The 55138-nt window shown below is 69.3% G+C and carries 60 protein-coding genes and 1 pseudogene (1 of these 61 only partly in view); 45 read left to right on the top strand and 16 right to left on the bottom strand.

Annotated elements, in window-relative coordinates:
* Window positions 1-1082, top strand: the 3' portion of a protein-coding gene (locus tag ACZ7H1_RS10580) for a YcaO-like family protein (protein WP_470785452.1). It extends 88 nt beyond the left edge of the window; the window shows 1082 of its 1170 coding nt (coding positions 89-1170); its start codon lies beyond the left edge, outside the window; it ends in the stop codon at window positions 1080-1082.
* Complete coding sequence (locus ACZ7H1_RS10575) at window positions 1079-2455, top strand: TfuA-like protein (protein ID WP_470785450.1); 1377 nt, start codon at window positions 1079-1081, stop codon at window positions 2453-2455. Before ACZ7H1_RS10580 ends, ACZ7H1_RS10575 begins: the two co-directional genes overlap by 4 nt.
* On the opposite strand, the gene ACZ7H1_RS10570 is transcribed toward ACZ7H1_RS10575, so the two are convergent.
* Window positions 2374-3612 carry an MFS transporter gene (locus ACZ7H1_RS10570; protein WP_470785448.1) on the bottom strand — a complete coding sequence of 413 codons (1239 nt, stop codon included), beginning with the start codon at window positions 3610-3612 and terminating at the stop codon, window positions 2374-2376. The two genes, ACZ7H1_RS10575 and ACZ7H1_RS10570, sit on opposite strands and share 82 nt — an antisense overlap.
* Before the next feature lie 428 nt (window positions 3613-4040).
* On the opposite strand from ACZ7H1_RS10570, the gene ACZ7H1_RS10565 reads away from it, so the two are divergent.
* The 7 genes and pseudogenes from ACZ7H1_RS10565 to ACZ7H1_RS10535 all read left to right on the top strand — a co-directional run bounded on the left by ACZ7H1_RS10565 (window position 4041) and on the right by ACZ7H1_RS10535 (window position 10308).
* A complete protein-coding gene (locus ACZ7H1_RS10565) occupies window positions 4041-4373 on the top strand; it encodes a glyoxalase superfamily protein (RefSeq protein WP_470785446.1) in 333 nt (110 codons plus the stop codon).
* Between the two features lie 36 nt (window positions 4374-4409).
* Window positions 4410-4715: pseudogene (locus ACZ7H1_RS10560) on the top strand (helix-turn-helix domain-containing protein); the annotation flags it as partial.
* A gap of 318 nt (window positions 4716-5033) precedes the next feature.
* Window positions 5034-5702 carry a ParB N-terminal domain-containing protein gene (locus tag ACZ7H1_RS10555; RefSeq protein WP_470785445.1) on the top strand — a complete coding sequence of 223 codons (669 nt, stop codon included), beginning with the start codon at window positions 5034-5036 and terminating at the stop codon, window positions 5700-5702.
* Window positions 5699-7138 (top strand): methyltransferase domain-containing protein, encoded by a 1440-nt coding sequence (locus ACZ7H1_RS10550; RefSeq protein ID WP_470785443.1) that lies wholly within the window; start codon window positions 5699-5701, stop codon window positions 7136-7138. The genes ACZ7H1_RS10555 and ACZ7H1_RS10550 overlap by 4 nt, the downstream gene beginning before the upstream one ends.
* An 806-nt stretch (window positions 7139-7944) precedes the next feature.
* The gene (locus ACZ7H1_RS10545) at window positions 7945-8157 is read left to right on the top strand and encodes a hypothetical protein (protein WP_470785442.1); all 213 of its coding nucleotides are present in this window, start codon (window positions 7945-7947) and stop codon (window positions 8155-8157) included.
* A gap of 74 nt (window positions 8158-8231) precedes the next feature.
* Window positions 8232-8783: a hypothetical protein gene (locus tag ACZ7H1_RS10540; protein WP_470785440.1), complete on the top strand. Its 552-nt coding sequence runs from the start codon at window positions 8232-8234 to the stop codon at window positions 8781-8783.
* A gap of 118 nt (window positions 8784-8901) precedes the next feature.
* Entirely contained in the window at window positions 8902-10308 is a 1407-nt protein-coding gene (locus tag ACZ7H1_RS10535; protein ID WP_470785439.1) for a terminase large subunit domain-containing protein, read from the top strand.
* Between the two features lie 2 nt (window positions 10309-10310).
* On the opposite strand, the gene ACZ7H1_RS10530 is transcribed toward ACZ7H1_RS10535, so the two are convergent.
* The gene (locus ACZ7H1_RS10530) at window positions 10311-11177 is read right to left on the bottom strand and encodes an abortive infection family protein (protein WP_470785437.1); all 867 of its coding nucleotides are present in this window, start codon (window positions 11175-11177) and stop codon (window positions 10311-10313) included.
* A gap of 25 nt (window positions 11178-11202) precedes the next feature.
* On the opposite strand from ACZ7H1_RS10530, the gene ACZ7H1_RS10525 reads away from it, so the two are divergent.
* Window positions 11203-13041, top strand: coding sequence for a hypothetical protein (locus tag ACZ7H1_RS10525; RefSeq protein ID WP_470785435.1), 1839 nt, complete (start codon window positions 11203-11205; stop codon window positions 13039-13041).
* Here ACZ7H1_RS10525 and ACZ7H1_RS10520 read toward each other — a convergent pair.
* Complete coding sequence (locus tag ACZ7H1_RS10520; RefSeq protein ID WP_470785434.1) at window positions 12998-13510, bottom strand: hypothetical protein; 513 nt, start codon at window positions 13508-13510, stop codon at window positions 12998-13000. The genes ACZ7H1_RS10525 and ACZ7H1_RS10520 overlap by 44 nt on opposite strands.
* Before the next feature lie 126 nt (window positions 13511-13636).
* Between ACZ7H1_RS10520 and ACZ7H1_RS10515 the strand changes: the two genes are divergently transcribed.
* The 6 genes from ACZ7H1_RS10515 (at window position 13637) to ACZ7H1_RS10490 (ending at window position 17217) form a co-directional block, all read left to right on the top strand.
* Entirely contained in the window at window positions 13637-14311 is a 675-nt protein-coding gene (locus tag ACZ7H1_RS10515) for a hypothetical protein (RefSeq protein ID WP_470785432.1), read from the top strand.
* 109 nt (window positions 14312-14420) lie between these two features.
* Window positions 14421-14843 (top strand): head decoration protein, encoded by a 423-nt coding sequence (locus tag ACZ7H1_RS10510; RefSeq protein ID WP_470785431.1) that lies wholly within the window; start codon window positions 14421-14423, stop codon window positions 14841-14843.
* Window positions 14843-15892, top strand: a complete 1050-nt coding sequence (locus ACZ7H1_RS10505; protein WP_470785429.1) for a major capsid protein — start codon at window positions 14843-14845, stop codon at window positions 15890-15892. The genes ACZ7H1_RS10510 and ACZ7H1_RS10505 overlap by 1 nt, the downstream gene beginning before the upstream one ends.
* Window positions 15889-16080 carry a hypothetical protein gene (locus ACZ7H1_RS10500; RefSeq protein WP_470785427.1) on the top strand — a complete coding sequence of 64 codons (192 nt, stop codon included), beginning with the start codon at window positions 15889-15891 and terminating at the stop codon, window positions 16078-16080. Before ACZ7H1_RS10505 ends, ACZ7H1_RS10500 begins: the two co-directional genes overlap by 4 nt.
* A gap of 57 nt (window positions 16081-16137) precedes the next feature.
* Window positions 16138-16458 carry a hypothetical protein gene (locus ACZ7H1_RS10495; RefSeq protein ID WP_470785426.1) on the top strand — a complete coding sequence of 107 codons (321 nt, stop codon included), beginning with the start codon at window positions 16138-16140 and terminating at the stop codon, window positions 16456-16458.
* A 78-nt stretch (window positions 16459-16536) separates the two neighbouring features.
* Window positions 16537-17217 (top strand): class I SAM-dependent methyltransferase, encoded by a 681-nt coding sequence (locus ACZ7H1_RS10490; RefSeq protein ID WP_470785424.1) that lies wholly within the window; start codon window positions 16537-16539, stop codon window positions 17215-17217.
* On the opposite strand, the gene ACZ7H1_RS10485 is transcribed toward ACZ7H1_RS10490, so the two are convergent.
* Window positions 17198-18358, bottom strand: coding sequence for a hypothetical protein (locus ACZ7H1_RS10485; RefSeq protein ID WP_470785422.1), 1161 nt, complete (start codon window positions 18356-18358; stop codon window positions 17198-17200). The two genes, ACZ7H1_RS10490 and ACZ7H1_RS10485, sit on opposite strands and share 20 nt — an antisense overlap.
* 726 nt (window positions 18359-19084) lie before the next feature.
* Window positions 19085-19753 carry a hypothetical protein gene (locus tag ACZ7H1_RS10480; protein WP_470785420.1) on the bottom strand — a complete coding sequence of 223 codons (669 nt, stop codon included), beginning with the start codon at window positions 19751-19753 and terminating at the stop codon, window positions 19085-19087.
* A gap of 83 nt (window positions 19754-19836) precedes the next feature.
* Here ACZ7H1_RS10480 and ACZ7H1_RS10475 point away from each other — a divergent pair, with 83 nt between their 5' ends.
* The 4 genes from ACZ7H1_RS10475 (at window position 19837) to ACZ7H1_RS10460 (ending at window position 21673) form a co-directional block, all read left to right on the top strand.
* The gene (locus ACZ7H1_RS10475; protein WP_470785419.1) at window positions 19837-20205 is read left to right on the top strand and encodes a hypothetical protein; all 369 of its coding nucleotides are present in this window, start codon (window positions 19837-19839) and stop codon (window positions 20203-20205) included.
* Entirely contained in the window at window positions 20198-20608 is a 411-nt protein-coding gene (locus tag ACZ7H1_RS10470; RefSeq protein ID WP_470785417.1) for a DUF6093 family protein, read from the top strand. The genes ACZ7H1_RS10475 and ACZ7H1_RS10470 overlap by 8 nt, the downstream gene beginning before the upstream one ends.
* Window positions 20609-21008: 400 nt before the next feature.
* Window positions 21009-21248, top strand: coding sequence for a hypothetical protein (locus ACZ7H1_RS10465; protein ID WP_443298702.1), 240 nt, complete (start codon window positions 21009-21011; stop codon window positions 21246-21248).
* Window positions 21245-21673, top strand: coding sequence for a hypothetical protein (locus ACZ7H1_RS10460; RefSeq protein WP_470785415.1), 429 nt, complete (start codon window positions 21245-21247; stop codon window positions 21671-21673). Before ACZ7H1_RS10465 ends, ACZ7H1_RS10460 begins: the two co-directional genes overlap by 4 nt.
* 63 nt (window positions 21674-21736) lie before the next feature.
* Here ACZ7H1_RS10460 and ACZ7H1_RS10455 read toward each other — a convergent pair whose 3' ends face one another.
* The 9 genes from ACZ7H1_RS10455 to ACZ7H1_RS10415 all read right to left on the bottom strand — a co-directional run bounded on the left by ACZ7H1_RS10455 (window position 21737) and on the right by ACZ7H1_RS10415 (window position 27703).
* Complete coding sequence (locus tag ACZ7H1_RS10455; RefSeq protein ID WP_470785413.1) at window positions 21737-22456, bottom strand: hypothetical protein; 720 nt, start codon at window positions 22454-22456, stop codon at window positions 21737-21739.
* Window positions 22457-22469: 13 nt separating this feature from the next.
* The gene (locus ACZ7H1_RS10450) at window positions 22470-23144 is read right to left on the bottom strand and encodes a pentapeptide repeat-containing protein (protein ID WP_470785412.1); all 675 of its coding nucleotides are present in this window, start codon (window positions 23142-23144) and stop codon (window positions 22470-22472) included.
* Window positions 23145-23206: 62 nt separating this feature from the next.
* On the bottom strand, window positions 23207-23467 hold the full coding sequence (gene amcA / locus ACZ7H1_RS10445) for a multiple cyclophane-containing RiPP AmcA (RefSeq protein WP_470785410.1): 261 nt from the start codon (window positions 23465-23467) through the stop codon (window positions 23207-23209).
* Window positions 23445-24365 carry a radical SAM protein gene (locus ACZ7H1_RS10440; protein ID WP_470785409.1) on the bottom strand — a complete coding sequence of 307 codons (921 nt, stop codon included), beginning with the start codon at window positions 24363-24365 and terminating at the stop codon, window positions 23445-23447. Before ACZ7H1_RS10440 ends, amcA begins: the two co-directional genes overlap by 23 nt.
* A 247-nt stretch (window positions 24366-24612) precedes the next feature.
* Window positions 24613-24822: a hypothetical protein gene (locus ACZ7H1_RS10435; protein ID WP_443298708.1), complete on the bottom strand. Its 210-nt coding sequence runs from the start codon at window positions 24820-24822 to the stop codon at window positions 24613-24615.
* Complete coding sequence (locus ACZ7H1_RS10430; protein WP_470785407.1) at window positions 24819-25151, bottom strand: hypothetical protein; 333 nt, start codon at window positions 25149-25151, stop codon at window positions 24819-24821. The genes ACZ7H1_RS10435 and ACZ7H1_RS10430 overlap by 4 nt, the downstream gene beginning before the upstream one ends.
* Before the next feature lie 130 nt (window positions 25152-25281).
* On the bottom strand, window positions 25282-26517 hold the full coding sequence (locus ACZ7H1_RS10425; protein WP_470785406.1) for a helix-turn-helix domain-containing protein: 1236 nt from the start codon (window positions 26515-26517) through the stop codon (window positions 25282-25284).
* 223 nt (window positions 26518-26740) lie between these two features.
* Window positions 26741-26980 (bottom strand): hypothetical protein, encoded by a 240-nt coding sequence (locus ACZ7H1_RS10420; protein WP_470785405.1) that lies wholly within the window; start codon window positions 26978-26980, stop codon window positions 26741-26743.
* Between the two features lie 48 nt (window positions 26981-27028).
* Window positions 27029-27703 carry a hypothetical protein gene (locus ACZ7H1_RS10415; protein WP_470785404.1) on the bottom strand — a complete coding sequence of 225 codons (675 nt, stop codon included), beginning with the start codon at window positions 27701-27703 and terminating at the stop codon, window positions 27029-27031.
* Window positions 27704-27935: 232 nt separating this feature from the next.
* Here ACZ7H1_RS10415 and ACZ7H1_RS10410 point away from each other — a divergent pair, with 232 nt between their 5' ends.
* From ACZ7H1_RS10410 to ACZ7H1_RS10375, 8 genes are all read left to right on the top strand, one after another.
* Window positions 27936-28424 (top strand): phage tail tube protein, encoded by a 489-nt coding sequence (locus tag ACZ7H1_RS10410; protein WP_470785403.1) that lies wholly within the window; start codon window positions 27936-27938, stop codon window positions 28422-28424.
* A gap of 74 nt (window positions 28425-28498) precedes the next feature.
* Complete coding sequence (locus ACZ7H1_RS10405) at window positions 28499-29080, top strand: hypothetical protein (RefSeq protein WP_470785402.1); 582 nt, start codon at window positions 28499-28501, stop codon at window positions 29078-29080.
* 116 nt (window positions 29081-29196) lie between these two features.
* On the top strand, window positions 29197-29433 hold the full coding sequence (locus ACZ7H1_RS10400; RefSeq protein ID WP_443298715.1) for a hypothetical protein: 237 nt from the start codon (window positions 29197-29199) through the stop codon (window positions 29431-29433).
* Between the two features lie 133 nt (window positions 29434-29566).
* Window positions 29567-34504 (top strand): phage tail tape measure protein, encoded by a 4938-nt coding sequence (locus tag ACZ7H1_RS10395; RefSeq protein WP_470785400.1) that lies wholly within the window; start codon window positions 29567-29569, stop codon window positions 34502-34504.
* Window positions 34501-35391, top strand: coding sequence for a phage tail family protein (locus ACZ7H1_RS10390; RefSeq protein WP_443298717.1), 891 nt, complete (start codon window positions 34501-34503; stop codon window positions 35389-35391). Before ACZ7H1_RS10395 ends, ACZ7H1_RS10390 begins: the two co-directional genes overlap by 4 nt.
* 14 nt (window positions 35392-35405) lie before the next feature.
* Window positions 35406-36338: a hypothetical protein gene (locus ACZ7H1_RS10385; RefSeq protein WP_470785398.1), complete on the top strand. Its 933-nt coding sequence runs from the start codon at window positions 35406-35408 to the stop codon at window positions 36336-36338.
* Window positions 36338-37426 carry a hypothetical protein gene (locus ACZ7H1_RS10380; protein WP_470785396.1) on the top strand — a complete coding sequence of 363 codons (1089 nt, stop codon included), beginning with the start codon at window positions 36338-36340 and terminating at the stop codon, window positions 37424-37426. Before ACZ7H1_RS10385 ends, ACZ7H1_RS10380 begins: the two co-directional genes overlap by 1 nt.
* The gene (locus tag ACZ7H1_RS10375) at window positions 37426-41334 is read left to right on the top strand and encodes a hypothetical protein (protein WP_470785395.1); all 3909 of its coding nucleotides are present in this window, start codon (window positions 37426-37428) and stop codon (window positions 41332-41334) included. The genes ACZ7H1_RS10380 and ACZ7H1_RS10375 overlap by 1 nt, the downstream gene beginning before the upstream one ends.
* A 49-nt stretch (window positions 41335-41383) precedes the next feature.
* Here the strand turns inward: ACZ7H1_RS10375 and ACZ7H1_RS10370 are convergent, their stop codons facing one another.
* Window positions 41384-42430, bottom strand: coding sequence for a hypothetical protein (locus ACZ7H1_RS10370; RefSeq protein ID WP_470785393.1), 1047 nt, complete (start codon window positions 42428-42430; stop codon window positions 41384-41386).
* Between the two features lie 125 nt (window positions 42431-42555).
* Here ACZ7H1_RS10370 and ACZ7H1_RS10365 point away from each other — a divergent pair, with 125 nt between their 5' ends.
* From ACZ7H1_RS10365 to cutA, 4 genes are all read left to right on the top strand, one after another.
* Window positions 42556-42921, top strand: a complete 366-nt coding sequence (locus ACZ7H1_RS10365) for a hypothetical protein (protein WP_470785391.1) — start codon at window positions 42556-42558, stop codon at window positions 42919-42921.
* A 56-nt stretch (window positions 42922-42977) separates the two neighbouring features.
* Entirely contained in the window at window positions 42978-43733 is a 756-nt protein-coding gene (locus ACZ7H1_RS10360; RefSeq protein WP_470785390.1) for an N-acetylmuramoyl-L-alanine amidase, read from the top strand.
* Between the two features lie 14 nt (window positions 43734-43747).
* A complete protein-coding gene (locus ACZ7H1_RS10355) occupies window positions 43748-44005 on the top strand; it encodes a hypothetical protein (protein ID WP_470785389.1) in 258 nt (85 codons plus the stop codon).
* Window positions 44006-44112: 107 nt separating this feature from the next.
* On the top strand, window positions 44113-44439 hold the full coding sequence (gene cutA / locus ACZ7H1_RS10350; RefSeq protein WP_470785388.1) for a divalent-cation tolerance protein CutA: 327 nt from the start codon (window positions 44113-44115) through the stop codon (window positions 44437-44439).
* A 50-nt stretch (window positions 44440-44489) separates the two neighbouring features.
* On the opposite strand, the gene ACZ7H1_RS10345 is transcribed toward cutA, so the two are convergent.
* Window positions 44490-45734 (bottom strand): helix-turn-helix transcriptional regulator, encoded by a 1245-nt coding sequence (locus ACZ7H1_RS10345; RefSeq protein WP_470785387.1) that lies wholly within the window; start codon window positions 45732-45734, stop codon window positions 44490-44492.
* A gap of 130 nt (window positions 45735-45864) precedes the next feature.
* Here ACZ7H1_RS10345 and ACZ7H1_RS10340 point away from each other — a divergent pair, with 130 nt between their 5' ends.
* The 13 genes from ACZ7H1_RS10340 to ACZ7H1_RS10280 all read left to right on the top strand — a co-directional run bounded on the left by ACZ7H1_RS10340 (window position 45865) and on the right by ACZ7H1_RS10280 (window position 55022).
* Entirely contained in the window at window positions 45865-46473 is a 609-nt protein-coding gene (locus ACZ7H1_RS10340; RefSeq protein ID WP_470785385.1) for an ATP-binding protein, read from the top strand.
* A gap of 678 nt (window positions 46474-47151) precedes the next feature.
* The gene (locus tag ACZ7H1_RS10335; protein WP_470785384.1) at window positions 47152-47373 is read left to right on the top strand and encodes a DUF5999 family protein; all 222 of its coding nucleotides are present in this window, start codon (window positions 47152-47154) and stop codon (window positions 47371-47373) included.
* Entirely contained in the window at window positions 47370-47828 is a 459-nt protein-coding gene (locus tag ACZ7H1_RS10330; protein ID WP_443298726.1) for a hypothetical protein, read from the top strand. Before ACZ7H1_RS10335 ends, ACZ7H1_RS10330 begins: the two co-directional genes overlap by 4 nt.
* Before the next feature lie 132 nt (window positions 47829-47960).
* Window positions 47961-48281, top strand: coding sequence for a DUF6087 family protein (locus ACZ7H1_RS10325; RefSeq protein WP_470785383.1), 321 nt, complete (start codon window positions 47961-47963; stop codon window positions 48279-48281).
* 227 nt (window positions 48282-48508) lie between these two features.
* Window positions 48509-49108, top strand: a complete 600-nt coding sequence (locus ACZ7H1_RS10320) for a hypothetical protein (protein WP_470785382.1) — start codon at window positions 48509-48511, stop codon at window positions 49106-49108.
* A gap of 181 nt (window positions 49109-49289) precedes the next feature.
* Window positions 49290-49631 (top strand): hypothetical protein, encoded by a 342-nt coding sequence (locus tag ACZ7H1_RS10315; protein ID WP_469318157.1) that lies wholly within the window; start codon window positions 49290-49292, stop codon window positions 49629-49631.
* 35 nt (window positions 49632-49666) lie between these two features.
* A complete protein-coding gene (locus ACZ7H1_RS10310; RefSeq protein ID WP_443298731.1) occupies window positions 49667-50764 on the top strand; it encodes an AAA family ATPase in 1098 nt (365 codons plus the stop codon).
* Window positions 50765-50835: 71 nt separating this feature from the next.
* Complete coding sequence (locus ACZ7H1_RS10305) at window positions 50836-51978, top strand: PD-(D/E)XK nuclease family protein (protein WP_470785380.1); 1143 nt, start codon at window positions 50836-50838, stop codon at window positions 51976-51978.
* Between the two features lie 80 nt (window positions 51979-52058).
* Window positions 52059-52904, top strand: coding sequence for a hypothetical protein (locus ACZ7H1_RS10300; protein WP_470785378.1), 846 nt, complete (start codon window positions 52059-52061; stop codon window positions 52902-52904).
* A 240-nt stretch (window positions 52905-53144) separates the two neighbouring features.
* Window positions 53145-53666 carry a hypothetical protein gene (locus ACZ7H1_RS10295; protein WP_470785377.1) on the top strand — a complete coding sequence of 174 codons (522 nt, stop codon included), beginning with the start codon at window positions 53145-53147 and terminating at the stop codon, window positions 53664-53666.
* 31 nt (window positions 53667-53697) lie between these two features.
* On the top strand, window positions 53698-54165 hold the full coding sequence (locus ACZ7H1_RS10290) for a hypothetical protein (RefSeq protein WP_470785376.1): 468 nt from the start codon (window positions 53698-53700) through the stop codon (window positions 54163-54165).
* 110 nt (window positions 54166-54275) lie between these two features.
* Window positions 54276-54641 (top strand): hypothetical protein, encoded by a 366-nt coding sequence (locus ACZ7H1_RS10285; protein WP_470785374.1) that lies wholly within the window; start codon window positions 54276-54278, stop codon window positions 54639-54641.
* 75 nt (window positions 54642-54716) lie between these two features.
* On the top strand, window positions 54717-55022 hold the full coding sequence (locus tag ACZ7H1_RS10280) for a hypothetical protein (RefSeq protein ID WP_470785373.1): 306 nt from the start codon (window positions 54717-54719) through the stop codon (window positions 55020-55022).
* Window positions 55023-55138: the final 116 nt, after the last annotated feature.

The following is a 55138-nucleotide window of genomic DNA, read 5'->3' as shown; positions in this document are numbered from 1 at the left end:
GGATCAGCCGCGTCGCGGACGTGACCGGGCTCGATGACCTCGGCATTCCCGTGACCATGGCCGTCCGCCCTTTGGCTCGAACTCTCTCCGTCGCGCAGGGCAAGGGTGCGACTTTGGACGCGGCCCGCGTCTCCGGCGCGATGGAGGCGATCGAGGTCTGGCACGCCGAGCGCACCGTTCCCAAACCCATCGCGCGGCAGACCGCAGCCGTCGACATGCCGCTGCCGTATCCCGTGACCGCACTAGAACAGCACGCCGGCAGCCTCCTTACCCCCCACACCCGCTTGGACTGGGTCAACGGCCGATCCCTGATCGACGGCCGCCCCGTACCCGTACCGGGCGCCGCCGTGAGGCTGGGTCGCGAGGGACACGCAGATTGGCGAATGCACCTGCCAAGCGCCTCCACAAACGGACTCGCCTCCGGCAACACCACCGAGGAAGCCGTCGTGCACGGCCTGTACGAGGTCATCGAGCGGGAAGCGATCAGCGATCTGCCCGGCGGCCATCCTGGTGCGCAACTGATTGACCCTTGGAGCATCGACGCCGCCGAGTGCACCACCGCTATCGGCCGTCTGACGGCCGCAGGGGTGTGGTTCGAGCTGTGGCACCTGCCCACCCTGTTCGGGGTACCGGTCATGGCCTGCTACCTGTGGCGGGAGGACCAGCCCACCGTCCTGGTCAGCGGGTCTGGAGCCCACCTGTCCCCGGCAGTGGCGCTCGCGCGCGCGATCACCGAGGCCGCCCAGTCCCGTCTGACGCTCATCGCGGGAAGCCGCGAGGACACCGCCTCTGTGGTTTACCGGCCTGGCGTCTACCAGGCGCCCGCCACCACGGAGGTCCCGTGCACGCCTTGGTCGCGCATCAGCGATGCCTACGGCCTGCACTTCGACACGCACAACGACGAGGCTGCTCACCTGGCGAAGGTCGTCACCGCGGCTACCGGCACACCGCCCATCGCGATTGACCTGACGGCTGGGCCCTATGCCCGCGAGGAGTTCGCTGTCGTCAAGGTCTGTGCGCCGCACCTGCGCTACGACTCGCGCCACACCATCCCGCGTCCCCGCAGGCAGGAGCAACCGTGACCGTGCACGTCTTCGCCGGCCCGACCATCGACGCACCCGGCATCCGCCGCATCCTGCCCGACGCCGTGTGCCACCCCCCGGCCCGGCACGGTGACCTGCTGCGGCTCGGTCTGGCGGCCGCGGACAAGGTCCTGATCATCGACGGCCTGTGGCACCAGGTCGCCCCGCTGCGGCACAAGGAAATCCTCCACGCGCTGGCCGCCGGCGTGACCGTGGTCGGCGCCGCCAGCATGGGCGCCCTGCGAGCCGCCGAGCTCGCCCCGTACGGCATGGTCGGCATCGGGCAGGTCTTCGGCGGGTACGTCAGCGGCGTCCTGGACGCCGACGACGAGGTAGCAGTCCTCCACACCCCCGAGGGCCGGAAGGTCACCGAGGCTCTGGTGAACCTCCGCTGCGCCATCGACCGTGCGGCGGCGAACAGGCAGGTCAACAGCTCCGACGCTGCGGCCCTGCTCGACCTCGCCCGGTCCTTGCCCTACACCCGCCGTTCCTGGCAGGCCCTGGGACGTGCCGCCCAGCAGGCTGACCTGGAATCCGCCTTCTACGCTGTGAACACCTGGCGGCAGGCCAACCCCTACGACCTCAAGCACGAGGACGCGGAGAGCGCCCTGGCCCTCCTGTCCCGAGGCCTTCCAATCCCGGTGACCCAGTCCAGATGGCGGGGAGAGCGGTGGCAGACCAGCTTCGTCCGCTACTGGACAGCGTCCTTCCTGCCCGGCGCCGGGCAAGCGCCTCTCCTGCCCCTCCTCCAGCACCAGCAGCTTTACGACCCTGCCTTCGCCGACCGCTGGCGTGTCAGGGTCCTCGCAGCGATCTCAAACAGTCCGACCGGACTGCCGCCGGAGGCCTTGGAGAACGCCGCACTCGCCACCGCCGACCGGGCCGGGACCACCCTGCCGAACCTGTCCCCAGCGCAGCGCGCATACTGGCTCACCCCCGATGAAGAGCAGCAGCTCGAACCCGGCCAGGCCATGCTGCGCATCATGGTCCGCTCGGCGCGGCTCGACGGGGCCTGGAGCGTCTGGCCTGCGACTCACACTGAGGCGGCTGGCCTGCTCGACCCTGACGTCGGCACCGAGCAGCTGGTTGAGCAGGCGTTCCGCGTCAACGCCGCCGCGCAGGCCGACAACCCACGGCACACTCTCGCGCACCTGGATGCCGAGCGCATCACCACGCACCTGCTGTCCCGCTGGGCGCTTCCAGCCGTTGCCGACCCGGCGACCCTGGACGCGGCAGCCCGCGACCGGGCGTTCCGGGACTTCGCCGGAGCCATCGACGTGGCTCGGGCCTTCTACCTCGGGGCCCGAGCGGATGAGGCCAACGTCGTCTCGTCCGCCTCCTCGGGCACCGTCACGGACAGCTCCCGCACCTGAGCCAGCGCCAGGGGCACAACGGCCGCGCACATGATCAGAAGGGCTCCGGCTGCAAGCGTGGCCCGGAGCCCACAGATGGCGACGAGCGGGCCGACGAGCATGTAGCCCACCGGAACCGGGAGGAGCTGGCCGAGCGTCGAGTAGGACATCGTCCGGCTCATCCGGTCCGCCGGGATGCGGGCGTGAACCACCGACGCCCATGTGGTTCCGCTGAAGGCGAGCCCGGCGCCGGCAGTGACCGCAGTGACCACAAGCACGGGCAGGGGCAGATGTAGGGCCATCGCAGCTAGGGGCAGCGCCATCGTGCCCGTTCCCGCGCACACCACCACCGCGGGTAGGCGCGGCTTCCACATCAGCGCGGCGGCCGCGCCCGCGATCAGGCCGCCGGTGAACCCGGACACCACCACGCCCCAGAGTCCCGGTCCGCCGAGGAACTGCTCTCCGTAGACCGGGCCGAGCGCCTGGTAGCCGACCAGCCACGCCGGGACGATCACGGCTCCCTGCACGACCATGACCCACAGCCAGCGCCGCGACCAGAAGTCGGACCAGCCCTCGCGCAGATCGGCCACGAACCCGGCCCTCACCTTGACCCGCGCCGCCTTGAGGCCGATCCGCGAGCACAGCACAGCCGCGGCCGCGAAGGTCAGCGCATCCCAGCCGATCACCCAGGCCGGTCCCACGAGCGCCACCATGACGCCGCCGATCGCCGGGCCGCCGACCTTCACCGTGTTCTGCCCCAGCTTCAGCAGGGCGTTAGCGGCGTGCCGCATCTCAGCGGGCACGACCTCCACGACCACACCGCCGGCGGCCGGTGTGAAAAACGCCGAGGCCGCCCCGCACACAGCGGCCATCGCGGCCAGGTGCCACACCTTCGCCGCACCGGACCACAGCAGCGCCGCCGCCGCGCCCTCCGCGGCGAAGGACACCACGTTGGCCCACAGCATCACCTTGGCCCGCGACCAGCGGTCCGCGACGACGCCGCCCACCAGGAGCAGGAGGATCTGCGGCAGCATTCCGGCGGCCAGGACCAGGCCGAGCGCGCTGGCCCCTCCCTGGATGTGCAGGACGGCGAACGCCAGGCCGATGGTGGACACAGCTGAACCGGTCCACGACAGCATTCGCGCGAAGAAGTGGAGCCGGTACGGCTTGACCTTCAAGGGGGCGGAGGCTTCCCGTACACGTACCGTCCAGCTGATCCGAGGAACGGCCGACGATTCTTCCTGCCGTCCCGCAACGCGCCCGTACCGCAAGATCAAACTCCGCCCAGGAAACACGAAGTCCCGGAGGCCAGACGCCACCGGGAACCCCTCACACCCTAGGACAACTCCAAGATCGTGTGTCGCCAACGCCACGACTGACGCGACCGTCACCCGTACGAGAGGGGCCGGGCCACGAACACAGCACGCGGGCCTCACGCTTGATCGCCGTCGGTCATAGACGAGCACGGAGCGTGGCCCCCGTAGCCACTTTGTACGACGCATCCCCGACTCGCTCGCGGCCCTGGCCCCGCCCAGCTTGATCAGGCGTACGTGGCTAGTGCCGCATCAGGCAACGTTCGCCCTCGGCGGTCTGCGACGATGGCGCCATGGACGAGGAAGTCATTCCCATTCTTCGCGTCGAGGACGCCGCGGCGGCGGTCGCGTGGTACGAGCGACTGGGCTTCGCCAAGCAATGGGAACACCGCTTCGAACCGGGACTTCCCGCGTTCGTCGAGGTCGCCCGGGGCGGAGTGCGGTTGTTCTTGTCGGAGCACACGGGCGACGCCCGCCCCGACACGTTGGTCTACCTCCGCATTCGTGATGTCGAGGCCATCGCCTCCGAGTTCGGTGTGCAGGCGAAGGACGCTCCGTGGGCGCGTGAGATTGAGCTGCGCGACCCTGACGGCAATCGGCTTCGGATCGGCACGCCGGCGGAATGACACTCGTCGGCGGCGCGCGGCAGGGAAGCTGTGCGGGTGGCTGAGCGAGTACGTGTCCGTGAGATTGAGGACGACGAAGGCAGAGGGCTTCTGCGGATCATCCGCAGGGGCACAGGGCCGGTGGTGACCTGGCGGCGGGCTCAGATGGTCCTGCTGTCCGCGCAGGGCATGCCAGTGCCGAAGATCGCCGAGGTCACGTTCACCAGTGACGACAGGGTCCGCGACGTGATCCACAACTTCAACGCCGACGGCTTCGACTCGCTCTACCCGAAGTACAAGGGCGGACGGCCGAAGACGTTCACGCTGCCCGAACGCCGCGAGATCAAGAAGATCGCCAAGTCCAATCGGCCCCGAGCTCGACTTGTCGTCGTCGCCGTTCCCACGGACGGACACAACCGTGTTCGATCAGCCCCTCACGTTCACGTTGGACGATCTGGTCGGCTTGCAGTTCTCGATGTCCTACACGAGCCCTGATGTCCTCGGGGTGAGGACGGAAGCGTACGAACGTGACCTCCGCACGGCTCTGCGGGCGCACTCCCCCGCCGGGGTGTTTCACCATGCACGTCGCGTCGTGTGCACGGTCGCGGTCCGCGGATGAAAGCCTCGGGGCCGCCTGCTTGATCACCTAAAGTCGAAGGTGGGCGCGGGGCTGGAGCCCTCGTGTCTACTGCTGCACCCCGCATCCCCGACTCGCTCGCGGCACTGGCCGTACCGCTCGCGGACCTCTCGCACTACTACCGCAACCCGCGTACAGGCAACCTTGAGGCGATCACCGAGTCGCTGGCCACCCACGGCCAGTACAAGCCGGTCGTGGTCAACAAGGGGTCGCGGACCGGCCGCCCGAACGAGATCCTGGCGGGCAACCACACCGTGAAGGCAGCCAGGGCCCTCGGGTGGGAGGAGATCGCGGTCACCTGGCTGGACGTAGACGAGGATACGGCGGCGAAGATCGTCATCGTCGACAACCGCACGAGCGACCTGGCCGGATACGACACGCAGCTCCTCGCGGACATCCTCACCGACCTGCCCGACCTCGACGGCACCGGCTACGACCAGGCGCAGCTGGACGACCTCCTCGATGACACCTCCCTGCCGGCGCCGATCGAGCTGCCCAGCGACGGCGCGGGCACCGGCGCGGCGGCGACGGTGGACTACCTCCAGTGGGGCTACCTCCAGTGGTCCTCGACCCGCGTACGGATCACCCAGGACGAGGTCGAGTTCCTGAACGGCCTCTACCGGAAGTACGTCGACGACAACGACTCGGACCTCGGGTTCGGCTGGCACGTCCTGAACGAGGAGCACCACGCCGCCGAGGACGTGAGCGCGTGAACCCGCTCGACGTCCGATTCGACCCGGCGTACCCGCTGTCCGACCTCCGCCCGGCCGACTACAACCCGCGCCGCCTGTCCGACGCGTCATTCGTGCGGCTCCAGGGCTCCCTGCGCCGGCACGGCGTCGTGAAGCCGGTCATCCTCAACGCGGACGGGACCCTGGTCGCAGGTCACCAGCGAACCAAGGGCCTGAAGGCCATCGGGCAGGAGACGGTGCCCGCGATGATCCTCCCGCAGAAGGTCCGCCTCCAGGACGAGATCAAGTTCAACCTCCTGCACAACCGGGTCGAGACCGAGTCGTCCGTGGTGTACGCGGAGGCTGGCCCGATCGGTCAGTGGTGCTGGATCCCGTGGCAGACGATCGAGGTCGTCGCCTCCAAGAACATCCCCTTCCAGCAAGCCATTGGCTTCATGACCGCTGGCCACGGCCCGTGGGGGTCCGTCGTCATCGACGACCAGGGCCGCATCGTCCTGAACGCGGAGTACGCCGCGGTCGCGAAGGCCCAGAGGTTCGACGTCCTCGCCTGGACCGTCGCCAGCTTCGACGCGGGCCAGCTCGTAGAGGACCTGACGGGCGAATACGGCGTGTACGACTGGACCGGCCTGGAGGAGAAGGCCCCCGTGTGGAACCAGCACATCGTCCAGCCGAACAGGTTGAGGGAGCACTCCTCGAAGGCCAAGGCGGACCAGGTCCGGTACAAGAGCGAGACGTGGGAGCAGCTGGTCCTGCCGTGGCTGACGACGGGGCACCGGGTCGTCGACTTCGGCGCCGGCCACGGAGACTACGCCCGTCACCTGAGGGCACAGGGTTACCAGGTCCACGACTACGAGCCGTACCGCACCCTCAAGGGCAAGTACAGCCTGGACATCCGCGGCATCGTCGGCATGATCCGAACGATCGAACGGGACCTTCGCGAGCGGGGCCTGTACGAAGTCGTCGTCCTGGATTCAGTGATCAACGCGACGACGAGTCTGGAGTATCAGCACTGGGTGCTCCTCACGGTCAACGCTCTATGTGCCAAGGACGGCATGGTCGCCATCGGCACCAGAAACTTGCATCGCGAGCAGGCGTACGAGAACTCGGAGCACTCCATCAGCCGGGATGCGGAGCGGCTGAAGTTCCTCGACAGCGAGAACGTGGACATGCGGTTCGTGCGCGGGAAGTGGCAGCGGATCAGGTACCACACGCCGGAGTCTCTGCGTGGTCTGCTGTCGCGGTACTTCGAGGAGGTCGAACTCAGCGACGCCACCCGGGCGACCCTGAAGGCGGTCTGCCGCATGCCTCGGACATTCCCTGTCGAGGAATACGAGGAGGCTTTCCGCAATGAATTCAATATGCCTTACCCCAACGAATACCGACACGACAAGCATTTTGGAATTATGGAAATATTGATAGAATTGATCAAGGAAAGGAACGCTCAACCGGAGGGGTAGGGATGAAATCGGGAGCGAATCCGGAAGGGGTTCGCATAGAAATTGAGTCGCGTGACACGTTCCGTATCATGTGGCTCGCAGGGATACGCCAGGTCGATCTGACTCAGCACTGCCTGAAGACCTTCTCGGAGTGCGACAGGCCAGCCGTGAACCACCGGCTGAAGCGGCAGAGCTTGCTGTTTCCGGCGGCGAATCCACCGGCAGCCTGGTACCTGTGCGCTCTGCCGATCCCGTGGGACTGGGGAAGGAACGCGCACCTCGGCTTCGAGTACGCGCCCGGCCAGGAGTGGGAGGGGGATGCCCTCGTGCCCGGCCTGGGCGTACGGCTGCGGAACGCGCGGCCTATCACCGGGTGGGGGGAGCACTCCATCCCCGCCGGGGAACCGCTCCGGCAGGCGCGACTGTTCCGGACCTGCCGGAACTGGCAGTTCGGATGGTGGCTGCGGCAGAACCGCGGTGTCCCGGTGGCTCCGGCAGGGCCACAGCTGGAGGAGCATCCGGGGGTGACACAGCTGACCTTCGGGGATTAGCTTAGAGCATTTTCAGACAGTGACTAAAATCCGCCCTTGATTGGAAGTTTGGCGGCCAGTAAATTCAGCTGGCCGCCGGACTGCTGTCCGGCGCCGCACGTCGATATGCAGGGGAGCAGGGATGCGCAGCAGGTTCAGAGCCTGCCGCTGACTCGTGAAACGCGGGCCAGCGGGGTTCTACATCAGCTTGGTTGCCCCGCCGGGGCACGGCCCAGGGGGACATATGCCCTCAGCCGAACACCAGGTGACCCCGCTCGCGTATCCGAGGAGTACACCTTGCTGGACCGTTTGATCGACCTCCTGTCCCAGACCCGGACCCTCCGCGCCCTGCTCGACTTCTGCACCATCGTGGTCCGCCTGCTGCCCGCGTTGGTCGTGATCGTGGCGCTCATCCCCTCGTTCGTCGTCTTCGCATTCATCCCCGCCGGCGCACGCAGGTCGGTCCTCGACATCGTGGACCGCCTCACGAACTGGACGCTCGCCCGCTAGCAGCCGCAGCCCACCGCCGCCCTCCGATACAGGATCATGGAAGGGCGGCGCGGGGGCTTCGAGGAGCTGCGCACATGGGCCGCCCCAACAGGGCCGCAAGGGCCGCCATCACCCAGCGGCGTACCGACGCCATCGACCTCAAGCTGGCTGGGATCGACTGGCTGACCATCGGCCGCAAGCTGGCCGCGGATCCAGCAATCAACAGCGACGGCATCGCTTACCCGCAGGGCTACGGCATCGAGGCGTACCGGCGCGGTGCCGAACCGCCGAGCGACAGCCGCCTGATCGAACTCGCCTGCAAGGACGTGTCCAAAGCCCTGGCGGAGCGCAGCACGGTGCTGGATGAGAGCACCGACGAGCTGCGCAAGCTGATGGCCGAGCGACTGGAGCGGCTCTTCTTCGGCGTATACCGCTCGGCGATCCGCACCGGCGACCTGGCCGCCGTGGACCGTGCTGTCCGCATCATCGAGCGGAGCAGTCACCTCCTCGGGCTGAACAGGCCCGTACGTACGGAGATCACCGGCGCCGATGGTGGCGCGGTCCAGGTGGAGACCACGGGTCTGGATGAGCTGGAGCGGCTGATCGCGCTGGCCGGCGACGCGAACGCCGAGGGTGGGGAGGGCTGACGAAGCTGCGGTTCTCCAGCTGTACCGCACGCTTCCCGCGTCGCGCCGCCGTGAGATCGCCGCAGCTTCCACACCCCAGCTCCGCGCCCGACTCGCTCAGATCGAGCGGGGGATGGCGATGGACCGCTCCCCCGGCTCGATGGCGGCCGTTCTCACGGACGGTAAGGAGATGCAGGCCCCGCACCTGGGGCTGATTGACGATGCCTTCGAGCGGGTCGCCGCCGGGGTACCCACCCGCCTGCTGCTCACGATGCCGCCCCGGCACGGCAAGTCCCGCCGTGCCGCCCGATGGGCACCCCTCTGGTACCTGCGGCGGCGCCCGGAACACCGGGTGATGATCGCCTCGTACTCCTCTGACCTGGCCGATGATCACGGCCGGTGGATCAGGGATGCGATCCTCGCGTACGGCCCGCAGATCGGGATCGACCTGCGCCCCGGCTCATCCGCGGCCAACAGGTTCGACCTGCTCGGAACCGAGGGCGGCGCGGTCATGGCCGGCGTCGGCGGCGGCCTCACCGGCAAGGGCGCCCACCTGGCGGTGGTGGACGACCCGATCAAGGACGCTGCGGAAGCCAGCTCGCCCACCATGCGGCGCCGCCTCTGGGAGTGGTGGCAGGCCGTCCTCCTGACCCGCATCGAACCCGGCGGGTCGGTCATCCTGATCCAGACTCGCTGGGATGAGGACGACCTCGCCGGCCGTGTGCTGGCCGAGGAGCGGCACCGGTGGACCGTCATCGACCTTCCCGCGCTGGCACTCGCCGAGGATGACGCCCTCGGCCGAGGCGTCGGCGGTGCGCTCTGGCCTGACCGGTACGACGAGGCGGCCCTCGCAGAGATCCGCGCGTCCGTCGGTGAGCGGGTCTGGTGGTCGCTGTACATGCAGCAGCCCCGACCGCAGGACGGTGGCGTGTGGGACTGGGCGTGGATCACCGACAACCGGATCTCTGCCGCCCAGCTCCGTGGCATCGACCTCAGCAGGATCGTCGTCGCAGTCGACCCGGCCGGCGGCGAGTCCGCCGTCGGGGACGAGACCGGCATCATCGCTGCGGCACGCGACACCGACGGGCACCTGTACGTCCTCGATGACCGCAGCGGAAACCGGGGCGCGGACTCCTGGGGCAGAGAAACGTGCCTACTGGCGATCGAGCTTCGGGCCGACGCGATCGTGGTCGAGTCGAACTACGGCGGGGACATGAGCCGCCAGGTGATCGCGCAGGCGTGGGAGGACCTGCACCGTGAGCACAAGACCGAGCAGATGCTGATGCCCGCAGTCATCCCGGTCACCGCCAAGAAGGGCAAGAGGCTGCGCGCCGAGCCGATCGCCCAGCTCTACGAGCAGGGCCGCGTTCACCACGTCGGGCAGTGGCCGACCCTGGAGCAGCAGATGGTGACATGGGTCGCGGGCATGGACAGCCCGGACCGCATGGACGCCGCCGTTCACGCGCTCACCGAGCTGGCCAGTCCCCAGCACGGTGGAGCTGGATCCGGTGGCTACCGGGACGGACGCCTGGACGGCCGCCGGTAGCCTCAGCTCGGGTGTTGAGCCTCGTACACCTCCATATAGAACGTGGCTGCTGCCGCTGCTGCTGAGACGACCAGTCGGGCAGTGGCCACGTCGGGGGCAGGCCCCTGGCTGAGTCCGTGCCCAGTTCCAAGCCCGGCGTTCCGCAGCTCACCCGCTCCGATCACCATCGTGGTCAGGGACTGGAGCATCTTCCGCCGGTATTCGGCACCCGGTTCGTCACCGCGCACTCCCCCGGCGTCGAGGCCGAGCGAAACGGCTGCTGTCTTCACCAGCTTCGGGAGGTCCTCTTTGGTCTCCTTACCGTTTCCGTGAAGGCCAAGTACCGCTTTCAGCACTGACTCCAAGAGCTCCTTGGCGGCCCCGATGGCTAGCGCGGGATCGTCACGGAGGCCCTGGCGGATACGCGTCGCGTGCCGGTGTACGTCCTGGATCCCCAAAGATTCCGCCGGTCCCTGAAGATCGTCCACGATCGCTTCGGAGTGATATGCACCGTAAAGCTCTTGGTGCAAGGCGGAGTCGTTCGTGGCTAGCCAGGTCTCCAAGTCGAGTACACGTTCCGCCACGGCGACGGCCTTGGGGTCGATCTCACGCACTTCAACGGCGTATCCGCGGCCGAGGTCCCTATCCCGCCTGGGGCGGAGGATGGACTCCACCATCTCCAAGACGTGCTCCGAGTAATCAGAGTCGTGGAAGTCGAGGCTACGAAGCAGGCGCGGGTGGTCGCGCACACGGTCGGCGTGGCCAGTCTCGTACCCGAACTTCAACCAGTCTCCGCCGTTGAAGCTTGCCTCGATCGCCTTCACCACGGCAAGGACGATCTTCTCCGGCTGAATCCCGGACCGCATGTGGAACCCCCTGAAGGCAGACATGCTTCACGGTAGAGGTCACCGAGCCGTGGGCGCCCGGGATTTCCGCAGCAATCTCGACCAGCACCTACACGTAGCCTTGGAACCGGCGCGGGGCCGAATGCAAGGAAGCACCTTGGGCCTGCGCGAGTTCGTTTCCGACGCCTGGTCGTGGCTGAACTACAAGCCGATGATGACCACCGCCAGCACCGGCCTCCCCCACCGGGCTCTGGCTCCGGCGGCTCGGCCGGGCTGGCTGCCGCCCGAGGCCGCTCGACGCCTGGCGGCCTACAAGATCCTCGCGGCCTACGACTCCAACCAGGCCGGTGAACTGGCCGTCCTCACCGGTAATGAAGCGGGCGGTGAGAGGCGGGAGTTCGGCGACGCCGCCGTCTTCGTAAACACCACCCTCGCGCACCTGCTGGGTAGGGCGCAGCAGATCGTGGCGCCGGGTGCCGAGCACGCGGGCGATGAGGAGCCATCCCCCGATGCGATCGCCGCCGCCCAGGTCCAGCAGCGCCTTCGGGACTGGGCGGAGAAGGAGCTGCTGCCGCTGCGGATGCAGGCTGCCGAGCGGAAAGCGGTGCTGCTCGGCGATGCCGTGTACCTGCTGGCCTGGGACCCCGACAAGGCCCGCGTTCGACTGCGCACGATCGACCCCGGGTTCTACTTCCCCGTGCTCGATGAGGATGCCGACCCCGGCGACTACCCGTCCAAGGTCCACTTGGCGTGGGAGATACCCGAAGACCCTGCCCGCGGTACGAAGGCGCGGGTGCGGCGGATCACCTACGAGCTCGGGCCCATCTTCGCGGCGACGCGCAGCACGGGCGCCGGCCGTCGGGATCTGGTGGCCGACGGATCCGGCGGGTGGCTCCTCGAACAGGGCGACGTGATCAACCCGGAGACAGGGCGGATCGAGCGCACCTATCCGTGGACAGACCGGCCCACCGGCGTCACCTGCTACCTCACGGACGCCGAGTGGGACCTTGACGACCTCCGCCTTGGGCAACTGCTCGATGACCTGCCGGTGGAGAAGGCCCGGTTCAAGACCAGGGCTGATGGGGAAGTCCTGGACCGGCTTGATCTACGCATCGACTTCCTCCCGATCGTGCATCTCACGAACTCGGTGTCGGACGGCGAGCACTTCGGTCAGTCCGCGCTGGCGCCCGTCATGCAGGCCCTGGACGAGCTCGCGGAGTCCGACACGGACTCGGCCCGCGCATCTGCCACGACCGGGGCCCCGATCATCGGCCTGGCCGGGGTGCGCACCGAGGTGGACCGGGTGACCGGCCGGCCGCGACCTCTCGCCGTCGAGCCCGGCACGGTGTTCCAACTGGGCGACGGAGGGCGCATGGATGTCCTCGACACCTCCGGGCAGCTCTCGGAACTGCGGGCGCGGGTCGAGGAGGTACGCGAGCGGGCTGCGGTGAATGCCCGGCTTCCTGCGGTGAGCCTGGGCACCGCCGACCCGTCCAAGGCCCCGAGCGGATACGCCCTTCAGCTCTCCCTGGGGCCGCTGGATTCCCTCGTGGAATCCATGCGCCTGGCCCGCGCGCATAAGTACGCGCTTCTGCTCAGGTTCGTGCAGCGGCTCCACCAGGCAGGGCAGGCCGAGGGCTGGCCTGCCGGGGCGAGCACGCCGGTGCGGCTGGTGTTCGGCCCGCACACCCCCACGGATCGCAGTGCCGTCCTCGACGAGGTCGTACGCGCTGTGGGTGCTGGCGTGTTGTCGCTGGAGACAGGTGTGCGGATGCTGGATGAGGCCGGATATCCGATCGGTGATGCCAGCGCGGAGATCGAGCGGATCGCCGCCGGGAAGGCATCGGGCACCGCGACGGGGCCGGTCAGTCCTCCGGAGGCCGGAAGTTCTCCCGCTTCCACGTCTTGACCCGCTCGCGCTGTGACTCCAGCGATTCCCGCAGGTCCTCCTCGGACATGGTGTGCTTCGTGCCGCCGCCCCATTGCGTGACGTAGGTGCCTAGCCCTCCCGGCACACCGTCGATCTTCGACACGAAGAGGCAGGCGCCGGCGAACTCGCCGAACTCCGCGCCCAGGATCTCGCCTTCGCGCGGATCCCGGGCTGAGGCGAGTCGCGTTCCGTCCTCGTCCAGGATGACGCGCTCCTCCTCTGAGGCAGCCGTCCGTACGCAGGTACCCGGACTCGAACCGGGCTTGGTGTACTCACCGTCCTGCACGGCCACCTGGTAGACGGTGAACGGGGTCCTGTCGAGCCACGGCTGCCACAGCGCGATCCCGATGCCGACTGCAACGGTGGCGGCCCCGGCCACGATGGCGTTCCGCCGAACCTTCGGCTGCCGCTGTGGCGTCTTGTCCAGCGAGACCTGCTTGTCTTCCACGGTGCCCCCCACCTGGTCGTCTGCCGATGATCATGCCAGGTGGGCGGCTCCGGCCAGCCGAAGGCGTCCCGCTGGGCTCCGTACACTCGATCTTGGCGCGGGGACGTCGAGGAGAGTCACGTCCTGATGTCCCGCCTTCTCCCGCCTCCGCGCGCCGTACTTGGCTACCGGCGCGACGGCCGTCCGATCCACCCCGTCCTGGGCGCCTCTTCGGAAGACCCCTCCAACGGGGGTGAGCCGCAGGTCACCCTTGGGCAGCAGCAGCTTCAGCAGATGATGGCCCGCGAGAAGGATCAGGGGTCCCGAGCTGGCCGCCGCGACCTGGTCGAGAAGCTGGGGTTCACCTCTGCGGCCGAGCTGGAGCAGTGGGTCACGCAGCAGCGTGACGCAGAGCAGGAGCAGCTCACCGACGCGCAGCGCCGTGAGCAGGACCTCTCGGCACGGGAGACGGCCGCAGCCCAGCGTGAGGCCGCTGCTGTCTCGAGGGAGCGCAGCGCCGTCCGCCGGTCCGCGCTCGCCGGGCGAGGCGCGGTCGGCGACAACCTGGAGGATGCGGTGGCGCTGCTCCGGCTTCCTGACGACGCCGACGCCACGGCTCTCGAAGAGGCTGTCACCGACCTTCAGGGCCGCCGGCCGGAGCTGTTCCGGGTAGCCGTTCCGGGCGCCGGTCACGTTCCGCCTGCTCCAGGTGGCGCCCCGGCGTCCGCGCCTCCGGCCCGCCCCGGCGGTCCGGCTCCCAAGCCGGGTGAGGGCGGTCTCGCGATGGCTCGGCGCCGCGGCCTGCTGCCGCCGAGCTCCTGACCCGCGCGCAAGTCCGACCGCGCGCCTTCGGGGACCACGCCCCGCACTCCTCGTGGACCGCTCCACCATCAGGTGAGAGCAGGCCGCTCCTGCACATAGGAGAAGCGGCTTGATCCAGCCGACCACCACCACCGTCACCCTCACCGCTGACCGGGACTGGCTCGCCTCCCGGCACGGCACCGATTCCACCGAGACGATCACCCTCGATCTGACCAAGTTCGCCAAGAGCACCCACTACGTCGAACCCACCGCTGCCGGCCCGCACGGCTTCGTGCGTTCCGGTGTGCCTGTAGGCCGCATCACTGCGTCCGGCCTGTACGGGGCGTACGACCCTGCCGCGACCGACGGCCGTCAGGTCCTCGCTGGCCTGGTGTTCGCTGAGGCCGCGTTCACCTCTGGCCAGACCAAGATCCCGGCAGCCCTGCTCTGGCACGGGACCGCGAAGGCATCGAAGATCCCTGGCGGCATCGACGTCACGAAGATCGCCGCGAACCCGGCGGCCGCTCAGATCCGCTTCCTGGCGGTGAACTGATGAGCATCGCCGACCTGCTCAAGAACGTGTCCGTCGCGGACCTCACCGTCTACGCCCGCTCCATCCCGAACCCGCAGGACTTTCTGCTCACGCAGGCCGTCTTCGCGGAGACGCAGGTGCAGGACGTGAAGTGGCGTATCCGCAACACCAAGCGGCGCGTGAACACGGCCTCCTACCGTGCCTACGACGCGTCCGTGCCGATCGCCCGCCGTCAGTCGGAGCAGACGACCACGGAGGGCACCCTGCCCGCCCTGGGGCAGAAGCTCCTCGTGGGCGAAATGGAGCAGCTCCTCCTCGACGCGACACGCGGCGCCGACGAGGACCGACTGATCGAACTGCTCTACGACGACGTCGAGCGACATGTAGAGGCCATCCGCTCCCGCCTGGAACTCGCCGCCGGTGACGTCCTCGTGGACGGCCGCTTCACCCTGGCCGGAGAAAACGGCCTGACCGTCGAAGTGGACTACGGCGTCCCCGCGGCGAACATGCCGACCGCCCCCAAACCGTGGAGCGCACCGGACGCGGACCCGCTCGCGGACGAACTGCGGTGGATCGACTACCTCGACTCCATCGGCGCCCCGGCCCCCGAGATGGTCCTCACCTCGCGTAGGGCGGCGTCCCACCTGGCGGGCAACGGCGCCTACCGGGCCGCGTACTACGGCACCCCGGCCGGCGGGCAGACTCCGACGTCCGCGCTCACCCCGGAGCAGGTGAACTCCGTGCGCGGCACGTACGGACTGCCGCCGATCACTCTGTATAAGGCCCAGGTGTGGCAGGACGACGTGTCCAAGCGGGTCCTGCCCGAGGACAAGTGGATCCTCCTGCCGCCGGACCGCCAGCGGTGGGGTCAGACCCAGTACGGCACCACCGCCGAGTCCCTGGCCCTCTCTCGCGGCACCGATCCGCAGATCGAACGGCAGGAAGCGCCGGGCATCGTGATCACGCGGGATGCGCAGGATGACCCGGTGCAGATCTGGACCAAGGGCGCCGCCGTCGCCATGCCGGTCCTGGCTTCGCCGGACTGCCACATCACGGCGACGGTCCTGTGAGCGCCGCCGTGAAGGCTCTCGGCGTCCTCGCTGCCACGGTCCACGTCCTCGATCCGGTCGAGCGCGTCCCGCTCGTCCTGACACCGGGCACAGAGGTGACGGACCCAGCCGTCGCCGAGCAGATCACCAACCCTGCGTGCTGGGAGACCGAACCGGCTCCGCCGAAGACCACCCGCAAGACGACGTAGCACCCGGTCGGGGAGGAGCAGTCCGCTCCTCCCCGGCCCCGTACGTGGAAGGACCACATGGACACCGAGGTACTGCGCTGGCTCCTGGCCCAGCTCGGGCCCGACACCGACCCGAGCGACCTCGCGCAGAGATATGACCGCTTGCACTCGGCTCGCGCCACCGCGCGGGAGGTCCTGACCGAGCGGATCAGCACCCTCCTGGCCGAACCTCTTCGCGTCACCGTCAACGGGATCGCCACGATCGACCAGTCCGGCAACGTGGCCGCCCTCGAACGACGCCTTCACCAACTCGCCGGGCAGGCCGCACCGGATGACGTGGCCGAGGGCTCGCTTGAAGTCTTCACAGGCATACCGCTGGTTCCGCGCCAGCGGCGGTGAACGATCCGCGTTCGGCCCCCTCACCGGGTTCGGGCGTCGTATCGTCGCGGCGACCGCTACAGGTGAGGGGGCTCCTGAATGACCGCTGATGACGTGAACCGCGCTGCCTGGCAGCTGTACGGCCGGCATCACCTGGACCGGCAGACCGAGCTGCCCGAGGTGGACCGGATCGACTGGGCGGGCTGGGGCACCGGGCCCGGGTCCGAGTTGCTGGGTCCTGTCACCGGGGTCCGCGTCCTGGACGTCGGGAGCGGTGTAGGCAGGCACGCGGCACACCTGGTGCGCGACCACGGCGCCGTGGTGGACGCGATCGACGCTTCGGCCACCCAGCACCAACGGGCCCAGGACCGGTACCGGGACATGGCCGGGCTGAACCTGCTGCACGGCGACGCGGTGAAGTATCTGGCCCGTGCCGAGCCCTACGACCTGATCTATGCAGTCAGCGTCTTCCCGTTCGCGGACCCCGCGCGGATCGTTCCTGCCGCTGTCCAGGGCCTGCGCCCTGGGGGACGGCTGGTGTTCTCAGCCCTGCACACCAGCGTTACCGGACAGGGGCCGGCGAGTGAGGTCGTTGCCCGGCGGGAGCTGATTCGGCTCGCGGGCGGCGTGGAGATCCCGACGGACATGTACGTGCTGGACTCCCCGGTGTGGACTGGGCTTCTCACGGGTGCCGGGCTGGTCGTCGACGAGGTGCTGACGCTGGACTACGAGGGGGAGGCCCCTGTGTCGTTCCGCGTGTTCAGCGGCCACCGGCCGTAGAGGGGCTACCGGAGCCGTGGGTCACCGCAAACTGGTGGGCCTCAGCCAGGATCCCGACAAGGGCAACCACCTGGCCGGCAGCGAGACGGTGCATGCGCTCAAGTACTTGGGCTTCGTCCAAGGAAGCGATCCAGGCGTGCAGGGCATCTCGCCCCGGGCTGTCCGGTAGCGGCGCGAGAAGGTCAACAAGGCTTGCGCGCGAGACTGCGGCGCTGATTCTGGCGGTCGCACGGTCGGCTGCTGGGGTGCGTCCTGCGCCGAGCAGGGCTTGGCGGGCGTCGTTGTGGCCCGTGGTGATATCCAGCTGCGGAGGCAGGTTCGACACGTCAGCTGCCCCCGTGACCAGGATCGGGATGGCTACGGTGCGCACCCACTTCTCCAGAGCCCCCAGCTCAGCTGCGGCTACGACCCAGGCCTCGGTGTGGGGGCGCTGCAGCGCAACCGTGGGGAACACGTTCAGGAAGATCCGCTCTCCGCGAGGAACGGTGGCCAGGACGCTGCCCTGTGTCAAGGCGATGCTGCGGCCGGCACCCGGATCCGGAGCAATCGCCACTTCGACGCCTTGGTCCGGGGTGTCGGGGTAGACGGCCCCGACACGCGTGGCGGCGAGGGCTGGCATACGGTGCTTGGCCAAGTTGGTGTGCATCGCCAGGAGCCTGAGCGGGTGATCGTCGATGTCCGTCTGCTGGAAGGGCTGCAACCGGCGGAGACGTTCAACCAGCGGTTGTCCGGCCACCAGCGGGGGGATGTCGGCCCGCCGCCGCCCTCTCAGCCACTGATCGAAATCGCGCTCAGTCGCACTCGCAGGGACCTCGATCCGGGGTGCCTCCTCCCTGGCCAACGGCCTGCCGAGAAGGGACTCGACTTCGGCGTACAGGGTGTGCTCCAACGCAGCGCGAAGCTGTGTGAGGGCGTCGGCCACCAGACGTGGGATAGCGGCGGGCAGTGGTGCGATTGCCCTGACCACCAGGTGCGACCGCTCGCCTTCCGCGACTTCTCCCAAGGTGAGCGGGCCTTGCTCGGAGTACGCGTGTATGAGGCGGATGGTCTGGTCGATGGTGTGGTCCACGTGGGCCAGAGTGTGGGTGACGTGGAGTTGGTGATCAGGAAGCCAGCTGTAGGCGGCATCAGGGTGGCTCATGGGCAGAGCGTAGCCAGCCTCTGGTCCGCCCGACGTCGGGATATTCGACGCTTCCGGGTTCGCTAACGGGCAGAAGAGAAAACGGTCAGCCCGCCCCGCGTGGGCAGGATCGGCAAACCCAGCCCGACCGTCGCACCGCAGATGGTCGGCGCGTGGATTCGTGACCCGCGGAGCACCGGATGCGGTGCGTGGCATGGACACCCCGCCACCTCGAGTCCAGGAGAGTCGCGCCGGCCGCAGAGAGACTTTCCCGGAAGGCTGCCTCCGCGGCCTCGGCGCATCGTCGGGCACAGACCCGGCAGATTCCTTGCCCTTGCTGAAGGTTGGCCGGGCGAGGAGTCACGAGATGCCCAGCGGCGCAACGTACAGCGTGTGGTTCTGAGTTACCCAGCCAGGAGGCTTCCAGGAGCTGGGCGCCAGCATCGGCCAGCAGGGCCTTGAACGCCTTCTCCGCGCGTAATGAGTTCGCGGGGCGCGATGGGTGCACGTGCTCTCCCATATCGTGCAGTTTGTGGGCGTCCTACGGTACGCGCGGGAGCGCGCACATTCGGTTTGTCAGACCAGGATGGGGTGGGTATCGCGCCACGGTGCGGGGAGCGGAAACGGTAGTGCCCCGCTACTCCGAAGAGGGCGGGGCACACGGGTCCGATAAGCACAGCAGCCAGCTTTGATTAATGGACATCGCTCACGCTACGGCAGCGAACGTGACGGTCCCTGGCCAGCACTTCAGGGTCCGACTGGTGTGGTTCGGCGAAGGCGGGCGCGGGCAGCCCGGACCCATCGCCCAGGCAGGGCGGCAGCCGTGCGGCCGGTGCGTCGCCAGCGCGGCACCGGCGTGGTTGCTGCGTTCCGCACGGCCTCGCGGAAGGCCCGGAGCCGCTGGTCGAGCGCCGCTTGGCTCCGGTGCTGAAGTAGCGCATCCAGCACGGCGTCGGTGGTGGATTCGACAGCAGGGTCTGCGTGCCGGGCCAGGGGCATAGCGACGCGGAGGGCATGCTTGAGGGAATCGCTGACGTCCGCAGCTGCGCGGTTGCGCGCCCGGTCCAGGTAGGCGAGGAGAGCTGTTGATCGAGCTGCGGCTTCCCACGTCGCGGATGCGCCGCTTCGTCGCGGGTCCAGCATGCCGGCGGCGAACTGGGCTCCGGCCATCATCGCGGCCTTCAGCAAGGGCTTCCGGCCGTTCCAGAGGTAGTCGTTCGTGTAGCCCGTTACCCGTACGGCCAGGGCGGCGCTAGCGAACTCGTCCGCCTGGGCTTCCAACTCCTCGCGGGCCTTCTGGTCATCTCGCCGCCGTGTGGCCCGGGCGTTGAGGTGCGCACCGAGGGCAGTCGCCGCGATCGCGGTCATGAGGGCTACCGGCCACCCCCACAGTGCGATGATCTGTTCCGTTTTCACGCGGCCAGGATGTCGACGGCAGGGGGCGGCTGTACGGCGAAGGCCCAGGTTGGCGTGCGCTTCGCACACCTACTGTCCAGAGCATGAGCAAGTTTGATCAGTCCCGTCGCATTCGGATCGCCGCGCCCCACGATGAGCCTCCGGTGATCGAGCTCGACGGCCAGGACGTTTCCGCCGCTGTAGAGGTCTACAGGGTCATGCAGGCCCCGGGTGAAGCCCCGGAGGTCACCCTGTACGTCAACACCGAGTGGCAGGGGTTCGGCTTCGACGGGCTCGCGGAGGTGATGGCGGAGCCGGCGGATCTGCGGCATGTGGTGATCGGGTTCCTTGACGCGGTGGAGTGGCAGAAGCTCGACCAGGCCGTACTGAACCGCGATGACCTGGACGGCCAGCCTGGGGAGCTGACCCGCGGGCTGTTGGCCCAGCTGCGGGAGTGGGCGGCCAGTGCTTAACGTTCGCGGCATCGCCCGCTTCGCTGATCGGCACATGATGCCGGACAAGGTCCGCGTGACTCGGGCCGGCGGGGAAGAGGTCTTGGACCCGAGCACGGGCGAGCTCCGCCCTGCCGCGCCGCTCGTCGTGTACGAGGGCAAGGCCGGGCTGTATCCGCAGCAGGAGAAGATCCGCTCCCGGGGCCGGGACGGAGCGTGGGCGGAGGAGATCCGAGCCGGGTATCGGCTGTTGCTGCCGGTCGATGCTGCCGAGCTGGAGGATCACGACGAGGTGCTGGTGGTCGAGGCACGCGACGTGCAGGCCGTGGGCCGGACGTACGAGGTGACCACGCTGGGCGAGGTGTCGTCCTTCCCCATGCTGCGGACGGTGTGGCTGGAGCAGCACGACCGGAGCGCATCGTGAGCAGAAAGAAGGGCTCCTTCAATCACCCTGCCGCCTTGGCGGCTGCTCTCGATCAGGGGGCGTTGGTGCTGCGCGGGGAGTCGGAGGCGGCGGTGAGATTCAGCGCGGCGGCGATCGTCGCTGCGGTCCGGGCTCGCGCGTCCGGGCGCCCGGGCCCGCGGGTGATCACTGGCCAGTACCGGGCGTCGTGGCGGTCCGAGGTCCACGGTGGTGGCCCGGTGTGGGTCGCGGAGGTTGGCACCAGCGCCCCGCAGGCCCGGAGACTGGAGTACGGCTTCGTCGGCACGGACTCGCTCGGTCGCCGGTACGCGCAGCCGCCGTTCCCGCACGCCGGACCTGCCCTTGAGGCGACGGGCCCGACCGTCTTGCGTCTTCTTGGCGTTGCTGTGGAGCGTGCCCTGTGAGCGAGCTGTCCGCCGACGTCGAGATAGCCCTGACCGAGGTTCTGGGCGGCCACGAGCGGGGGATCCTGTCCCGGGCGGTGATCGTCGCCGAGATGCTGGATGGGGACGGCGAGCGGGCGTTGTCGATCATCACTACGCCTGGTGTCACCGAATGGGATGCTCTCGGCCTGTGCCGGTACGGCGTCCTGTCGATCGAAGGCCCGGCCGCCGCGCACTTCTCCGGAGGCCCGGAGTGATCGACCGTGCACCCTTCACGGCTGCTGTACGCGCCATGTTGGCGGCGGCCACCGGAAGGCCCTGCGGGCTCGGGGCGCTCCCGCTGCTGGACGGCCGACCGGCGCCGCTGCCGTACAGCGTGCTGTACCCACTCGGCGGGCCAGTGAACGGCGCGCCGTTCTCAGATGCTTCCGAGGACGCGTCTCCCGCCTTTCAGGTGACGATCGTCGGCGCCCGGACCGACCAGGTCGAGTGGCTCGGTGACCGAGTGCGCCGTGCGCTCCTTCAGCGCACGGCGGCCGGCGGGTGGGAGTACCCCGTCACCGTTCCCGGCCTGAACGTGTGGGCTCGGGAGCTTCTCGTGGACGAGGGCGTGGACCCCGCGAGCGGGGACGTCGTGACGTGCGTCCAGCGGTACAAGTTCTCGGTGACAGCTGAGGCTTGATGCTGGCAGGGCCCCGGCTTCCAGGACTCCGCCAGCATTTGCGCGCCGTCTGGTGTGCTGGGGTCAGACGAGTGACGGCATGACGCCACGGTTCCACCGGCCGAGCCAGAACGCGGCTGCTGAGGGCTGATCCTGGCCTTCGGTGGAGCCGTCGTGAAGGAGGTACTCGGTCGGGGCCACATAGCCCTCACCGGGTGCGAGGCGTATTCGGATGATGCGGATGGGCCGGCCGCTGGCCACGTAGGTGCGGTAGTCGTCAGTGTGCGGGTATCGCTGGGTGTGGTCGGCGGGGTGGACGGCCCGGCACACCGTTTGCGCGTCGATCGCGCCGAGGATGAGGTACCGGCTGCCAGGGCCGAGGTTGAGGGCGATCCTGCGGCGCCCGGTGTGCTTGGCGGCGTACGGGAGCTTGTCCCAGTTGTCGAGGTGCAGCCCGATCAGTCGCCCGTCCTGGTAGTTGTCGGTTGTCGTGATCGCGTCGGGCTTGGCGAGGGCCTGGCCGAGGTAGACCGCGTCCGGGCCGCCGAGAGGGAGCGTGAGGTCTTCGAGCGGGAGTCCTTCCCGGTACGGGGGCCGGACGATCTCCACCAGCGTGCTGTCCAGGGGCCTGCGCGGAGCCGTGACAGCCTTGATGTCCTTCTCGGTCATGGGACGCCACTGCCCGGCCGGGACGACCGCACCGGGCTCGTAGGCAGTCTCCTCGGGGCGGGCGGTGCGGACGGTGGCGATTTCGCAGCGGGCGCGGAGCGCGGACGGGTCGCCGTAGGCGATGTGCAGGGGCACGGGGTCCTCCCGGTCAGTCGTCCCCGATGGTGATGTCGAGTTCGTTCACGAGGGCTTCGGCGAGGTCTGACTGCTGGCCTGGGTCGATGCGGACCTTGGTGAGGTTCGCGACGCCGCGGATTGCCGACAGATCGTTCTCGCGGAGGTCGGTGTTGCGGTAGCGGCCCGTGCCGAATTCGGTGAGCCGGAGCGTGCAGTCGGTGAACACGGCATCGGACAGGTCGCAGTCGGTGAACGTGGCCTCGGTCAGGACGCAGCCGATGAAGGCCACGGGCCCGGTGACGCGGACCTTCTCGAAGGTGGCGAAGTCGCCCTTGCAGCCTTCGAACAGGACGTCATCGAGTACCAGGCCGCTCAGGTTGGCGCCCATGAGCTTGCAGTCCCGGACGTGGACGCGGGTCAGCTTGCTCTCGGTCCAGCGCGCCGACCCTAGGTCGCTGCCGGTGATCTCCACGCCGTGCAGGTTGACCGACTCGAACTCGGTCCGCTTGGCCTGGATGCCCGTGATCCGGCCGGTGACGAGCTGGGTGTCCGCGAGGTCGAGCGAGCGCAGGTCGGCGTCCCCGTACGCAAAGTCCTGGACGCTGCCGCGGGAGCTGTCGAGGCTGTCGACGTTGCTGAGGTAGAGGCCGGGCTCGTCCAGCTCCGGAAGGGTGATGGTGGCGTGGCCGAAGGTGCGGGTGGCCATGATGCTCCTTGTCGTCGGGGCGGCCTCGCGCTGCCGGCGGGCCGCCCCTGTGTCGGTTGCTGCTACTTGTTCTTCCAGTTGTCCCAGCTGGGCCGGTTGTCGAAGGTGGCCGTCGGGTTGTCCCACGTCGGCCGGTTGTCGAACGCAGCGAGAGGCTTGCCGTTCTCGGCCTGCGGGGTGGGCGGGTTGCTCCGGGTGGTGTTGGCTCCGGTGTTCTCCCATCGGGCGACCGCCGCGGTACCGGCGGCCTCGAGGAGGGACTCGAAGCCCAGCGCCGAGTCCATCACGAGCGTGGCGGCGTCAGTGGGCGTGTGCACGGACATGTCGCGTGACTCCTTCGAGTAGGGCGATCTTGGCGGTGGTGCAGTACCGGGTCCTGGTGCCGTCGAACCGGCCGTCGTGCTCGAAGTACCGGTTCGCGGCGTGGGCGCCCCCGCAGAAGGCGAAGGCCGGGCAGGTGGTGCGGCAGGCGTCCACGCCCTGCCAGAACTCGGGGATCCAGGGGGTGCGTTCCTCCGCCTCGGCGACGAGGACGTCTAGGCCGTCCTTGAGCACGTTGCCGGTGGTGAAGTCGCCGAACCGGGCGTCGGTGAACCCGGCAAGCTCGGGAGAGAGCATGACCACCCCGCCGTCGTAGGCGATGGTGGGCATCGGATCCCAGGGCGCAGAGGTGGGCGTGGGCGCCGTGTTGTGGCCGCCGAGAACGGCGCTGGCGAAGTTCAGGACCCGCTGGATCTCCCGCAGCCGGATCACCGGGTTGGCCCGCCAGGCGTCCGCGAGGGCGGCCCAGAACTCCGTCGCGCGTACGGAGTCGGCGTCCTTGGCCCCGCGGTTGACACCTTCCTCCTCTTCGACGTTGACGCCGAGGGTGGTCACGCCCAGCTCGGCGAAGAATTCGTAGAAGCGGGCCGCGTCCGCGGGGGCCGGGTCGGAGACGACCGCGATGGCGGAGAACGGGATGCCGTGGCGGCGCAGGCGCTCGATGCCCCGCATCGTGACACGGAATCCGGGGTGGCCGGCGAGGGTGATGCGGTGGGTGTTCATGTCCTCGGGGCCGTCGATGCTGACGCCGACGTGGACCTGGTGCTCCAGCAGGAACGCGCACCACGCGTCATCCAACAGGGCTGCGTTCGTCTGGACGCTGTGCTTGACGCCCTCGAAAGGGGACATGAGCGCGGCCAGGTGCTTGCGGCCGGCGGCCAGCGGCTCCCCGCCGTCCACACGACCTCGAAGGCCGGATCGTCGGCAGCCCATTCGTTGACCGGCTTGGCGACCGCTTCCGCGACTTCGACCGGCATCAGGTGGTTCATCTTCCGGAACGGCAGGTAGCAGTACGTGCAGTCCATGGGGAGGCACTTCGTGGTCGGCTGCATGATCACAGACCGGGGCCTGTCCGCGAGCCGTAATGCAGGGTGCATCGTGCTCCTCTCGATCGGGTTCGAGTGGTGCGCCCACCCGGGAGGGCGGGTCAGCGGGCGTCGGCTTGGCGCAGTGCCTGGGGGTCGGCGACGACCCACTCCACGCCACCGCCCTCGGGGCGCAGGAACACCGCTTCGGATATGACGCGCCTGGTGCGGGGGTCTTCCCACTCGCCGACGAATTGCACGACCGCTTCGCATCCCCTGGCCGGGTCGTAGATCCGGGCGCCTTCGTGGAGCCAGGAAGGGCAGCTGCTCACGATGGCCCGCCCTCTCCTGCACCCCGCAGGAATCGCTCCATGCCTCGCTCGGCGCGGGCCCGCAGGGAAGGGCTGGGGTCAGGGCCGTCGGGGGTGTCGTCCCACGGCGCGTATTCGGGCTCCTGCTGCAGCGCGCCGCCCGGGCTCCGGCGGGGAACCGGGGCGGGCGCGTCATCGGCGGGCATGAGGGTGTCGAGCGTGGCGTTCCAGCCGTCCTCGCCTCCGCCCTCGGGGCACAGGCGGTAGACCGTGGTGCCGGTGTCTGCCGGGATGTTTATAACCACACCCGTACGGGAGGTGGCGGTGTCGTAGGCGAGATCGCCGCGCAAAGGCCAGCGCGGGTCAGGATCATCAGCTGGATGTCGTACGCGGTCAGGGTCAGTGCGACGCGCAGAGGTCATGCAACGGAACGTATGCAGTCGGCTACCGGCGAATATGAATCCGTGGAATACCCGCAGATCAGTCCAGCGAAAAGCGTCCGGTCATGCCGCGCAGACGCTGACGGGTCGCGACCCTCTCGGCATAGATGATCTTCCGCAAGGTCGCCCGCGCGACGGGGTGGTTGCGGACCAGTTGCGGAGCGATACGTTCGGCGGTCTCCAGCTCGGTCAGGGCCTGGTCGCGGTTTCCATCCCACAGCCATGCGCGGGCGAGGTCCATGTGGTGGTGCCCGAGGCGGGAGTTCGGCAGGACCGCGATGTGCGCGGGGTCTGCTTCGCGGTTGAGGCGGAGCGCCTTCGTCTGGTCGCTCATCTCCAGGGCGGCGCTGACGCTGTGGATGATGACGTTGCCGAGGCTGAAGGTGACCGAGTGCCGGTCGTGGATCTCGGGCCCGACGTAGGCGTTTACCCGCTCGCCGGCCGTACGGGCCAGGGCCAGGCGTTCATCCGATCCGGCCGCGTTCCCGCCCCGCGCGTACGAGATCGCGGCCCGCAGGTGCAGGGCGCCCCACATGCGCAGGGCCAGCGGATCCCCGGCTTCGTACTCCGCCTCGATGCCGGCGAGTGCCTTGTCGCCGAGCGCGAGAGCGTCGTTCCAGTCGGCGGAGGCCCACGTGTCCCACATCCGCATCCACAATGTCATCGCGGGCATCACTGGGTCGCCGGACAGCTGTGCCGACCAGGTGGCCCGTTCGCAGGCCATCGCGACAAGCTCGGGGTGCCCGAGGGCATGGGCGGCAGTGTGGGCGAACTTGCAGGCCACCGCGTAGATCGCGAAAGCCTCTTCACGCTCGTGGCCGGCGGACACCTCGGCAAGAGCGCGGGCCTCCCGCAGCATGTCGGGCAGCTCGCTCAGCACGGCCCCGTTCGCCGCCGCGTCACGCAGCCGCAGAAGGCGCTTCATGTCATGCCACAGCAGCGCGGACGGGCGCGGGGTTCCGTCGAAGACGGGGGCAAGGTCGTAGCGGCGCAGCTCTCGCAGGATGGAGGCCGCGGACACCTGCCACTTGGTCTCGGCTCCGCCCCCTGTGTACGGACGCTCGATCAGGGTGTTCGGGTGGCAGTGCAGGGCGGCGGCCACCGCGTTGATCAGCCCCGCCCGGTCCAGCTCGATCCGGCCCTTCTCCAGCTTGGACACCCAGCCCTGGGTCCGGCCCAGTGCGGCAGCGAGGTCGGCCTGCGTCATCCCGAGAGAGAGCCGCTGCCGCCGGACCCGCTGCCCGATCCGCTCTTGTTCCTCGATGTACCCGCTCACACCCGCCACCCCGATCCGCGACCACACGTCTGACGCGAAGGTACCGCCGCGACGGGGCGAGAGGCGGCCTTTGGCCCACGGATCCCACTCAGCGAGAACGATCGGCGCGCGTGGGGAGCCTGACCAGCCGCAGGGCAGGGGGCCCTCGGGGCGGAGGACCCCCGCTGCGCGGCCCCCGGGGGCGGAAGCCCACGCGTAGTGGTCTCCCGCCCCCTGAACTAAGTCAGACGCGCTCGGGGAGGCGGACAACTTCCTCGTCCTGGCCTTGATCGAGCTCGGCCGGCGCCACACGGTCCGCGATCACTCGGCGGAGCCGCGTCACCTTGGGCCCCCAGAACTCGCGGGTGAGACCGATGAGCCGCTTCGTCACGGGCGGTCCGAGGACCGCCGCACCGAGTGCGACGAAGGTTGATTCCACCCCGTTCTCCGTGATCGCGGAGATGGTGATGTTGATGAGCTGCACTGGAACTCCATGTCGATGAACAGGCGCAGCAGCCGCCTGTTCCGGAGATCAGGCAGCGAGCGCCCAGGGGTGTACTGGGGCATCGAGGTGGAGACCGGGCTGCGGCCCGCGTGGGATCTCAGGCGAGGCCATCCTGAGCAGTCCACATGGCGATGTGTCGTGGGGTGGTAGGTAGGAGACGAACTCGTAGCTGCCGACCCCCAGCAACCGGTCCAGGACCCTTTGGATCTGCCGCTTCAGACGGGCGAGCTTGCGGCCGAGCCTTGCGAGGTCGGCGCTGGACATTCGTTGCAGCGTTTGGGCCAACTGGCTCTGAAACACGTCGAGTACGTGCGGCTGCTCCAGAGCAGGGAGCGCCAGGCTGCTCGGCGGTCCCTGGCTGTCCGGCGGAATGGGCGTCGGCAGTGTGGTGAGTGCGGGAGGGGTTGGACCGCCGATGATCCAGCCTTCAGCGCGAAGGTCGCGGACCCTGCGGTCCTTCAGCTCCACGTCAACGCCGTGCCCGATAGCCGTTGTTGCCTGCAAGAGCTGAAGGGTTGCGGCGCGGCGGCCTACGCCAGGCGATACAACGAGCGGGTTGACGGGCTGCTCGGAAAGCCAGCGCGCAGACCTGATCATGGTTGTCTCGGTGGCTGTCCAGTCCGGCTCGAGGGCGACGAGGACACAGCCCGCGGCCGCCCTGGCGGGCGCCGTCTGCTCCGTGTGCGGGCCGTGGTCGGTCACGTGGCGATCCTAGCGTTCCAGCGGTCAAGTTGAGGCTGATCCGACCGTCATTTGGACGCCGGTAGGCTGATCAGGTAGGGCTCGCTGGTCACCGCCAGCGGGTTACACCCTCACCGCGGAGGCCCCGCGCGGACGCCCAACCCGATCAACGGGTGGGCCGGTTCCCCGACATCGTCGAGGGACGGGGGCCTCCCTGACGTGCGGCTGCCGTCCCGGAATCGGACAGCAGACCTTGCAGATCCAGAAATACTCCCGGCGCGGAGTAACGCGCATCCTGTGGCTGAAGACGGTCAAAGACTCTGGCCACCTTCCTACTCGGGCGGAACTGACCGCCGGAACGGACCTGACGAACGCGGTCGCCGCGATCGACGGCTGGTCGCTGTCGAACCAGGCGATCGAGACCCCCGACCTGGGGAGCACCTTCGAGTCGAAGATCCCCGGCGTCGACCAGGCCGACGACTCGTCCCTCGGCTTCTACGAGGACAAGGTCGCCGACGAGATCGAGCAGCTGCTCACGAAGGACTCCACCGGCTGGGTGGTCTTCCTCCGCAAGGGCGATGTACCTGCCTCTCGGTCGATGGACGTCTTCCCGGTCCGCATCGGCTCCCGGTCCCCGCAGTACTCCGTCGACAACGAAGCCGCGAAAATGACCGTGGCCTTCTCGATCACGGAGAAGCCGCTCCAGGACGCGCCCGTACCGGCCGCCGCGCCGAAGCCGTAACCGCCCCGCCCTCCCCTTCCCGGCCGGGCGGCGCCCTTCGCCCGGCCGGGACCTCCCCCACCACGGAGCTCCCGATGACCAGCACCACCCCCACCGAACCGACGACCTCACCGGCCGCCGGCCGCGACGATCACTGGGCGCGCAAGCTCGCCCGGCTCCGAGCCCGACAGCTGCCCGAGCAGCTCCTTCAGCTGTGCGACGACATGGCGGCAAAGCAGCGCCTGGACCGGGCGAAGCTGGACGTGGCCCGGCTTCGGATGGCTGACGCGGAGACTGGCGGCGAGCAGAAGGAGCTGGAGGCGGCGGAGGCCGAGCTCGTCGCCGCGCAGGAGGCTTTCGACGAGGTGTCGGTCACGCTCTCCTTCCGGGCTCTGCCCCGGCCGGCACTGGATGGGCTGATACGGCAGCATCCGCCGACGGAGGACCAGGCCGAGGATGGCGACGCCTGGAACCCGACGAGCTTCCCGGCCGCGCTGGTCTCCGAGGCCCATGTCGAGCGGGACGACGACGGACAGGAGGTCGACGGCATGACCGTGCAGGAGGCTCAGGACCTCTTGGACAACTGGCCGGTCGCGGAGTCCAACAGCCTGTTCGCGGCAGCGTGGCAGGCGCAGCAGATCAACCGTGCGACGGCCGGTGAGGTGGGAAAAGGCTGATCGCTGACGAGCGGCTGCGCGCGGAGCTAGAGCTGTGCGACCGGTACCGCATCCCGCACTCGTTCTTCGTCGGTGCGGGGGACGGCCGGTGGTCGGAGTCGGACCGGGTCAAGGCGTTGGCGTTCGAGGCGTACCGGCGCAGCGTGTGCGAGCAGTGCGGGACACGGGCCGCCGAGTGGGACGAGGAGCACGGTGGGGACCGCTTCGCGTACGTCACGACGACGGTTCGGTGCGTGGGCTGTGAGCTGATCGCGACCGAGCAGCAGACGGTGCCCGAAGGTCCGGACGGGTACGGCGTCCGGATCGGTCTGGTTCCGCGCAGGGCCTGGGAGGCGCAGCAGGCCGCACGCTGACGCCCGTACGCTGATCTTCAACAGCGTGCGGGCTTCGGCCGGCGCGTACCGCGTGGGGCGGTAGGGGCGCATCCGAAGGGGCGCGGGGAGTTAGGGCACCGGACCGGTGTCGTCCTACACGCTCAGCGTGCAGATGCGCGCTGACGCCGCGAACCTGCTCTCCAGCATCCGAGGCGCCTCCGGCGCCCTGCGTTCCCTCGGCCGCGATGTCGACGCTGTCCACCGCACCCTCGGTCGCGTCGGCTCTGGTGCTTCCGGGCTGCGCGGCATCGCTGCCGATTCCGACGCCGCGCGCCGAGGTCTGCGGCAGGTCGCTTCAGATGGCGATGCCTCCATGCGGCAGCTGCGCCGGGGCCTGCTCGGCGCCCGGCAGGAAGCCCACCACCTTCGGAACCTCGTCGTCGGCGGCGGCATCGTTGCCGGGTTCGCAGAGATAGCCAAGGAGGGCAACGAGTACCAACGCGCCATCCAGAAGTGGGGCGCCGTTACCGGGGCCTCCGGCCAGGAGATGGTGATGGCCGCGGCCAAAGCCCGCGAGCTCGGCGCCGACCTCACCATCCCCGGCACGTCGGCCACCAAGGCCGCGGACGCGATGCTGGAGCTGGCCAAGGCCGGCCAGACCGCGACCTCTTCCATAGCGAACGGGCGCGCCGCCATGCAGCTGGCTGCCGCCGACAACCTGTCCGCCGCAGACGCCGCGAAGTATCTCGGTGACGTCATGGATCAATTCGGACTCAGCTCGAACCATGCGGGGCGCGCAGCCGATGTCCTCGCGTCCGGCGCGAACGCGGCGTCTGGTGGCCTGAAGGACATCTACTACGCGATGTCCTACACCGGGCCCGTCGCTGCTCAGCTCGGTGTCTCCATTGAGGACACCGCGACGGCCGTCGCCATGCTGGCCCGTTCCGGCATCCTCGGCTCCAAGGCAGGAACGTCCCTTCGCGGCATCTTTACGAACCTGGCCGCCCCGACGAAGCGGATGAAGCAGGGCCTGGCCGAGCTGGGCATCGAAGCCTGGGACGCGCAGGGGAACTTCAAGGGCCTTCGTGAGGTCGTCGAAGGGTTCGAGAAGGCGGGGCACCGGCTCACCGACAAGGACTTCGCCGCGGCGATGTCGAAGGTCGTCGGCAAGCCCGCCCTTCAGGGCGCTTTGGCTCTGGCGCACCAGGGCACCGAGGCGTTCGACCAGATGCGGACCGCGATCGGGCGTACTGGTGCGGCCGGTGAGATCGCGGAGTCCCAGACCAAGGGCCTCGCCGGTGCGGTCACCCAGCTGAAGAGCCAGTGGAAGACGACAGGCCAGGTCCTCTACACGTCTGCTGCGCCCGGCCTGGAGAAGGTCACCCGCCTGCTCACGGCTGGGCTCGGCGCGGCAACGCCTGCGCTGGCCGGCGGGCTGGACTACCTGCACGACCTCTACACGCTGGCGAAACCGTCGGCGTCGGCGGCCATCGCGGAGGGCTTCGACGCGATCCGGGACGCGGCCGGGGGCATGGGCGGGCCGCTGAAGGACCTGGCCTTCGATGCGCTCGCGTCCGCGATCAACGTGGTGGTCAACGCTGGCCGTGCCGGGTTGGACATCCTCGAGAACCTGGGCGATGGCCTGTCTCCCATCGCGGAGGCTCTGGCCGAGGTCACTGGTGAGGCCGGGGCTGGGGCGACCGCGCTGGACATCGTCACCACCGCCCTGAACATGGCCAGCGCCGGGGCATCGGGTCTCTCCGAGGTCCTGGGGCCGATCGGCCAGGTCGTGGCCTGGCTGGTGCAGGGGTTCGGGGCGCTGCCAGGCCCGGTGCAGACCGCGATCATCGCCATGCTGATGGCGAACCGGGTCGCGCCCGTCATGAGCCGTCTGGCTGGCACCGTGTCCGGTCCGGTCGTCGGCGCCTACCGGTCGTGGGGCGACCAGATGCGTGTGCAGTCGGCGCTGGCCGAGCGGCAGGGGCAGTCGGTCAGCCGTATCGGTCAGCACTTGGCCGTGCTCCAGACGCGTGTGCCGATCATCGGGCAGATGAGCGCGGCGTTCCGTGCGGCGGAGGGTCCGGCTCAGGGTCTTGCCCGGTCGATCGGTGTCGGCCTCGGTGGTGCGGCCCGAGGTCTCATGGGTGCGTTGGGCGGGCCGTGGGGTGTCGCAATCGCGGCGGCCGGCGTGGGTCTGTCGATGCTGGCCTCCCATCAGCAGAAGGCCGCGCAGGCGGCAGCCGAACACCGGTCGCGGATCAGCAGCCTGTCGCAGGCGCTGCGGGAGTCGAACGGAGCGATCAACGACAACGTGCGCTCCGTCGCCGCGCAGGCCGTGATGGAGGCCAAGGTCCTCGACGGCAAGGCGCGACTGGTCGACGTCATGGGCAAGGTCGGAGTCTCCGCCCGACAGCTCACGGACGCTTACCTCGGCCAAGACGGCGGACTCGATTCCCTCCAGAACCGGCTGCGGGAGACGGCGGCTGCGAACCGCGAGTTCGTCACCCAGGGCCGTGCCCAGAAGTGGCAGTTCACCGAGACGGGCAAGAGCTACGACCAGGCCGCGCGCGCTCTGGGGTCGGTCAGGGGCGAGATGTCGCAGGCCGTCACCGACGCGAAGAACTTGGCGGACGCCCAGGCATCGGGGGCGAAGTCCGCCGCCGACTCGGTGGGCCCGTTCGGGAAGTTCTCCGACGCGATGCGGCGGCTGTCTGACACCACCGCTGACGCGGACTCGCGGGCCCGCGCTCTGCACGACGCACTGAACATCCTGGCCGGCGGATCGGTGAACCTGTCGGCGGCCGAGGCCCGGCTGAACCGTTCCGTGCTGGACGCCAGCGAAGCCTTGAAGGGTGGCGTCGACCACGCGGAGGGATACGGCAAGGTCCTTCTGAACATGGACGGTTCTCTGTCCACGGTCACTCGCAACGGCCAGAAGCTGTACGACCTCCTTCAGGGGCTGTCCACGAACAGCGCGGATGCGGCGCTCGCCGCCTACCAGTTCGCTGAGGCCAACGGGAAGTCCGTTCCGGAGGCGCTCCAGGCTGCGCAGAAGCAGATGGCGACCGCGCGGGAATCGGCGATCGCCACGGCGCAGGGGTTCGGGCTGACCGCCGAGCAGGCCGCGAACCTGGCCGACAAGGCGGGCCTGGTCCCCGAGAAGGTGTCGATCCTGCTTCAGACCGCCGGCATGGATGCGTCGATGGCCGAGCTGATGGCGGTGCAGCAGGCGCTGAAGGCGACGCCGGACAAGAAGACCGTCACCATCTCGACCCTGTCGAACGAAGCACGCGCCGAGCTGGAGAAACTGGGCTTCAAGATCGCCGACATGAAGGACCGGACGGTGCAGGTCACCGCGCCGACCGATCTGGCGCGCGCAGACCTGGACGCCCTGATCGCGAAGATCAGCGCGACGCCGGGCTCCAAGCACGTCCAGACCACCGCGGGCACATCGGCGACGATCGCGAGCCTGGAAGCCGTCAAGAGCGCCATCGGCAGCGTGCCCGGCTCGAAGTACGTCACCGTGGCCGCGCCGACCGAGGGCGCCCGCCAGCAGCTCACCGACCTCGGGTTCAAGATCACCGAGATTCCGGGCTCGAAGAACGTGAACGTGGCCGTTCCCACCGGCACGGCCACGGGCAACATCAGCGCGATTCAGGGTGCGATCAACTCCCTGACCGGCCGGACGGTGACGGTCACCACCGTCCACAACAGCATCTGGACGACTTCCGGTTCGCGGGGGCCTGGCCCCTGGTCGGATGGCTATCGCTTCGAGGCGGACGGCGGGGTCGTGTCGTACTACGCCGAGGGCGGTGTCCGATCGGAGCAGCACGTTGCGCAGATCGCCCCGGCCGGATCGTGGCGGGTGTGGGCGGAGCCGGAGACGCAGGGCGAGGCATACATTCCGCTCGCCGGCAGCAAGCGGACCCGGTCGAAGGCGATCCTCGGAGAGGTCGCGCGCCGCTTCGGCGGGGAGATCAGCTACTTCGCGGGCGGCGGCCTGTCGGACTGGAGCTACCAGCCGTCACCGTCGCCGAGCTGGGGCAGCGGCTCAGGCCTGCGGTCGAAGTCCATGCGGAAGGACAAGAAGGGCAACGAGACCTTCGACCTGGCCCTGTTCGAGAAGAACCTGCGGGAGTCCGCGGCGAAGACGGAGCGGTGGCGCGCCGACCTGTCCACGATCGCTTCCCGTGCCGGCCAGGACGTGGCCGATGCCCTGGAGGAGATGGGCGAGGACGGTATCGAGCTCACCGGGAAGATGGCGAAGGGCTCGACCAAGTACATCAACGAGATGGCGGAGCAGCTGAAGAAGCTGTCCGGGGCCGCCCGGGTGTCCCTGGCCGACTACGCCCACCAGCTCGGCAACGCGGTCAAGAACGCCGACGCCTTCCAGTCGAACCTGTCCAAGCTCGCCGCCGCCGGATACGGCTCGCTGGCAGCTCGCCTTGCCGAGCAGGGCGACGAGGCTGCGGAGAAGCTGGCCGAGCAGGCGGTCAAGGACCCGAAGAAGGCCGCCGAGGCGGACAAGGCGTCTCGGGCCGCCGACAAGGCATTGTCCGGGGATCAGCTCACCGACCTGGTGAAGATCATCTCCGCTCTGTCCACCGGGCGGGGCATCCACTACGTCGCCGAGTCCACGGGGATTGAGGAAGACCGGCTGATTGAGGTCGCCAACCTGGCCTCGTCCCAGCTGCGCGGGGTCGGTTCGCGGGCCGAGCGGTTCTTGGCCGACCTCGCGCGGGCAAACCGTGGCTTGTCCTACGCCAACGGCGGCATCTGGGAGCCGGGGATCTTCAACGGGTCGGGCCGTGGCCTGATCAAATTCGCCGAGGGTGAGACGGTCGCAGAGTCTTTCATCCCGCACGCGGCGTCGAAGCGGAGCCGGGCGACGGACGTGCTGGCCGAGACGGCGGGACGCTTCGGATTCGGCCTGACGCCGCAGCGTCTGGTTGATGCTGGCGCGGGCCGGCCGCAGGTCGTGGTGGTGCAGCAGGCCCCGGCGATCGGCACGCAGACCATCCACGTGTCGAAGGCGGCTGCGACCGCCAGCGACATCGCGGCCTCGGTGGCGTATCAACTTCGCCGCGCGAAGAGGGGCGGCCTGCGATGAGCGCCGCCTTGAAGGACTTCCAGGTCGAGCTGGGTGGCGTCGTCCTCGGCCATGACACGTCCATCCCGATCGCGGAGGTGGAGGGCCTGGGCAGGGCCCCGGTGCGCGGAGAGCTGGTCTCCCGGCCGGGCTCGGATGGGTTTTGGGCCGGTTCGGACTGGTACGACGCCCGGACGGTCCGTATCGACTGCGCGATCAAGACGCCCGGCGATCCGGCTGCGGCCCGGCAGATCCTCGCTGACCTCCAGGAGGCGGCCGACGCTGCGGCGGTTCGGACTGCTCCGGGGGCGACGATGCCGCTGCGGATCAAGTGGCCGGGGAGCCCCACGCGCGTCCTGTTTGGTCGACTGCGGCGCCTTGAACCGTCCTGGGAGCAGGCTGCTTTCGGGTGGGTTCCGTTGGACGTGGAGTTCGCGGCCGATCCGCGGTTCTACGGGGACACGGTGTCGTCGCTGACGCTGTCGCTGTCCTCCCGTGGTCTGGGCGGTCTCAAGGCGCCGCTGGTGGCTCCGCTGAACACCGGCACGTCCGTGCCGAACGAGCGGCGAGGCATGGTCCGCAACGACGGGGACATGCCGGCGTGGCCGACCATCCGGATCACGGGCCCGGTGATCAGTCCGCGGATCTACATGCCGAAGACCGGCGCGCTGCTGGAGCTGGCCGTGTCGCTGGCAACGGGCGAGCGGATCGACATCGAGACCCGGCCGGGCACCCGGTGGGCGCTCCGTAACGGCAGCGAGAACGTCGCCACCTCGCTGTCGGGTGCTTCCCGACTCGACGGGTTTCAGATCCCTCCGGGCTCCACCGAGCTGTGGTGGACCGCCCGCGGCTACTCCTCTGCCTCCCGCCTGTCCGTGACCTGGCGCAGCGCGCACATCGCTCTCTAACTGCAAGGATCGTCATGACGTTGATCAACCCGCCGCTGCTCGTCCACGGTGGCACGCACGCCGCCCGAGCTTTCCGGATGATGGTCCGGGATCTCAGCCACGGCGCGCAGGGCATCACCGAGTCCGACGACCTTCGGGTCAGCCAGCTCGCGACCCCCGGTGCCGGGGTTCGGGTCGGGGACGGCTCGGCCGTCATCCGTGGCGCCGTCGCCTGGGGGCAGGGCTCGTACACGCAGTACAACGTGGGATACCAGTCGGTGCCGGTGGCGCCCACCGGGGTCTCGCCCCGGTCCGACCTCCTCGTGCTGCGGGTCGAGGACCCGGAGTACGAGGGTGTGCGGGATCCCGAGCGCGATGACATCGGGTACTTCCACGTGATCCCGAACGTGTCCGGCAACGCGACGACCCCGCCCGCGGGCATGACCGCTGTTGCCCTGGCCCGGATCGACATACCGGCCAACACCAAGGTCATCACGGACGGCATGATCCGCGACGTCCGTACGATCGCGAACCCCCGCAAGGAGCGCCAGTTGCACACCGCTTCCCCGGGCGGTGACCAGAACTGGGCTGGCAACAGCGGGAGCTGGGCGGACTGGCCGCCGGCCAGCCGGTTCAATATCCGCGTGCCGAAGTGGGCGGTGCGCGCACGCATCGTCATGACGATCTCGGGTCTCCAGGTTCTGGGCAGCATCTGGGGCAGCACCGCGTTCCGCCTCGGCGGCGTACAAGGCCAGTCCATCCAGATCGACGACGGCAGCACCAAGGGCGACGGGTCCGTGCGCGTCAACGCGATCTCCGCGGACACGATCGGCATCCCGGCGGACATGCGCGGCACCACGCAGCCCCTCCAGGGCCTCGTCTTCCTCACGAAGGACAACGCGGGCTCCTTGCAGGCCGACGTCGTGACCACGGTCATCGCGGACATCGAGTTCGAGGAGGGCACCTGATGCCCGCCTACCGCTACCAGGTCCGCGACGCCCTCACCGGCGGCCTGGTCGTGCCCGACCTGCCGTTGACCGACGTCGAGTTCGGGCTGCGCCTGGATGAACCAGGCGACTTCTCCGGGCGCGTGCCGGTCCCGTTCCGGCACCTGCTCGGCTCGCAGATCAGCCCCGGCAACACCGTTCTGACCGCCGAGCGGGACGACACCCTGCTGTGGGGCGGGCTGATCTGGCGTGCCGAGCCGGAGGGCGGCGCGTACCCGTTGGAGGCGGCCGGCTGGGGCTCGTATCTGCACCGCCGCCACGACGTCCACGGCGAGCTCGATGGGCGCGGCCCGTACACGTACGCCGATCCGTGCCAGGTCATCCGGGATGTGTGGGCGTACGCCCAGGAGCAGCCGGATGGCGACCTCGGCGTGCAGGTGGAGCCGATGGTCAGTAAGGCGAAGGTCGGCACCCCGGCGGAGCCGTTCCGCTCGGAGTGGTGGGAGGCCCCGGTGCTCGGCGACATCGTCGAAGACATGACGGAGGTGGACGGCGGTCCGGAGTGGACGGAGACGACTGTGCTGGACGGGGACCGGCCTGTGGGGCGCATCCAGCTGGGCTGGCCGCGCTTGGGCACCCGCCGCCATGACCTGTCGTTCAGCTCGGGCGTGAACATCGCTGAGACGACCCCGGTCACGTACGACGGCGACGAGTACGCCCAGGTCGTCATCGCGCTCGGCGCTGGGGAAGGCCGAGGGCGGCGGCGCGCGGTCGAGGCGGTCCGCAACGGCCGGCTGCGCCTGGAGCGTGTCCTCGAGGTGCCGAACGAGAAGGGCAACGACCGGCTGGCCGCTCGGGCCCGCCGCGAACGGACTGCCCGCCAGGTGATGGGAGAGGTGGACGAGCTGCACGTCATCGACCACCCGGCAGCGCGGATCGGATCGTGGCAGATCGGTGACGACGTACGAGTGCGCATACATGACGAGTGGGCGAACTGGTCCGGGTGGTGCCGTGTGACCGGCTGGTCCATCCGGCCGCCGGAGGGCGAGGAGCCCGAGCGGGTCACGCTGTCGCTGGCCCGATCCGACCGCTTCGTCTACGGGGGCTGATGATGGCGAACAACCTGACGCAGATCGTGTCCCGCCTGGCCGATGTGGAGCGGCAGCTCAGCCGCGGATCCCGGACAGCGTCCCTGGCGTACTCGTCGGTCGAAGCCGGGTCCATCGAGGTGTACGACGAGGACGGCGTCCTCACCGGCGCCGTCGGTGTGCAGTTCGACGGTACGACGGGCGTGGCTACCTTCAACGGACCTCCCCCACCGGCGCCCAGTGCGCCGCGTGTCACCCCGGTTCTGGGCGGTCTTCGCGTCACCTGGGACGGCGGCTTCATTGACGCGGCTACCGCACCGCTGAACCTCGGCCGGGTACAGGTGCACCTCCTGGGCTCTGCCGCGGATCCGGTGGATGTCCGCAACCCCGCCGCCACGATCGAGGCCGCCTCGGGGGCCTCCGTGACCATCGCGGTGTCCGACTACGAGCCCCGGAATGTGCGCCTGGTGGCGGTCAGCACCTCGGGCAAGCCCAGCGAACCGTCTGCCGCCGTCGCAGCAGCGGCCCGGCAGGCTGTGGGGCAGGACCTGCTCGACGGGATCGTGTCGGACATCAAACTGGCCGAGAAGGCCGTCACGGACACGAAGCTCGCGGTGGGCGCGGTGAAGTCAGCGGCCCTCGCGGACGGCGCTGTCCTTGCGGCGAAGCTCGCGAAGGCGGCCGTCACCAGCGACAAGCTCGGGGCCGGCGCCGTCACCCTGAACGCGCTGGGCGGGGCCTTGGCGGACGGCATCACCCAGCACTACGTGGACGCGCTCGGAGACCCGGCCGCGTGGAAGGCGCTGGGCATCGGCACAGGTGGCAAGTGGGAGCACCTGACGAACGTGGTCGACGCGCCGACCGGCCGCACGGTCGGCCAAGCGACGGGCTTCGCGGTGGTGCGCGGTTCTACAGCGATCCCGTACGAGCCGGACACCCTGTACCGGGTGTCGGCCCGGATACGGACGCTGAGCCCTTCGGATGCGGGCACGGACACCGTGTATGTGGGGCTGCTCGGGCTGGCCGCCGACGGAACGACCATGGTCAACCGGACTGGCGCGAACAGCCTGGAGGCGCACGTGTACTGCGCTGCGTCTCTCGGGAGCGCGACTGTCGGCGACGGGTGGAAGGTGTTCACCGGGTACGTGCGCGGCCGTGGGGAGTCCGGTGTGGCCGTGGCCGGCGGCGCTACTCCGGACCCGCGGGCGCCTGGAAGGCTGCACGCCGACGTGCGGTTCGTCGCGCCGTATCTGTGGCTCAACTTCGACTCCACGCGCACCGGGTCGGCTTCGGCGACCGGCGTGATGCAGGTGGACGCCGTCACGGTCGAGGTGTTGAAGACCGGCGTGGTGGACAGCACCAACCTGGTCGCGGGCAGCGTGACCACAGCGGCGCTGGCCACCGACTCCGTGACCTCCGGCAAGGTCGCGGCCGACACGATCAGCGGCCGCGAACTCCAGGCCGCCTCGGTCGCCGCCGGGCACGTGCTCGCGGGCGCGATCACCGCGGACAAGATGACCATCGTCGGCACCGCGAACGTGCTTGCCGACCCGTCGTTCGAGGGCCCGCAGTCACTGGCCCTGACCGCCGCCCTGCCCTGGGCAACCGTGGACAAGACCCGGGGCAACGGCTCGGCTTCCTCACTGCGGATCGACGCCACCTCCACGACGGCCGTGTATCGGGCGGTGGACCTCACGGTGCTGCCCGCCTCCCCGACTGATCAGCTGTACCTGGCCGTCGACTACTGGGCGTCGGATGACTGGGCGGGCGCGGAGATCAGCTTCCATGCCCGTTGGGAGGCTGGAGACGGCAAGATCCTCGGCTACGGCAAGGCCCGCACGACCGCTCCCCTGCGCTCCCAGTGGGGTCGGTTGTCGGCAACCCTGACGGCTCCCGCCGAGACGGTTCGCGCCCGCATCCGGCTGGAGTCCGGAGCGGCGACGGCAGGCACGGTGTGGTGGGACAACGCCGCCGTGCGGCCGATCCTGCCCGGAGTGCAGATCGCTGACGGCGCGGTCACGGCCCCCAAGGTGTTCGCTGGCGCCATCACCACGGACAAACTCGCGGCTCTGGCCATTACGGGCGAGAAGATCGCGGCCAAGGCGATCACGGCGGACAAGGTGGCGGCCTTGGCGATCACGGCCGAGAAGCTGGCCGCGAACTCGGTGACGGCCACGGCCATCGCGGCGGGGGCCGTGGAGGCCGTCCACATCAAGGCCGGGTCGATCACGGCGGACAAGATCGCCCTGGGTATCGACGGCAACCTGGTTGCGGATGCCAGCTTCGAGGGCGAAGTCGCGGCCAAGCGGGTCTCGTCGGCGGGCTGGAGCATCGTCTCCCCTGGGCGGGACACCCCGAAGGCGATCCGTGCGGATTGCACCGCGGCAACGGCCACCGACCGTACGCACACCCTGGGCCTGTTCGAGGCGACGCCCGGGATGCGGGTGTGGATGGCGGCGGACTACCAGGTCAGCGCGGACTGGGTCGGCCGGAACGTAACCGTGTACGTCCGCTGGGAAGACGCTGCCGGGACCACCCTCGGGTACAGCACGCTCACCGCTCCGTCCGGCATGGCGGGCAAGGGCTGGCAGTACATGGCTGGCAGCCCTACGTCAGTGGCGCCTCCGCAGACGGTCACCGGTCGGCTGCGGCTCGGCGCAAACGACGGCACCGCAGGGAACGTGACCTACGACAACGTGGTGATCCGCCTCGTGATGTCGTCCGGTGGCGGCGGGTCTCGGGCGGAAATCTCCCCGGAGGGGTTGAGGCTGTTCGACCCGACTGGTGAGGAGTCGATCTCTCTGGTCACGGGCCGCCCGCAGTATCTGACGATCACCAACGAGGGTGTGCCCGTCGCAACCATCAACGAGAACGGGCATGGTGCGTTCAACGACTTGTCCGTCGCCGGCGAGCTCTCCGTCAACGGCGAGAAGCTGGACACGCAGCTCTCCGACCTGGCGCGCGGCATCGTCGCCGTGCATACGACGACCGCCGGCGTGCAGGCGGCGATGGATGCGGAGACCGGCTACATCGAGCTGCCCGTCCGCCTCCAGGCCGATCGGCAGTACCGCATCGTCGTCGACGCCTACGCGGATCCGTCCGCCGCTGGTGGCGAGCTGCTGCTGTTCCTCCGCGATGGCGGGACGGCAGCGCCGACCGTCACCTCCAGGCAGCTTCAGAGCACCGTGACGGCGGCGACCGGCGGATGGCAGCGACTGCGCCTTGAGCTGATGGCCTCTGGTTCAGCCCTCGGGGCCGGTACCCACCGTCTCCTCAGCTCCTTCATGTGGCGGTGGGGAGCGGCTGGAGGGAACGTCAGCCTCTTCGGCGGAGGCGGATTCCCGGCCACGATGTACGTCGAGGACGTCGGGCGGGCCATCGCCAACACCGGTGAACTCAACCGCGGAGGGGCAGCCGGTGGTGGGACCGAGCCGACGAAGCCCGCGACCCAGCGGTACGAGAAGACGTACAACGCGGCCTGGTCCGGTACCTACACCAACCGGGGCGCGTACAGCAGCTACCACGGAAACCAGGCGCTCCAGGGCTACTACTCCAGCACGAACGGCTTGACCGCCTCCCTCGTCGGCTTCCCTGCATCGCTTAGCACCGACCTCAGCGGAGCCAAGATCGAGAAGGTCCAGTTGTACGTCTACTTCGAGCACTGGTACTACGCGGGCGGCGGCACGGCGGTCATCAAGGCGCACAGTCACGGCTCTCGGCCCGGGAGCTTCAGCAGCGACGGCCAGTCGATGAGCGTGTCCTTCCGCCGCAACGAGGGCCGGTGGATCGACATCACAGCGATCTTCGACGAGACGAAGTGGCGAGGGATCGCACTGGACCCGAACAGCACGGACAGCACGTACTACGGACGCGCTCACGGTGTCGGCCAGCAGTACCCGCCGCAGCTGAAGGTCACGTACGTGAAGTAGCCACGGGGCGGGCCGCGCGGGGGATCTCCGGGCCCGCCCATCTGGCGCCCTAAAGGCCGAGCTGGCGCACACCGTGCTCGGACGGCATGGCGCGCGGTGATCCGTCCGGAAGGATCAGCAGCCCCTGGGCGCCTCCGTGCGCCTGGAGCACGTCGGCCGACGTGCTGATGAGGTTCTGCAAGATCAGGTCGGGTGAGGCGGGGGCGCCAGCGTGGTCGAACTCGGGCTCGCTGCCGGGCACTCGATCAACCCAGAGCTGGCCATCGCCCACCGCGTAGCGAACTGGAATCGAGGTCTGCCGCAGCGCGGCCGCGTGGTAGACGAAGAGCGCCCATAGGGCTCTGACCTGGAGTGCGTGAAGGGCCAGTTCGGCCGTCGCGGCGAACGCCGCAACCTTGTTGAGGGCACCGAGCGCGCCGCCGTCGGCCAACGCTCCCATGACCGTCACAGTGCCCATCTTGAGCATGACTGCGTACGGCCAGCCGATCGCCACCGCGAGGTCGAAGTCGCAGACGTTGCAGCTGTCCGTCTGGGACTCGAAGACCATGATCGTGGAGTGTCCGGGTCTCGTACGGACAACGCCCCGAACTTCTTGGAGGAGCAGGTGTAGATCCGCGGCCTGCTGCAAGTCCTGGGCTTCCGCAAGGTTGGGCGAGTTCCGGTCTCGGCGGTCCGCGCGGAGTCGCATGTCATTTCGCCGCAGCCCGTAGAGGATCTTGCCTAGCCAGATTCGCATAGTGGCTTCGGGGAGGGCTGCGACGGCTTCTGGGCCGGAGGCAAAGGCTTCCCGGACTGTGTTCTCGATCCGGCTCAGGTGCTCGTTGTTGCACGGCCGGCACGCCGGGATCTTGACCCTGTCGGCGGTGATGGGCGTCAGGTTCGGGAGCTCGATCTTCGGTCGGGGGTGGCCGGGAGGCATCATTCCCCGTTGGAGCCAGCGCGGGATCACGTCCTCGACGGATGCCTCACCCGGCTGGATCGGACGCGTGCACAGGAAGCACTCGTTGTCTTGGAGCCCTTGCCCCTCCCAGGGGCGGTAGTCCACTCCGCCGGCGATCATCGCTCTTGCCATCGGGTCCGTCTGCGGCACCACCATGGTCGGCAGTGTCTCATCAGCCTGCCTGGACACCGCACTGGTTTTGGGCCGCAAGAAGTCAGCGCCAGGGGCGTCCTGTCCGCGCACGTACGATCAACTTCAGGCGCGCGGGGCTGTCAGGAGTGATGTCCGTGTCCGTGCCGCCGAGCGCAGAACCGACGCTGTGGGAGCTGCACCGCGCGGTCTCGCAGCTCCGCGAGGACCTGCGAGGAGACCTCGCCCACCTGGCGGCCCGGCTCGACCAGGTGGTCACCCAGGATGTGTACCGGGCTGACCAGCGGGCGACGGAACAGCGCATCGGGGCCGTAGAGACAGCCCTTGCTGGCCTCCGCGGCGAGCACGACCAGGTCGCGGAGCGTACAGAGCAGCAGCGCCGCGAGGACCAGGCGCAGGCGGCGGCAACTCGCCGACTGGTGCTGTCGTCGTTCGTGGCGCCGCTGCTGCTGATGGTGCTCCAGCTGTGGCTGGTCACGCAGGGCACATCTCGCTGACGCGAGTTCCGCCTACCTTTTTGATCTTGGGCGCGGGGAGAATCCGAGATCCGAACATGGCTACACCGCTGAGTGCTGATGCACTCGTGGCGGCGCTGCGCGCTGAAGGCGTGCGCATCGTCGAACGTCCCGGTTGGCGTACGCACTCCCGGAACCACAAGGGGCCGTGGGGCCCGGTACGCGGCGTGATGATCCACCACACGGTGACCTCCGGCACTGCGAACACGGTCAGCATCTGCGAGAACGGCTACAGCGGGCTCCCGGGCCCGCTCTGCCACGGTGTGATCGCCAAGGACGGCACGGTCTACCTGATCGGCAACGGCAGGGCGAACCATGCCGGGGCGGGTGACTCCGACGTCCTGGCCGCGGTGATCGCTGAGCGTTCGCTGCCGGCCGCGAACGAGGCGGATGCCGACGGCAATACCTCGTTCTACGGCTTCGAGTGCGAGAACCTGGGCGACGGCGAAGATCCGTGGCCCGGCGCGCAGCTGGAGGCCATCGAGAAGGTCTCCGCTGCGATCTGCCGAGCCCACAAGTGGGGGGCCGCGAGCGTGATCGGCCACAAGGAGTGGCAGCCGGGGAAGGTGGATCCGAAGGGCTTCGCCATGTCCGGTCTGCGCCAGCGAATCGGCGCCCGTCTCGCGGGTAAGCCGGGCGGCGGGGGCAGCACCACGTACACGGTCCGGGACGGGGACACCCTGTCCGGCATCGGGCGGGAGCTCGGTGTCTCGTGGGAGGCGCTGGCGAAGGCGAACAACATCTCGGCCCCGTACGTGATCCACCCGGGGCAGAAGCTGGTGGTGCCGAAGTGAGTCGGGTCTCCGATGTGAACCAGAGGACGGTGCGCACCGTGTTCCAGACCCTGCTGGGTCTGGCCGCTGGTCTGCCGCTGATCGTGGACGCCTCTGGGATCCCGCAGTCGGCGGCCGGTGTGGCGGTGGCGCTCGCCGTGGCCGGTGCCGTCACGCGGGTCATGGCGCTTCCTGTGGTTCAGCGGCTGCTGCCGCGCTGGCTGTACGAGCCGGAGCGCCCACCTGTTGAGCCTGAGTCGGACCAGTCGAGTCCGGTACGGGCAGTGGAGTAGCGATCCCGAGGGGGTCCGGCGGCGGCCGGGCCCCCTCCCGTCTGATCCGGCCGTTGCGGCCTGGGCCGGCTCGGTAGGGTCGGGGTAGACCGAGTAGGAGGGGCCGTATGGCGACCGAGATCGTGATCGCGCAGACATCCATTGACGACGAGGCCCGGGCGCAGGCCCTGGTGCAGGGGGCCGTTGAGGCAAGGTTGGCGGCCTGCTGCCACATCGACGGGCCGTTCCGTGCCACGTACTGGTGGCAGGGGAAGATAGAGACGGCGCAGGAGTGGCGGCTCTCGTACAAGACCACGGTGGACCGGCTTCCCGAGCTGGAAGCGTGGGTGGCCCGGGAGCACCCCTATGAGGTGCCCGAGTGGGTCACCGTGCCGGTCACCGGCGGCTCGGAGGCGTACCTGAAGTGGGTGGTCGAGGAGACCACCCCTCGCTAGCAAGGCCGTCTCGGCCCCTCACCGCTGCGGGGGCGCGGACCGGGGCCTCTTCAGGCGGCAAGCTCTTGCAGGTGGTGCGCGAGGTCGCGCTCCGAGCTGGGCAGCCGCGCGGCGACAGCGGCGGCCCGGGTCCGGCCCATGGTGTTGGGGCGCGTCTGGGCCGCGGCCGCAAACTGGTGAGCCACGTGGGCGCCGTGGCCGATGTCGCCTCCCCGTAGGAGTGCGTGGGCGAGGTCTCCGAGGATGACGACCCCGGAGTCGGACAGGTCCTGTCCAAGGCGCTCCATGGTGTCGGCTGCCGCGTCCGTGAGTTGCTGGTGGCCGAGCTGGCCGTATACGGAGAGCACGAGCGAGTCCATCCGGGCGGGGGTCATGAACTGCACCCATGCCTGTTCGGCGGTGTAGTCGGCGAAGTCGTAGGCGATCCGGGCCCGGTCGAGCGCGCGGAGTGCGGCCGTGTCGTCACCTGCGTTCGCAGCTTCCTCCGCGTGCCGAGCGTGGATCCAGGCGGCGGCAGCGCCGTTCCCGGGGCCGCGAACGTCCTGGGCTGCCTTGGCCAGCAGCTCTACCGCGCGGTTGGGTGTGTCCGCTCCGTAGCTGGCGTAGCCCAGTGCGAGGGCCCGCAGCGGGGGGTGTCCCACGGCTTCGGCGCAGTCGGCGGTGACCTTGTAGTAGGCGTGCGCGGTTCGGTGGTCTCCCAGGTCCCACGCCACCCAGCCGGCGAGTGCTGCTGTCTCACCGGCGGCGACGGTGAGGGCCCGCTCGTGCTGGCCGGCTCGGGGAAGGGCGGCAGTGATGGCGTCGAGATGCGATTCGACCTGGCCCCGAAGCTGCTGGGCGGTCAGGTGGTGTTCGCTGATGTGCAGGGCGCTTGCGCGGCGAGCCAACGTGTCTGCGGAGTCTGCGTCGATCTTGGCGCCCCTACCGAGGGCGTGAGCGAGACGGCCCCACGGCTCAGCGGCTGCAGCGGCGCCGACGAGGGCGCCGCCCATCAACGTACGGCGGTTCAGCACGTCGATTCCTTCCTCCCCGTCGCGGTGGACCGGGTTCCGGCGGCGCTCGCGGGCGGCAGCTGCTTCCCGTTGCAGCTGCTCCGGGGGTAAGCCGCACGCCACCGCGATGTGGGCCAGGGTGTGGTTGGTCGGGATGTTCTCGCCGTGCTCGTAGCGGTTGATCTCGCAGCGCGTCATGGTCTCCCGGCCGGAGACTGCGTTGATCGCGGCCGCCTGTTGCTCCTGGGTACGCCTGGCCTGGCGGCGGAGCTGAAGGAGCAGGTGACCGAAGTCTGCTGGCATGAGTGTGCCCTCTGTCGGTGGGTGTGTCCCCATGATGGGCGTCGTTCCCCCCTCAGGTTCCCCCTTGACAGGTTTTTCCCCCTCCAAGTTCCCCTGTTCCTCTCCTCGGTGGGGCGGTGCGATGGGTGCCATGACCACGTTCCGTGAGGTGGCGCGCTCCGCGCCGGAGGGTGCAGGGCAGCGCCTGCTCGACGCCGAAGTGCCTACCGTGCTGGGCCTGGGCGATTCCCCGGCGCCGGGCCAGCTGCCGCCGTTGCCGTTCTCCGTCGCGCGGCGTAGCCACGTTCCTCAGCGTGAGGCGTTCCGTGACGGAGCGGAGGCTGTGGTCGGGTGCGCTCGGCCCGCCGGCCCCGGCTCGTTCAGCCAGGAGGACGCCCGGCACGTGCAGGTCATCCGCCAGTTCACGGCGTCTTGCGTGCGGCGCTGGGGTGTTGAGGGCGACGTGGTGGACGCGGCCCAGCTGATCGCGGGCGAGTTCTTCACGCGCGAGCTTCGCCACGGCACCAGCTGTGCTATCCGTGTTCAGCTGATCGCGGGCCCGAGCACGTTCACGGTGGCGGTGGCGGGGGGCGGGCCGTACGTCCCGGTGTACCCGATGGTGGAGCCGGACGACCGGAGCAGGCGGGGGCTGTTCCTCGTGGATCACTTTGCTCAGCTGCACCACGGATGCTGGGGCCTGGCGGCCGATGGGACAGCCTGGTGCCTCCTGGCTTCGGCCGGACGGCAGGCAGCGGCATGACCCTGCCCGCAGTGGTATTAGCCGCCCCTTCGAGTGCACCGGCTGATGATGCCAAGGAGCTGGCCGCTGCTGTCCGTCGGCTGTTGCAGGAGGAGGCCAGCGGTGAAGTGGAGCTCCGGCTTGGCCCCCTGACCTTCGAGCTGGTGGTCACACCTCGCGGTCGGCGCTCCGATCTGGCGCTCACCCTCATGGACACCTGGCAGCAGGGGTGCGGCCCGGTCGTCGATGACCCCGGTCGGCCTTTCCGGTACTGGCTCGTTCCTCCTGGCACCGCCGCTCGGTGGGAGCACGGCGTCGGCCGCTGCGTGGACAAGGGCCGAGTGGTGATGCCGCCGCTCAGCCGGTCTGCGCCGCCCGGGCCCTTCTGGGTTCGGCCGTGGGACCGGAACCGGCTTGTCGGACCGCTCTTGCTGCGCAAGGCGCTGGCCGTCGCCGGTGAAGGGGGAACGGTGGGGCCCCTGTCCGTGGCCGGTGAAGGAAGCGCGGTGGGGCCCCTGTCCGTGGCTGGCGAAGGAAGAACGGTGGGTCCACCGCGGGCGCCCCTGCCCCGGAGGACGGCGCGACGTCCAGCACATTGAAGCCACCGCCCGCGTAGGCCGTGCCCCTTCCCGGTGCTGCGCGGGCGGCTTCCAAGCACACTGCCGCTGCGGCTTGAGCGGCCTGACCAGAAGGATTCCTGTGGAAGAGTCGCAGTCTCCGTCCTGTCCGCACTCTCCGCCGTGCCCGCGGGCCGATGACAGCGGCTGGGAGTCGGCCCGGATCCTCGTGGCGCACCCGGAACAGGGATGGAGTCTCCTGTGTGGGGGTGCCGTGACCTTCGAGGACACCGGGGGCCTCTTGCCTGACGGCAGGAGTGTCGCCCCTCACCGTCCGACGGACGCAACGAGGGCCGCCGCGTGACTGGCCGTGCGGTGCCCGGCAGCAGGTTCCGGCTAACCGATCGCGAGCTCGAAGCTGTGGGGCTGGCCGCCGAGGGCTTGAAGATCGAACTGATCGCGGAGCGGCTGGGCGTCAAGGCGGCAACGGTGCAGTCCAGGCTGAAGTTCGCCCGGTTCAAGACCGGGGCGGTGCGCACCACGGCGCTGGTCCATAGCTCCTATGCGTCCGAGCAGTTGGCCCGGCCGGCTGCCGAGGATCCGGTGGACCTCTCGAAGGACGAACTACAGGTCCTCGGCTACCTGGCCGAAGGGCTAACGGTCGTGGAGATGAAGGATCTGGTCTCGTGGCCCGAGCACCGGCTGCGTGACGCGTACGGCGATCTTCTGGCCGCGCTGGACGCGACATACCGGCCTGCGTACGCGATCAAACGTGCATGGGCGATGGGCCACCTGGGCGGTGAGAGGCAAGCCGCCTGATCGCTGTGGCGGGCTCGGTCCGGTTCGTTCGGGTGAGGTGTCGAGGACTCGCCTCTCCGCCCTGGGACGTTTTGGCACCATGGGTTGCTCTCGCCGCTCGCTGGGCGGCGCATCGGGCCTAGGAGGCACGCTGTGGACGCGACGTTTCCCGAGCCGGCGGATGAACCGCTGGAGGTGTGGGCTGCGCGACGGGAGCGCGGCAGGCGAAAGACGGGGGAGCTTCGCGCCGTGCCTCTGTCTGCGGGCCCCGCCCGTGGCTCCCATGTCGATCCGGGCAGTCCGCGGATGATCACCCGGTGGGACGGATTCCAGTGGCAGGCCGTGGCCGTCGTCCCGAACTACGCTGCGGCGAGGCAGGTCATTGATCCGGCTGCTCCAGCGGAGCAGGTTCAGCTTCCGGGGTACAGCCCGGCACCGCTTCGGGCTGGGCGGGGTAGGCACCGGCGTCCCTGAACACCAGCTTCGCGAAATGGGCAGAAGAGGAAACGTTCCAAGCTGGTCGCGGAGAACGGACGGGAAAGCCCCCGGGCATCGGCAGATGGCGGGGGCTTCCGTACACCTCTTGGAAAGTGTGGGCCCAGTCTATCGGGGCGAGAGGCACGCTCGGCGACCCCGACCGCGAACACCTCCGCCATACCCGTATTCTGCTATCGCAGACATGGGAGAGATGGGAGGTTGTTGTGGCTAAGCCGTTGGTGATGGGCCGCAAGGAGATCGCGCACGTGTACAACATCGCGCCGACAGCCGTCAGCGACCGGTGGATTCCGAGGGGGACGCTCTCCTACGAGGATGCGGCGATCGTCTCGGGTAAGCCGTACTGGCCTGGCGGGCTGGTGGTGGAGTGCGCCCTGCCCGAGGGCGGACGCGGCCGGCAGCTAGACCTTGGCCGGCTGGAGGCCCTGGAGCAGGAGCAGGGCGCCCGGGTTCGGCCTAAGTCGAAGGGTGAGCTGCCGCGCCTGGTCGGCCTTCAGGAGGTGGCGGAGATGTTCGGCGTCGACCAGGTGAAGGCGAGCCAGGCGACGAAGAGCGCGCAGGGGATGCTGCCGCCGGCGGACTACGAGCTGTCCGGGTCGCCGGTGTGGCTGCTTGAGACGGTTCTCGCGGGTGCGGAGCACACGGTGGAGGTGTCGAAGGGCGCGAAGCGGAACCCGGGCGCCTGGCAGCTGCGGGCTGAGGTCGTCGCGGATCTGAGGGAGGGCCGGTACGCGGGTCCTGGTTCGGTGATCAAGGAGCGCGGCGCCAAGGCCGCGGAGCGAGGTGCGGCGCCGGAGGGTGCGTAACGGGGCCGCGCAGGTGCGTGGTTGAGGGCTCTGGGCATTCCGCCCGGGGCCCTCACGTCATTCCCGGATGGTTGACACCCCCACTACAGGTAGTAGAATTCAGTTATCGGCAGCCAAGCCCGCTTGGATCACGCCGCGCTCATGACGTAGAAATAGGCCACCATCTATATCCGGAGGGATCATGCTTACCACGCAGCTCGAATTGCCGATGGCTCCACTGCGGCAGCCCGACCCGGCCGGCGGAAGCCTGAGCATCCAGGACCGCTTCGAGGCGTTTCATGAACTCAACCCCTGGATCCTGGCGAAGCTGGAAGCGATGACGGCCGACTGCGTAGAGCGCGGCCTGTCCCGCGTGGGCATCGGGATGCTGTTCGAGGTGCTGCGGTACGAGTACGGCCGCGCCACCCTCGGCGACACCTGGAAGCTGAACAACAACTTCCGCTCCCGCTATGTCCGACTGCTCCTGGAGCAGCACCCCGAGTGGGGTGCCGTCTTCGAGCTGCGCGGACTTCGCAGTGCCTGAAATAGGCCACCATCTAAATACCTCTTGGAGATGTGATGTCTGAACTGTCGTCCCCGCCGAAGCTCCGCACCCGGAAGCCGACCGGCGTGATCCCGTGGCCGGTGCTCCTCATCGAGGGCGAGGAGAAGGCGGGCAAGTCCCACACCGCCGCCGCGTTCACCGGATCGGACAAGACCGGCCAGGCGTACTGGCTGGAGCTGGGCGAGGAGACCGCCGAGGAGTACATCAACGTGCCCGGCGCAGACTACGAGCTGATCGAGCACAACGGGTCGTACCGCGACATCCTCGGTCAGATCGAAGCGGTTCACGCTGAGGCCGTTCGTGCTGCTCGGGCGAAGGAGAAGCCCGTGGTCCTGGTGATCGACTCGGTGTCGAACCTGTGGCGCATGCTCGTGAACTGGACGCAGGTCCGGGCGCAGCGGTCCGTGTCGGGCCGGAAGAAGCTGGAGGCCGACCCGGACGCCGAGATCAAGCCCACCATGAACCTCTGGAACGACGCCGGCGAGCGGTGGGCGCGGGTGATGTACCTGGTGCGCACGATGCCCGGCATCGTGATCCTCCTGGCACGCGGCAAGGAAATCGCGGCCTTGGACGAGCGGGGCGAGCCCATCCCCCGTGCGAAGGCCACGGACTGGCGGGTGGAGGGTCAGAAGTCCTTGGCCTACGACGCGACGGTGTGGGTGCGGCTGCGCCGGGAGGCGGACCCGCAGATCGTCGGGGCCCGCTCCCTGAAGTTCAGTGTCCCGCGCAGCGCGAAGAAGCCCATGCATGTGCCGGACTTCACCATCGAGCACCTCGTCTTCGGCCTCATGGGCTGCGCGATCCACAACCAGCCCAAGGCCACGCCGGAGCTGACCGGCGACCTGGCCCAGGTGTGGGAGCCGAAGGTGAAGGCCGCCGCAGAAGCCGGTGTCGAGACGCTGAAGAAGCTGTGGTGGGACGCCGAGAAGGAATCGGGGCTCGACCGCGAGGAGCTGGCGATCATCCGCAACGCCATCGAGCGCAAGGCCGCCGAGCTCAGCAACCCGAAGAAGCTGGATGACCCGACCAGCGAAGCCGCGCGGCTGCGAGCGGCTGCCGCCCAGGTGCGTGAAGAAGCGGATGGGTCCGCCGACTTCGAAGCCGCTGCCTGATTCCGCCCCTTCGGCATTCCGTGGGGTCCGCTCCGCCCGGGGCGGACCCCGCTCACCTCTTGGAGTAGTTCATGACCACGATGACGACGGCTGCCCTGCCGGGGTCGATCTGGGGCGCCGCCCACGACGCTGATGCTCGGCGGCCCCGCTCGGTCCAGACCCAGCTGGGGGCCTCCGACACGATCTGCCAGCGCCGCGCCGGGTACATCCTCGCCGGCACGGAACGGAACAACCCCTACGCCGACAAGCGGGCGGCAATCCTCGGCACGTACATCCACAGGGGCCTGCTGGAGGACGCCCGCCGCGAGTACGGGTGGCTGGTGGAACGCGTCGTCGCCAACGACCTGATCCGCGGGCACATCGACGCCGTGCACCTGGACGCAGAGGCTGCCGCCCGGGTGCCGAAGCGGCATCGGCCGCTCGTGCCGGCCGAGGTGGTGACGGTGGAAGACGTCAAGACCAAGTCCTCCCGGATCTGGGACCGCGTGCTGCGGTTCGGGCCGACGGCCGCGGAGATGCGGCAGGTCCTGCTGTACGCGCTGCTGCTGCGGGAGGTCGGGTTCTCCGACATACCCGGCCAGCGGTACCTGCACCGGCTCGGCCCGCTGGATGTGCAGCGGATCCGGTTCCGGTTCGTGTGCCGGGACACCGGCGAGGAGCACGTCCAGGAGTTTCCCTTCGACCTGTGGCTTGCGGAGGAAGCCCGCTGGTGGGTGGAGCGTGTCCTCGAGGCGGAATCGCCCGAGGAGCTTCGGCGGGACCATGACGGCCCCGGCCTGTCGGCGGTGTGCGACAACTGCCCGTTCATCACCGCCTGCTGGCCGGAGGTCGCCCCGGGCGCCCCGGCGCAGACGGCACTTGTCCACGACGACGCCGACAGGGCGGACGCGCTGGACCGTTACGTCAGGGCGCATGAGCGGTGGCGGGCCGCCGACGCCGAGAAGAAGAAGGTGCGCAAGATGCTGGATACCTCCCCGGAGGGCAACTACGGCTCCAACCATCTGGGTTGGAGTGGCGGTAATGACAAGGACGAGACCGACGTGCCCGCCATGGTGGGCATGTTCGAGGACGCCGACCTGGTCGTGCCGATGGTTCCTGACGCCGAGGCCATGGTGAAGATCCTGCGCCGGGCCGGCTTCGTGGTCCCTGTTCGCCGGGCGGCCGCTCAGACATCCCGCTCGATCAAGGTCTCCGTGGCCCGTAAGGCCGCCTGAGACCGCCGGGCGGCTCCTACTTGACCGGTTGGGCCGCCCGGCTCCCGTACGACCCGCACAACACCTTCTGGAGACTTTCCGTGACTATCCTTCGCCGCCACCTCAGCAGCGGCTACACGGTGCTGCCGACGGCCACCCTTGAGGACGCCCGCCTGTCGTTCCGTGCGCGCGGCATCCTCGCCTACCTGCTGGCGAAGCCGGACACATGGAAGGTGGCGGCCGACCGGATCGCCAAGGCGGGCAAGGAGGGGGTGGAGGCGGTCCGTACGGCCCTTCGGGAGCTGAAGGACGCGGGCTACTACCGGGTCGTGACTGAGCGGATGACGGACGGCACGCTGCGGCGGATCACCGAGGTGTACGACCAGGCGCAGGACTGGGCCGCCGAGGAGTTCCGGAAGCTGGAGGAGAAGCGGTTGGCCAGGCGCCGTAAGAAGGAGCAGACGGTGGCGGCTCCGGACGCGGGCGAGGGGGAAGCGCCGGACGTCACCGAAACCGGGTTTTCGGGGTTCGGTTCTCCAGTGTCCGGTTCTCCGAGCGATGGTTCGCCCGGGGTTATAGGTAGTAACCAGAGTCAGTACTCAGAGAAGAACCCCCTAACCCCCGCAGCTGGCGCAGCGGGGGGACCTGCTGCCGCTGTTCGAGAAGAACGACCGGCACGGCCTGCGGCCGGCGGCGGATGCCCGGTGCACCCGGACGGCGCGGGACGTGGGTGCCGTGGTTGCGGTACGAGCCCGAGGCAGCTTCGTCAAGCGGAGGAGTCGACGGCGCGGCAGGAGGTGCAGGCCCGGCAGCGCGTCCGGGATGCCCAGGTGATCTCTGAGGGTGCGCAGCCGTTCTCGACGCTCTCGGACGTCGCACGTCAGGCGATCTCGGAGATCCGGGCCAAGCGTGGCGGTGCGGCCATCAAGACGCAGCAGGAGAAATAGGCCATCATCTTTCTGTATCCTGACGCGGCGACGGGCCACCCCTAGCCGGGGAGCCTGCGACCTCTTGGAGATTTCCCGTGAACGAAGAACAGCTTTTCCTGCGCAGGCCACTGGCCCAGCCGTGGCCTCACTGCCGCTACCGAAACCGACAGCCCAACCCGCAAGCACCGCCCCACAAATAGGCCATCACCTATCTAGCGGCATAGGAATCCCTACGACCCCCAGCACTGGACGGCCCTGATGAAGCTCACCGACAACGACATCAACTTGGCGGCCCGCGACTTCTTCAACCCGGCCCAGCTGCTGGAGTTCGCGGACCTTCCGTTCACCGACTCGCGGACACTGCGGGCAGGTCAACTTCTGCGGGAGCGCGGGGAGCAGGGGATGCGCCTGCGCAGGCTGCCTGGCGAGCCGGACGCGGGAGCGATGTGCAGCTGGACTTGGCGGCCGGGCGGCTTCAGGTACGGGGTGGACGCCGCCGACGGCGCCCGCTCCGGTGACATCAGCTGGCGGCAGGTCTCCCAACTGGTCGATGAGCGCCTGACCCCTGTGCGGTACGGCGCACTACGCCAGGCGGTCACCGCCGAGGCCGCGCACCGCCGCTCCTACTCCCCCGGACCGGCACCGTTCCGCGACGCGGACACCTGGCAGGAGCACTTCTACCGGCCGTGGGCTCACACAGCCTCCTCGCTGGAGCTGCACGCCCAGGCCGCGAAGGACGCCATCCTCCCGGCCCCGCGGCCCCAGCCACCCCTTTTCTGACCGCTTCCGCACGCCCCACGAAGGACCCGTCGTGATCAACTCGACCGCCGCCACCACCTGGCTGGAGCAGGCCGCCTGCGCCGGCTCCGAGGGCTACGTCCTGTCCGCAGGCCAAACCGAGGGGCCTGCCGAGCGGCTGGTGGAGGCGGTCGAGCCACTGGTGCGCGCCTGCCTCGCCTGCCCCGTGCTCAACGAGTGCTACGACCGGGTCCGCCCGAAGGGGTCGCAGTTCGACGGCGTCTGCGCGGGGCGGCTGTGGATCAACGGACAGGAGGCGGCGCGCGCTCTCGGCGCCCCGGCGCTGCCGAAGTCCCTCGTCTCCCGAGCAGGGGTCTGCGGCGAGCCCAGCGGCGTGCGCGGTCACCGGCGGGCCGGGGAGCCGCTGTGCGGACAGTGCCGGGTCACGGCCCAGCGGTCGGAGTCGAGGGCGGCCGGCGCGGCGACGATCCGTAAGCGGGGGGCGAGGAGCGCCCGCCGCCCCGTCGCCGCGAAGGGCTAGCGCCACCCCTCTGACCTGCGGGTTTATGTTGACACCCCCTCCAAAGGTAGTAGAATTTAGCTACAAGGGAGGGGGGAAGCCCCGACCCGCTCCAATCGGAAGGACCCGCGATGCACACCCCGATGCCCGACCCGATCAGCGTGCTGGCCGTCTCCCGCGACTACGCGATCAGCGAGGTCCAGGCCGAGGTCGCCCTGACCTGGGCCGCGGTCGCGATGACGTTGGAGTGGGAGAGCTTCGCCCTCGAAGCGGGGCTGGACCCCGCCGACGGTGACGCGATGGGCCGCTGGAACCAGCAGTTCCCCCATGTGCGGACCGCCTGCCTCGACGGAGCCGTGGCGGAGGTGGCCGCAGTACCCGCCCCGGTCCTCGACCCGGTGGAACAGCTTCTGCGCGACGTGCGAACCGCGCCGGTCTGCCGTCGCCGCCCCGCGAGCCCTCTGCGGACCAACCGGACCCGCGTCCACATCCGCTGAGAACCACCCGGCCCGCCCCACCGGGGGCGGGCCGCGCCACGTCAACCCCACCCCAACACCGAATCGGAGACATCCATGGGAGCCGTTGACTTCGACCACATCGAAGCCGGCGTGAACGTCGAGCAGGCGTTCCAGGCAGCCCGGGAAGCCGCCCTGTACGAGCACGGCCACGGCAGCCACACCGGCACCATCGCCGAGAAGGACACCTATCTGGTCTTCGGCGAACCCCGCACCGGCACGGACCAGGCGTACGAACGCGCCTCACAGCTGCTGGACACCGATCAGCGCATCGCCAACAAGTGGGGCCCGGCCGGCGCGCTGCCGGTCATCCTCGACGACGGCCGCGATGGCTGGCTGTTCTTCGGCTGGGCCTCCTCCTGACCTGCTACCTGCACCGGGGGGGCCCCCCGGGGGGGCCCCCCCCCCCCCCCCTCCCCACCCCCCCCCCCCCCCCCACCCCCCCCCCCCCCCCCCCCCCCCCCCCCCCCCCCCCACGT

The organism is Streptomyces sp. NPDC037401 (assembly GCF_055602345.1).
The sequence above is the reverse complement of the archived record's forward strand: the minus strand, read 5'-3'. Positions and strand labels throughout refer to the sequence as shown.

What these genes read in the sequence shown, in the direction of transcription:
- ACZ7H1_RS10390 (WP_443298717.1), top strand. Translation starts at nt 34,501, where the DNA reads ATGAGCGCCGCCTTGAAGGACTTCCAGGTCGAGCTGGGTGGCGTCGTC.
- ACZ7H1_RS10475 (WP_470785419.1), top strand. Translation starts at nt 19,837, where the DNA reads ATGAGCAAGTTTGATCAGTCCCGTCGCATTCGGATCGCCGCGCCCCAC.
- amcA (WP_470785410.1), bottom strand. Translation starts at nt 23,467, where the DNA reads ATGTCCGTGCACACGCCCACTGACGCCGCCACGCTCGTGATGGACTCG.
- ACZ7H1_RS10530 (WP_470785437.1), bottom strand. Translation starts at nt 11,177, where the DNA reads ATGTCTGCCTTCAGGGGGTTCCACATGCGGTCCGGGATTCAGCCGGAG.
- ACZ7H1_RS10360 (WP_470785390.1), top strand. Translation starts at nt 42,978, where the DNA reads ATGGCTACACCGCTGAGTGCTGATGCACTCGTGGCGGCGCTGCGCGCT.
- ACZ7H1_RS10495 (WP_470785426.1), top strand. Translation starts at nt 16,138, where the DNA reads ATGGACACCGAGGTACTGCGCTGGCTCCTGGCCCAGCTCGGGCCCGAC.
- cutA (WP_470785388.1), top strand. Translation starts at nt 44,113, where the DNA reads ATGGCGACCGAGATCGTGATCGCGCAGACATCCATTGACGACGAGGCC.
- ACZ7H1_RS10315 (WP_469318157.1), top strand. Translation starts at nt 49,290, where the DNA reads ATGCTTACCACGCAGCTCGAATTGCCGATGGCTCCACTGCGGCAGCCC.
- ACZ7H1_RS10310 (WP_443298731.1), top strand. Translation starts at nt 49,667, where the DNA reads ATGTCTGAACTGTCGTCCCCGCCGAAGCTCCGCACCCGGAAGCCGACC.
- ACZ7H1_RS10365 (WP_470785391.1), top strand. Translation starts at nt 42,556, where the DNA reads ATGTCCGTGTCCGTGCCGCCGAGCGCAGAACCGACGCTGTGGGAGCTG.
- ACZ7H1_RS10370 (WP_470785393.1), bottom strand. Translation starts at nt 42,430, where the DNA reads ATGGTGGTGCCGCAGACGGACCCGATGGCAAGAGCGATGATCGCCGGC.
- ACZ7H1_RS10565 (WP_470785446.1), top strand. Translation starts at nt 4,041, where the DNA reads ATGGACGAGGAAGTCATTCCCATTCTTCGCGTCGAGGACGCCGCGGCG.
- ACZ7H1_RS10540 (WP_470785440.1), top strand. Translation starts at nt 8,232, where the DNA reads ATGGGCCGCCCCAACAGGGCCGCAAGGGCCGCCATCACCCAGCGGCGT.
- ACZ7H1_RS10535 (WP_470785439.1), top strand. Translation starts at nt 8,902, where the DNA reads ATGGACCGCTCCCCCGGCTCGATGGCGGCCGTTCTCACGGACGGTAAG.
- ACZ7H1_RS10450 (WP_470785412.1), bottom strand. Translation starts at nt 23,144, where the DNA reads ATGGCCACCCGCACCTTCGGCCACGCCACCATCACCCTTCCGGAGCTG.
- ACZ7H1_RS10280 (WP_470785373.1), top strand. Translation starts at nt 54,717, where the DNA reads ATGGGAGCCGTTGACTTCGACCACATCGAAGCCGGCGTGAACGTCGAG.
- ACZ7H1_RS10505 (WP_470785429.1), top strand. Translation starts at nt 14,843, where the DNA reads ATGAGCATCGCCGACCTGCTCAAGAACGTGTCCGTCGCGGACCTCACC.
- ACZ7H1_RS10405 (WP_470785402.1), top strand. Translation starts at nt 28,499, where the DNA reads ATGACCAGCACCACCCCCACCGAACCGACGACCTCACCGGCCGCCGGC.
- ACZ7H1_RS10305 (WP_470785380.1), top strand. Translation starts at nt 50,836, where the DNA reads ATGACCACGATGACGACGGCTGCCCTGCCGGGGTCGATCTGGGGCGCC.
- ACZ7H1_RS10375 (WP_470785395.1), top strand. Translation starts at nt 37,426, where the DNA reads ATGATGGCGAACAACCTGACGCAGATCGTGTCCCGCCTGGCCGATGTG.
- ACZ7H1_RS10295 (WP_470785377.1), top strand. Translation starts at nt 53,145, where the DNA reads ATGAAGCTCACCGACAACGACATCAACTTGGCGGCCCGCGACTTCTTC.
- ACZ7H1_RS10395 (WP_470785400.1), top strand. Translation starts at nt 29,567, where the DNA reads ATGCGCGCTGACGCCGCGAACCTGCTCTCCAGCATCCGAGGCGCCTCC.
- ACZ7H1_RS10385 (WP_470785398.1), top strand. Translation starts at nt 35,406, where the DNA reads ATGACGTTGATCAACCCGCCGCTGCTCGTCCACGGTGGCACGCACGCC.
- ACZ7H1_RS10345 (WP_470785387.1), bottom strand. Translation starts at nt 45,734, where the DNA reads ATGCCAGCAGACTTCGGTCACCTGCTCCTTCAGCTCCGCCGCCAGGCC.
- ACZ7H1_RS10340 (WP_470785385.1), top strand. Translation starts at nt 45,865, where the DNA reads ATGACCACGTTCCGTGAGGTGGCGCGCTCCGCGCCGGAGGGTGCAGGG.
- ACZ7H1_RS10490 (WP_470785424.1), top strand. Translation starts at nt 16,537, where the DNA reads ATGACCGCTGATGACGTGAACCGCGCTGCCTGGCAGCTGTACGGCCGG.
- ACZ7H1_RS10515 (WP_470785432.1), top strand. Translation starts at nt 13,637, where the DNA reads ATGTCCCGCCTTCTCCCGCCTCCGCGCGCCGTACTTGGCTACCGGCGC.
- ACZ7H1_RS10285 (WP_470785374.1), top strand. Translation starts at nt 54,276, where the DNA reads ATGCACACCCCGATGCCCGACCCGATCAGCGTGCTGGCCGTCTCCCGC.
- ACZ7H1_RS10485 (WP_470785422.1), bottom strand. Translation starts at nt 18,358, where the DNA reads ATGAGCCACCCTGATGCCGCCTACAGCTGGCTTCCTGATCACCAACTC.
- ACZ7H1_RS10380 (WP_470785396.1), top strand. Translation starts at nt 36,338, where the DNA reads ATGCCCGCCTACCGCTACCAGGTCCGCGACGCCCTCACCGGCGGCCTG.